The organism is Rhodospirillales bacterium RIFCSPLOWO2_02_FULL_58_16, assembly GCA_001830425.1.
Lineage (GTDB): Bacteria > Pseudomonadota > Alphaproteobacteria > Rhodospirillales > 2-02-FULL-58-16 > 2-02-FULL-58-16.
This window is the reverse complement of record MIAA01000016.1, coordinates 104,055-161,725: the sequence shown is the minus strand read 5'-3', so window position 1 is coordinate 161,725 and position 57,671 is coordinate 104,055. Positions and strand designations below refer to the sequence as shown.

Genomic DNA, 57,671 nt, shown 5'->3' with positions numbered 1-57,671 from the left:
AGAAGGGCAAGCCGCCAAAACACTTGATGTTGAGCTTAAACGAATAGGAGATACTACATATTGTGTTGTTAGTCATTTTAGCAGCATTGATATGAAGGCGCTCACCATCTACGCCCCGGCCGGCGGTGGCGGGCGGGCGGGGATCGCGGTAATTCGAGTTTCCGGGCCGCAGGCGGGGAAAGCCTTGCAGGCGTTGAGTCGGCGTGAATTGCCGCCGGCGCGGCGAGCGACAAGGGCGGGGTTTCATAACCCGGTTGACGGCGTTCTCGTTGACGAGGGGCTGGCGCTTTGGTTCCCCGCGCCGTCAAGTTTTACCGGAGAAGACGTCGCCGAAATGCATGTCCATGGCGGGCGGGCGGTGCTTTCCGGGATGCTGAACGCCTTGGGCGCATGCGAGGGGTTGCGGCTTGCCGAGCCGGGGGAGTTCAGTCGCCGCGCTTTTGAGAACGATAAGTTTGATTTGACGGCGGCGGAAGGACTCGCCGACCTTATAAACGCCGAGACGGAAGCGCAGCGGCGTCAGGCCTTGCGGCAAATGCAGGGGGAACTGGGGCGGCTCTATGAGTCATGGCGTCAAAGCCTTATGGCGATCATTGCCGATATCGAAGCGACCATTGATTTTTCCGATGAAGACCTGCCCGTCGATTTATTCGATAAAGTAATTCATGGCGTTGATTTTTTGCTTTCGCAGATTATCGCTCATCTGGGTGACGGCAAGCGCGGCGAAATTTTACACAATGGCCTTCATTTGGCGATTATCGGGCCGCCGAACGCCGGCAAATCGAGCATGATGAATTTATTGACCAGGCGCAACGCCGCGATTGTCTCTGATCTGCCGGGAACGACGCGGGATGTTATTGAGGTCCGCCTTGACATTGCCGGGTATCCGGTGGTGGTTGCCGACACCGCAGGCTTGTGCGAAAGCGGCGACAAGGTTGAGATGGAGGGGGTGCGCCGGGCCAGGGCCTGGGCCGAAGGCGCCGACCTTAAACTGGTTATCTTTGACGCAAAAAGGGGCCTTGATCCCCTGGCGGCGGAATATGTGAACGAGAATGCGTTGGTCGTTATCAACAAGATTGACCTCAATTTCGAGAGCTTTCCCAAGGAGATCAAGGGATATTCGCCGCGTTATGTCTCGGTGTTGACAGGGGAAGGCATTGAAGAAATGGCGGCGGCGCTGGAACGGATGATTGCCGGGCGCTGTCAAATTTCTTCTTCCCCATCCTTGACCCAGGCCCGGCATCGTCAGGCCCTCGAACAATGCCGGGATTCATTGATTCGTTGCCGGCAAACGGATGCTTCCGAGCTGGTTGCCGAAGATTTGCGGCTGGCGGCGCGGGCGCTGGGGCGAATCACCGGCCGCGTCGATGTTGAAGACATCCTCGATGTTATTTTCAAGGATTTTTGCATAGGCAAATGATGTTTCACGTGAAACGTTGTTTATTTTTTAGAACGAAATAGAATCAAATCGGATAATATTGGGTTAAATTTCAAAAAAGGCGGTTTTGTTCTTATGGGTTGCTGTTTCACGTGAAACAACGCCGTCGATAAAGCCGGAATAAATGTTGATGACTCACTGATGGCGGAAAACGAAAAAACATCGTTAATAAAATATTTACCATTATTTAATTTTGCTGATGTTTGACTCGGGAAATACTTATTTATAAAGTCGCCATATGAAAACGGATCAAAAATTTGACGTTATCGTCATCGGCGGCGGCCATGCCGGGTGTGAGGCGGCCGCCGCTTCCGCTCGCCTGGGCGCTCGCACCCTGTTGCTCACTCACAAGATAGAGACCATCGGCGAGATGTCGTGCAATCCCGCCATCGGCGGCTTGGCCAAGGGGCAGATCGTGCGGGAGATTGACGCTTTGGACGGGCTGATGGGGAGGGCGATTGATCGAAGCGGAATTCAGTTTCGCATGCTGAATCGATCCAAGGGGCCGGCCGTCCATGGCCCGCGCGCCCAGGCTGATCGGGGACTATACAAGCAGGCGATTCAGTTGCTTCTTCAGGAGCAGGATAATCTTGAGATCATTGCCGGCGAAGTCGACGCTTTGCTTTTCGATGCTTCCGGCAAGCTCGGCGGTGTCCGGTTGACGGGCGGGCGAGAGCATGGCGCAAAGTGCGTGGTGGTAACTACCGGGACATTTCTGCGCGGCGTGATTCATATCGGCGAAACGCAGACGCCGGCCGGGCGGATCGGCGAATCGCCGTCACGCGGTCTGGCGGAAACCTTTATCAAGCTGGGGCTTGTTTTGGGGAGGCTGAAAACGGGAACGCCGCCGCGACTGGATGGCCGCACGATTGATTACCGGAATCTCACCGCGCAGGAAGGCGACTCGCCGCCGACGCCGTTCTCATTTCTCACTAAAGAAATCAGGACGAGGCAGGTTGCTTGCCATATTACCCGGACGACGCCGGATTCACACAAATTGATTCGTGATAATTTGGCGCGCGCCCCCATTTATTCGGGGCAGATCAAAAGCGTGGGACCAAGGTATTGCCCGTCCATAGAAGATAAAGTAGTGAGATTCGCCGGACGGGACAGTCACCAGATTTTTCTGGAGCCGGAAGGCCTGGACGATATTTCCGTGTATCCCAACGGCATTTCCACGTCGCTGCCGGAAGATGCGCAGCTTGAACTGCTGAAGACAATCCCCGGCCTGGAAAACGCCGTTATGTTAAGGCCGGGGTATGCTATCGAATATGATTACGTTGATCCGCGACAACTCAAGCCCACCCTGGAAACCATCCGCGTGAGTAGACTCTATCTTGCCGGGCAGATCAACGGGACGACGGGATATGAGGAAGCGGCCGGCCAAGGGCTTATGGCCGGACTCAACGCGGCGACGGCGGCCATCGGCAAAAGCCCTCTGGTTTTGGATCGCGCCGACGCCTTCATCGGAGTCATGGTCGATGATCTGGTGACCCATGGGGTCACTGAGCCTTATCGGATGTTTACCTCGCGGGCGGAATACAGGCTGCGCTTGCGGGCGGATAACGCCGATCAACGGCTTACGCCGAAAGGGATCGAAATCGGCTGTGTGTCGCCGTTAAGAAAAAAAGAATTTGCTAAAAAACAAAAAGCATTAAAAAACGCTCGTAACGTTCTGGGAAAGCTTACAATAACCTCTAATAAGCTTCGCGAGCGCGGGATTAAGATTAATATGGACGGCTTGAGGCGCAACGGCATGGAATTGCTGGCCCATCCGGAAGTCAGGATGAGTCGGCTATTGACGTTATGGCCGGTCATCGGCGATCTTGACGCCGAAATTGTTGAGCAGATTGAAATAGAAGCCCGCTACGCCGCCTACCTGGAAAGGCAAGACGCGGATATTGCGGCGTTTCGCCGCGATGAGGCGCTGGAAGTGCCGACGAATCTGGACTTTGCCTTCGTCCCCGGACTTTCAACAGAGGCGCGGGCCAAACTTGCCGGCGCCCGTCCGGCGACGCTCGGCGCCGCAGCGCGGATACCTGGCGTAACGCCGGCGGCGTTGACGATCCTGCTGGCTTACGTTCGCCGCAAAGGCAAAAAGGCGCATATTGATCATTCCGCCGCCGTTTCACGTGAAACAATGGAAAAGGCGGAGGGCGGGAAGTGAAATGACAACGGAAGCGTCGCCGCCCACGGACCTGCGAGAAATCGTTTCGATAACGGACGAACAAATGGCGCGCCTTGAGGCATATGTGAGGCTTCTTGAGAAATGGCAAAAGCGGATGAACCTCATCGGCCGGGGGAGCCTCAATGATATTTGGCGAAGGCATATTCTGGACTCGGCGCAATTACTTGCGTTGCTTCCCGCCGATAAAAAAATAATTATCGATATGGGCAGCGGGGCGGGGTTTCCGGGGATGGTTCTTGCCGTCCTCACCACGCATGAAATTCATTTGATCGAGAGCAATGGTAAAAAATGCTCATTTTTGCGTGAATTGAACGGCGTTCTGGAAACCAGAGCCGTTATTCATAATCGGAGAATCGAAGAAAAACAGGGCATTAAGGCCGATTATGTTACGGCTCGCGCCTGCGCGTCGTTGAATAAATTGCTGGAATACGCTTGGCCGCTTTTAAAAACCGATGGAAAATGTCTCTTTCTCAAGGGGCAAAAGGCGCAAGAAGAATTGACGGAATCACTAAAAAGATGGAAGATGTCGGCTCAGATGATCCGCAGCGTTTCCGATCCGACGGGGACGATCCTGCAATTAGGGGAAATATCTCGACGCCATGGCTGAAAATAATGAACAGAGTCAAGCAGGCGGCGTGCGTATCTTTGCCGTCGCCAATCAAAAAGGCGGGGTTGGAAAAACCACGACCACCATCAATCTGGCAACGGCGTTGGCGGCGGTTAAGAAAAAAGTACTTATCATAGATATGGACCCGCAGGGGAACGCCAGCACCGGACTTGGTATTGAGCGGGGCGAACGGGATTGCAATTCGTATCATGTTCTGGTCGGCGAGGCCGAGATCAACGAGGCGATTCTGAATACCGATATTCCCGGCCTTCAGATCGTTCCTTCCGGCCTGGACTTGTCGGGGGCCGAGATCGAGCTGATTGATTATGAGCGCCGGGAGTACGGCCTCCGCGAAGCCCTCATCAAGGGGGCGGGCGATTATGATTATGTTCTGATCGACTGTCCTCCCTCCCTTAATCTGTTGACGATTAACGCTCTCGTCGCCGCGCAGGCGGTGCTGGTGCCGCTGCAATGCGAATTTTTTGCGCTGGAGGGGATCAGCCTTCTGGTTAAAACCGTTGAGAGAGTGAAACGAAACTTCAACTCAAGCCTTGAAATACAAGGGATTGTGTTAACCATGTTTGACAAACGCAATAACTTGTCAGGGATGGTTGAAAACGATGTCCGTGAATTTTTCGGCGAAAAAGTCTATAAAACGGTGATTCCGAGAAACGTTCGCATTTCCGAAGCCCCTTCCCATGGTCGTCCGGTCCTGGTTTATGACATGGCTTGCGCCGGTTCGCAGGCTTATCTTCATTTGGCCAGCGAAGTTTTGCGGCGTGAAAACCGGATGGCAAGATAATGGCGGCTGAAACCAAGCGCAAAAACCTTGGAAGAGGGCTTTCGGCGTTGCTCGGCGAGAAAGGCGAGGATTACTCGGCTCTCGACAGGCTTCGCGTCTCCAAAATGGTTCCCGTTGAGCTTCTTCATCCCGGCAAATACCAGCCCCGGCGCATCATGGATGAGGAGTCGCTCAATGAGCTGGCCAAATCAATAAGCGAAAAGGGCGTTCTTCAGCCGTTATTGGTCCGTCGCCGTCAGGGTGACGCCGATTCATTTGAAATCATCGCCGGGGAGCGCAGGTGGCGGGCGGCGCAAAAAGCCAAGGCGCATGAAGTTCCGGTAATCATCAAGGACCTTAATGACCGGGAGGCTCTGGAAGTCGCCCTGGTGGAAAACCTGCAACGTCAGGACCTTTCCCCTCTTGAAGAAGCGGAGGGCTATAACCGGCTGCTTGAAGAATTCAAACATACGCAGGAGAATCTGGCCAAGTCCGTCGGTAAAAGTCGAAGCCACGTCGCCAACATGATGCGGCTGCTCGGACTTCCCGGTTCCGTAAAAGCGATGATGGAAAGGGGCGAGCTGACGGCCGGCCATGCGCGGGCGCTGTTGAATGTCAAAGACCCGGAAGCGGTTGCCCGTCAGGTGGTCGAGCGCGGCCTTAACGTCAGGCAGACCGAGCTTTTGGCCAAGGATAACGGTCGAACCGAAACGACGGCCAAAAAACCGGCGGCCAAGGATGTCGACGCCATCGCTCTTGAAAATGACCTGACCAACCTTCTCGGCCTGATGGTGAAGATCAAATTTCGCGGCGAGAAAGGCTCCCTGGCCATCCACTATAATTCTTTGGATCAACTGGACGACATTCTTCATCGCCTGAGTCACGGGGCGCACGGGGCGCGGCGGGAAAACGCCGACGAAAGCGAATCATAAAATCAGGCGTGGTGCGCCGCCTGGGCCAGACGCAACAGGGTTCGTCCGCAAACAGCCTTGTCCGGTTGTCCGGACGTTTTGCAATCCAGTTCGGCCTCCGTGACGAGATCCATGGCCGAGGCCAGTTTTTTATTGGTCCAAAGTTGTAACTGGCCGGCGAAACGATCTTCCTGTTTGTAAAAAACGGGAGGCCTCAAGGATTTCATGGCTTGCTTGGGGGCCTGCCCCTTGGCGACAAGCGCTTTGGCGAGGTGAAGCCGCTGGAGATGATTCGCGGCGGCCCGCAATATGGTTACGGGCGAAATCCCCTCGGCGAAAGAGCGCGTCAAGCTATGTTCCAGGGCAAGGCGATCGCCATCAAATACCGCGCTTAAAACATCATCCAATGAGATTGCGGAGCTGTCGCCGATACAGGCGCGGACGTCTTCTACCGTAACCGCGCCGGCGCCTCCTATGTACAGGGCTAATTTATCCAGTTCGCTGCGGCTCATCAAGCGATCGGCGCCGAGACAATCGATTAAAACGGCGAGAGCGTCGGGGGAGACGGAGATATTGTGCTTGCCGAGCGATTCTTTAACGATGTTGCGAAGATCGGCTTTTTCATCTTCATAACAGGCGATAACCGCAGCATTTTTCGCGCCTTCGAACGTTTTGCGCAAAGATGATTGCGCCTTCAGCGGACCCGCTTCGACGATAACCAGGGCTTCGATGCGGCTTGAAGCGAAAAACTCCTTGAATAAAGCAGACAAGGAATCCGTAGCGTCCTGCAATCTTATGACCCGTCCCCCTCCGCCGAAAGACAGGGCATTTGCCTCATCCGCCAGCCGCGCCGGGTCTTCTTTCAGGGTTTTTCCGGTTAATTCGACGACGCGAAACGGGTCGCGCAGATCATCGACTACGGTTCGGGCCAATATATCGGCCCGTTCATGGACCAGACCCTGATCAGGTCCGTATAAAAGAAGGCAGCGCATGGCCGGATCAGGACGGCGCAGGAAATCATTCAGGCGTCCCGGCGGAATCTTTACGATTTGGGGACTCCTTTAGCGGCGGGGAGGGAAAAGAAACCCGACAGGCGGGTGCGAATATCATCGCCGATCATCTCGACGGCGCGGGTTCGCGCGTCTTTCTCCGCCATCAGGTTGCCGAAATCCGAGGTCAGAATGTTATAGCTGCTTACGATTTTGCTTGATCCCTTAAACAAGGACGCGCCGGTTGCGGCCTCGGAAAGAGAGAAGCTCGCGGACATGATCAGATTGGCGCGGGATGAAAAGGCGTCTTTTTCCACGGCTAACTGCTGAATACTCTCATTAAGCTTAATGTTGAGAAGATACTGGGGCTTGTCGGGGCGGCCGCCGGGGGTAAGAGTATCCTGTAGCTTGTTGCGTAAAAGCTGTCCGCTGCGGTCAGTGATCGGCTTGACCTCGATGCTTGCCAGGTCGGCGACGACTTCGCCGCCGGCGCGGCTCCCGTGCATGGGGCGAAACCCGCAGGAGGCAAGCAGGGCCAGCATCAGAAAAACGGAGAGATATCTAAATAACAACATTTACAATCCTGTTGGGCACGATAATAACTTTTCGCACTTTTTTACCGTCGATGGCCTTAACGACATTGGGCAGCGCCAGCGCCGACTTTTCTACTTCGCTTTCATCGGCGTCTTTCGGCAAGTCAATGGTTCCCCGAAGCTTGCCGTTTACCTGGACCCCGATGGTAACACAATCTTCGCGCAATAATGAATCATCGGCTTTGGGCCATGCGGCGTCCACAAGCAGGGCGTCATGGCCGAGCGTCAGCCATAACTCTTCGGCTATATGCGGCGTCATCGGCGCGATCAACCGGATTATCGTTTCCAGACCCTCGCGGATAACCCAGGGCGCTCCTTCCTCGTTTTCGGCGAGGGCGTCAACGTTATTGGTCAATTCCCTGATTCGGGCCACCGCCTTGTTGAAATGAAACCGGTCAAGATCGCCGGAAACGGCGGCGATTGTCCGGTGAACGGCTTGGCGCAACGCCTTGCAGTCGTCGCTCAGGTTGTCCGGCATGTCGGCGGCGGCGGGTAAAAGATATGTCCCGGCGGAAGCGACCATGCGCCACAGCTTGTTGATATAGCGCCAGGCGCCGTCGACTCCCGCATCGGTCCAGTCCAGGTCCCGCTCCGGGGGACTGTCGGAAAGCATGAACAGTCGCGCCGTATCGGCGCCGTAGGCGCTGATGATCGCTTCGGGATCAACGACATTTTTGCGCGATTTACTCATTTTTTCCGATCTGCCGACGGTGACCGCCTTTCCCTTATATTCAAAGCCTCCGCCCTCGGCGGGGGTAATATCATCCGGGAAAAGCCAGCTTCCGTCGCCGTCGCGGTAGGTCTCGTGGCAAACCATGCCCTGGGTCAGCAGGCCGGCGAACGGCTCTTCGACATCCAGGTAACCGCAGCGCTTCATGGCGAGAGTAAAGAAGCGCGAGTACAATAAATGCAGCACGGCGTGTTCAATGCCGCCGATATATTGGTCCACCGGCAGCCAGTAATTGACGGCTTCCCTCGTGAACGCGGTTTTTGCTTTCGGTGAGCAAAACCGCGCAAAGTACCAGGATGATTCAAAAAAAGTATCAAAGGTATCGGTTTCACGACGCGCCGGCTTATGACATTTCGGGCAATCGACATTTTTCCAGGTCGGGTGGTTTTCCAGGGGATTGCCGAAGGCGTTCAGGCTGATCTCTTCGGGCAGGACGACCGGCAAGTCATTTTCCGGCACGGGGACGACGCCGCACTCCGCGCAGTGGATCACCGGGATCGGGCATCCCCAATAGCGTTGCCGTGAAACGCCCCAGTCGCGCAGACGATAATTTACGGTTTTGCCGCCGGAGCCTGAAGATTCAAGGCGGGCGGTCACCGCTTCCTTGGCCTTTTCTACATCCGAACCGTCGAGAAAATGCGAATTGATAAGGACGCCGTCGCCGGCGTAGGCGATGTTGTCAATCTTGAAGGAAGCAGGATCGACATCGGGGGGAGCAATGACGGGAGTTACTTTCAGGCCGTATTTTCGGGCAAAATCCAGATCCCGTTGATCGTGCGCCGGACACCCGAAAACGGCGCCGGTTCCATACTCCATCAGCACAAAATTGGCGACATAAACGGGCAGGGTAATTGCGGGAAGAAAGGGATGACGGACAAGCAATGCAGTGTCATAGCCGGTCTTTTCCGCTTTTTCGATGGCGGCTTCGCTGGTGCCGAGGCGGTTGCATTCGGAAATGAACGCCGCCAGGCCGGGGTCTTTCTCGGCCAGTTTCAGGGACAGGGGATGATTGGCGGCGACGGCGCAAAAAGCGGCGCCGAAAATGGTGTCGGGGCGGGTGGTGTAGACCTTAAGGCGGCTTAAATCGGGGGCGTCGGCAAAAACTTCGGCAAGCTCGAAATCAATGTACGCCCCTTGGGAACGACCGATCCAGTTTTCCTGCATAAGCCGGACCTGATCGGGCCATCGCGTCAGCGTGGGAAGCGACGCCAGCAGCTCTTCGGCGAAGGCGGTAATGCGAAGGAACCACTGGGTAAGCCGGCGCTTTTCAATGCTCGCCCCGGAGCGCCACCCTTTTCCGTCAATTACCTGTTCATTGGCGAGAACGGTATTTTCAACCGGGTCCCAGTTGACCCAGGATTCCTTGCGATAGACCAGATCGTGCTTGAGAAAATCCAGGAAAATTTTTTGTTCGTGTTTGTAATATTCCGGATCGCAAGTGGCGATTTCACGGGACCAATCGTAGGAAAGCCCCATCGATTTAAGCTGTTTCTTCATGGCGGCGATATTGTCTTTGGTCCACTTCGCCGGGTGAATCTTGTTCTCGATGGCGGCGTTTTCCGCCGGCAGGCCGAAGGCGTCCCAGCCCATCGGGTGCAATACATTGAAGCCGCAGGCGCGTTTATAGCGGGCGATCACATCGCCGAGGGTATAGTTGCGCACATGCCCCATGTGGATGCGTCCCGAGGGATAGGGAAACATCTCAAGCACATAGTACTTCGGTCGATCAGAATCCTCGCCGACGGCAAAACAGCCCCGTTTATGCCAGACAGACTGCCATTTAGCTTCGGTTTTCCTGAAATTATAACGCGGCATGATGATCAGCCGATCCTATTGTTGCAGCGTTTCGTTCCGTAGCTGCCGGGCGCGGACGAGGATGGCGTCTTCGATGCTGGCGCCCGTTTTCTCGGGGACGGGGGCGTCCTTCCAGGAGCCGCCGCCTTGAACCTGACGGAATACCGCCACCCTTATTCCGTCGGCGCGCAGCGCCCGGCCTAGAATGTAAATATTCAACTTGAAGCGCTCGTTCGGGGCTTCGGCGGCCGAATGCCAATCGGTGATGATGACGCCGCCGAAGGGATCGACGGAACTGACCGGCATGAAGGAAATGGTGTCAAGCGACGCCCGCCACAGAAAGCTGTTTACGCCGATGCTGCTGCCCTCGCCGCCCCGGCCGCCGCCGAACATTCCTCCGTCGCTGAAAATGCCGGGATTCGCGGCGGTTTGCGCCGCTTTTGCCCGCTTTTGCGCTTCCAGTTCTTCGGGCGTATAAGGCTCGACACAGGATGAAAGCATAACGGCCATTAAAACAATGGCGCAAATACATAGCTGACTGAAGGCGCTGTTCTGTTTTTTCATCTCAGTCCATTCCACCGGATCGTCGGCGACTTTAATATACTAAAGAACAAGGAGATGCCAGCCCGTCGATTGCGGCGAGTCCGCAACAGCCGCTGATCGACAGGCGAGGGGCGGTGGCGGCGGAAACTCCCCCCAGGGCATAGACGGGAAGAGGGCTTGAGCGACGCCAGGCCGCAAACAGCAAAGGCCCCAAGGGAGAAAGTTCCGAATGACCGGCGGATTCAAATACCGGAGACAACAGCGCCGCGTCGGCGCCGATCCGGGCGGCTTGCCGCAAGGCGGCGGGAGAATGGGCGGCGGCGGTGACAATCCAGTCGGGACGCCGCCAGGCTTGCCATGTCCCCGGCCCCTGTCGCGCCTGTTTTTCGGGCAGATGCAATCCGGCAGCCCCCACGGCCAAGGCCAGTCGGGCGTCGCCGGCCACCAAAAGGCGGAGGTGTTTACGCCTGCAAAGCGCCGCCAGCTCATGGGCCAGCCCGGAGCGGTCGGGGGCGTCGTAATGGCGAAGAATAACGGCGCTGCCGCAGGGCAGGGCGGCGGCGACCGGCAGGGGGTCGGGTAATTTGATATTGTCGGTCATTAAAATCAACGGCGGCAGCCTTACGTTCTCGGCCGGGCGTCGATTCCGTAAATTGAGCTTGTACGATATGTCTGATAGGGTCGTCATGGGTTTTGACTCTCTTGACGGATAGTATGGGAATGCGGATGGAATCGGATATTGCGGAAAATATAGTCCGCGTAAAGGCGCAAATAGCCAAGGCCGCCGGGGAAGCCGGCCGTTCGGCGGAAGAAATCACCTTGATTGCCGTCGGCAAGTCTCATTCCGGGGACCGGGTGCGCTCGGCGCTGGAGGCCGGCTGTCGGGTTTTCGGCGAGAGCCGGGTTCAGGAAGCCGAAGAAAAGTGGCCGGCGCTTAAAGGCGATTTCCCCGACGCCATACTGCATCTGATCGGCCCCCTTCAACGCAACAAGGTGCGCCGCGCCGTGGAATTGTTTGATGTCATCGAGACCGTTGACCGCGCTAAACTGGCCCGCGCCTTGGCTGACGAGATGAATCGCGTCGGTCGTTGCTCCGACTGCTTTATTCAGGTCAATACCGGCGAGGAGTCGCAAAAGGCGGGAGTCGCTCCCGGAGACGCCGATGCTTTTATCAAAACATGCCGGGGTGATTTGGGATTGCCCGTGCGCGGCCTTATGTGCATTCCGCCCCTTGACGAAGAGCCTTCCCTTCATTTTGCCCTGCTTAAAGGAATCGCCGAGCGCAACGGCGTCAAGGAACTAAGCATGGGCATGAGTCATGACTTTGACGTTGCTATTCGCTTCGGCGCCACCTTGATCAGGGTGGGTACGGCCATTTTCGGAGAACGGGAATGAATGTTTATTCTCGTCGATCCGTCGCAGTCGCCAAGCAGTAAAAGCAGGTCTTTCAGTTCCAGAGCGACGCAGCCTGCGGTCGGCAAGTAATCAGGCGCGGCGACATGCATGAAGATGGCGCTGCCCGGTCCTTTGCTTACCGGATCGTCGTTATAGCCCAGTTCGACGATGAGGTCGTAAACGGCGTCCTCGCGCCACAAAGCCTCGCAACGGGCGGCAAAGGGCAATTGCACCAAACAATTATAGGACGGATCGTCGGGATCGTCGCACCAGGCGTCGGTTGGTTTCATCTCCTGCGCGGGCAGTCCGGTCAACGGGCGGCTCACGCGATCAGGACGATAAAAGACCCGACGCAGGGGAAAGCTTCCTTCGGGCGTCGCGCCGTCGCCCTCGCGCTTGTCGGCGGCGACGCCGCTGCGGCCCAAGGCGCAGCGGAGGCGCCTGCCGCGCCATTCCAATATGTCCGGCGGCCATACATCAATGTCCATGGAACGATCATATCAGTTATTACAGGGCGGCGAGGCCGCCGGCGATCAGGGGGTCGGACTCTCTGGCTTTTGTTTCGTTCTGCGCCCAGCGTTTAACGTCAATATTGTCGAAAAGCAGGGAAGACATGTCCAAGGCGGAAAGTTCCCGGCTCTCCTCTATCGGCGGCGATGACGGGTTTGCCGGAAGCTCTGCGGTTTGTCCGTCGGCCTTCAGAGCATCGGCCTCGGCCCGCAACAGTTCCAGTTCGGCTCCGGTGATAACCGGCGCTTGCGCGACCAGGGTCGGGGTGATCGCCGGCGCAGGCAGTCCGGCCTTGGCGGTGTCTTGCGCCCATTGAAGAACCTCGGCGTATTCGGCGATTTGGGGAGAAGCGGTTGCGGAGGGTTCGTTCCCGGCGATTTTGACCTCGCCGTCTTCGTCGCGATGATCCGCCAAAAACGACAACACATGCTCGCCCATGTCCTTGCCGGTTGACTCGCTGACGATGACGTTGACCAGGGAAGCGGCGCCGCCGATGATGCCGCCGAAAAGAGCGCCGCCGGCGATATGAGGCACAGGCCCCAGGGCGTCGCCGGTCAGGTTCCTATAGATCGACGATACAATGGGGATATGCTGAAGGGGGTTGATCACGTCAAGGAAGTCGGAAAAGGTAAGTCCGTCGGCGCCGAACGGCTGAAACCCGCCACCACCACCGGCTTCCGCTTCGTTGTTTTGCTGCGGCGCAATCGGCGCCGGCACAGCGGGCCGGAGAGCCGGGGCGTTTATCTGGTCGTTCATGAATAGCCCCTTTTCTCGAAATTTCATATTCCAAGATGCAAATCCAATGCCATTATTGGAATGCTGATGAATCAAGGGGTTATGCAAATTTATTCGGCAGTTCAGAGGAAAGTGTCGGCACAATTTTCCCTGATTCAGAAAAGATGTCCGCCCCGTCGCGCCTTGGCGCGCAGATAGCCCTCATTGTGGGCGTTGGAAGGGAAGGCATGAGGCACCCGCTCGGCGATATTGATGCCGCATCGTGAAAGCGCCGCGACTTTGTCGGGATTATTGGTCATAAGGCGGATATTGGTGAAGCCAAGGCTGCGCAGCATTTGCGCGGCGGGAAGGTAGATGCGTTCGTCATCATAAAAGCCCAGTTGTTCATTGGCTTCCATGGTGTCGTGGCCCCGGTCCTGCAATTCGTAGGCCCTGAGCTTGTTGACCAGGCCGATTCCTCGCCCTTCCTGGGCCAGATAGAGCAGAACGCCGCCGCCGGTCTTGGCAATCTCCTTGATGGCGCCGCGCAGTTGATCGCCGCAGTCGCAACGCAGACTGCCCAGAAGGTCGCCGGTGAAACATTCGGAATGGATGCGCGTCAGTATCGGCTTGTTGAGGGCGCTGTCTTTGTCCTTCGCGGGGTTGCCGATGATGATGGCCAGATGCTCCAGGCCGCCGTCGATGGGCCGAAAGGCGATAATCCGCGTATCCTCGGCGTCCGACAGAGGAACGCGCGCCTCGCTGATGGCGCGCAGAGTCCTGGCGGCGGTGTGCTCGTATTGAAAAATGTCTCCGGCGTCAACCATAAGAAGATCGTGGCGGGCGGTCCACCGCGCAAGGTCATCGGCGTCCGGGTCGTTGATTTTCGCCGTTATCGCCGCCGGCAACAGACGGGCGAGTTTGGCAAGGCTTACGGCGGCGCTTCGGCAGTCGTGGGGAGGCGCATCCTCAATCGTTAATTTGAGGGCTTCCAGTCGATTGTCCGGTTCTGCGCGGGGGAAGCCGGAAAGAGGATCGGCGAGGTCGTAAATTATTTCTGCGGTCAGACCGTTATCGGCGCCCAGGCACACTACCTTTGCCTGATGGTCGGCCGGCTTCAATACGGCGGCGCGTCTGGCGGTGATGGCGAGAACGGGCTTAACGCGGGCGATGGCGGATAACTCATTCAGGCCTTCGGGGGTCACTGCCTCCGCCGCCTGGGCGAGGATGGCCGCTCCGCCTCCTCCATAAATGACTACGATGCGGCCTCGACGCAATTCCGATACGGCGCGGTCCACCGCCAGGAGCGAAAGCGGCTCCCGCGAGGCGGGCATGGCGATTGCTTCAATACGACGGGGCATGGAACTCTCTTGCGGCCTTTCACCGGAAACCTGATCGCATTATAGTATCAGGCGTCAAATTCACAGGGGATAATTTAACCCATGATATCCGGCAAGCGGGTTCTGCTCGTTGACGATGGTCCGACCTTGCTGCAAATGTTGGGCGAACAATTGCAACTGCGTGAGGAATTTACCACGGTCGGAACGGGAACCGGCGCCGAAGCTCTGGCGCTTGCGCAAGCGGAGCATTTCGACGCGATCATTCTTGATGCAGGATTGCCGGATATGAACGGCGGGGAAGTATGTCGTTTGATGCGGCGCAACGGCGTTCTGTCGCCGATCATCATGCTCACAAGCCCTGACGCCGGCGCCGGGATAATTTGCGGCCCGGACGGCGGAGCTGACGATTATATCGTCAAACCGTTTCGTCTCGGCGTTTTGCTGGCGAAGTTGCGCGCTCATATCAGTCGTCGCAAATGCGGCGATGACGCCGTTTTTATGATCGGACCTTACATTTTTCAGCCCGGCGCCAAGCTGCTGACCGACCGTAATGATGAAAAAAAGGTGCGTTTGACCGACAAGGAAACGGCGATCCTGAAGTATCTTTATCATGCGGGCGACAGGATCATAAGCCGCGAGGTGCTTTTGGACGAGGTCTGGGGATACAACGCCGGCGTTACGACGCATACCCTGGAAACCCATATCTACAGACTGCGTCAGAAGATAGAGCCTGATCCGTCCGACGCCCGGCTGCTGATCACGGAACAGGGCGGATATCGTTTGGCGCCCTAGTTTTGATCACTTGAAGGATAGGGATCGACGAAACTGAACATGTCCGGGTCAAGCGGCATCCCGGAACGGCTTCCGATAAGAGAAACGGAGGTCACGACGCCCTGGACATCGGTAACCAGCCATTTTTTCAAGGCCAGGGGACGTTCGCTGAACACCAGAGTCAGCGTCCCGTCCGGATCGTTGTTTCTGACCACCGTGACCTGGATGACGCCGGGGTCGCGCTCGAACCCGGTGATGGTGAGGTCGCCGGATGAAAGAAGGATGTTTTCACCCACCAGAATGCCGGCGGGCGTGGAGTTCAGCGGGTAGTGGTCCGCTTGTTTCATTTCCTTGTCGTGATAAATCAGCCATGAGCCGTTGGCGATGATCTCAATGGGCGTCGGCGGGTCATATTCGATGCGCAGCCTGCCCGGCCGCGAGATGGACAATTTGCCTTGGGCATGGGCGCCGTTTGATGAAATCTGTAGAAAGTCGGCCTGCAACGTTTTGATGTTGTTGAGGTATCTCTCTATCAGGTCAACATCGGCTTTTTCGGCGGCGCTGAGATTCACGGCCTTGGGCGCCGCCGTTGCCGGCGTCGTCAAAAACGTCAGCGCCAGCACCACAGCCAAGCGAGGCATTTTCTTTATTTTGCGGATCATCGCCGTTAGTGCATAGACTCGTTCAAAATATATAATCGGTTCCTCATCCGTCATGCGCGGACTTGGTCCGCGCATCCACGTCTTAAAATCTGAACCGCGTCAAAGACATGGATGACCGGGGCAAGCCCGGCCATGACGATGAGTGTAAGTCCTGTATTTATGTCTGTGTATTAGTACGGCTAGAGATGCATGAAATCAATGGTCATGGGGATTATTCTGGCCGATGAGGACTTCCCGGCGGCCGACGCGATTGGCTTTGCTGACCAGATTTTCGGCTTCCATGCGCTCGATGATGCGCGCGGCGCGATTGTATCCGATTTGCAGGTGCCTTTGGATAAAGCTGGTGGAGGCCTTTCCTTCGCGGGCAACCAAAGCCCTTGCCTCTTCGTATAACGTATCATTCAGCGGGGAGTCGTCGTCAAAGGCGGGGACGATGTCGTCTTCTTCCTCGGTTATCGCCTCGATGTAGGAAGGGGCGCCCTGCAATTTCAGGTAACTGACCACGGCTTCGACTTCCTGATCGGAAACAAAAGGCCCGTGAACGCGCATGATGCGTCCGCCGCCCGCCATATAAAGCATGTCGCCCTGGCCGAGCAGTTGTTCGGCGCCTTGCTCGCCGAGGATGGTGCGGCTGTCGATTTTAGAGGTGACCTGGAAGCTGACGCGGGTGGGGAAATTGGCCTTGATGGTGCCGGTGATCACGTCAACGGAGGGACGTTGGGTCGCCATGATGACGTGAATGCCGGCGGCCCGCGCCATTTGCGCAAGCCGCTGCACCGCCGCTTCGATATCCTTGCCGGCGACCAGCATCAGGTCGGCCATCTCGTCAACGATAATGACGATAAACGGCAGCGCTTCCATGGAAAGGGGATGTTCCTCGTAAAGCGGCTTTCCCTGATCGTCAAATCCCGTCTGCACCCGGCGCGTTAATATTTCGCCTTTCTTCCGCGCTTCGGCAAGGCGGGCGTTGTAGCCGGCGATGTTGCGGACGCCGAGTTGGGACATTACGCGATAGCGCTCTTCCATTTCGCGCACCGCCCATTTCAAGGCCACGACCGCCTTGGAAGGCTCGGTGACGACCGGCGAAAGCAGGTGAGGAATGCCTTCATAGACGGACAATTCCAGCATCTTGGGATCAATCATGATCAGTCGGCATTCTTCGGGCGTCTGTTTGTAGAGGATCGACAGGATCATGGTGTTGATGGCTACCGACTTGCCCGCTCCCGTGGTGCCGGCGATCAAAAGATGGGGCATGCGCGTCAGGTCAACAAGCACCGGAGCGCCGCTGATATCCTTGCCCAGCGCCAGGGGCAGCTTTCCGGAGCTTTGCTCAAAATCTTCCGAGGCGACCAGTTCCCGCAGGTGGACCATTTCGCGGCGGACGTTGGGAAGCTCGATGCCGATAGCGTTGCGTCCGGGGACGACGGCGACGCGCACCGCGACCGCGCTCATCGAGCGGGCGATATCATCAGACAGGCCGATAACCCGGCTGGTCTTGGTTCCCGGCGCCGGTTCGAGTTCGTAAAGGGTGACCACCGGGCCGGGGCGGACCTTGGTAATTTCGCCGCTGACGCCGAAATCTTCGAGCACGGTTTCCAGCAGCCGGGCGTTTTGTTGCAGGGCGTCGCAGGTTATGGCGGCGGCGCCTGCGCCGGCGAGGGGAGCTTCAAGCAAATCGAGGGGCGGCATCGAATATTTATTGTCGGGAGACAGGTCGAGCGTTCCTTGAGATGCGGCGCGCGCCCGTTTTCCGGCTTTGGGCATACGCAGCCTCGGCGTCACCAGATCGGAGCGGGCGGCGGAAGGCGGATTGATATTTCCGCGTTCAATAAGGACGGCGGCGGCTCCTCCCTGCCGTAACGGCAGCGCGGCGATAGCGTCGCGGCTTTGCATCAGGAAACGAAACAGCGAGGAAAGTCCGCGCCCCAGCCCCAGGGCGGCGGCACGCCAGTCATTTACGGAAAAGCCGAGGGCGGAAACCAACGCCGATATCCCCAGGATTGCCGTAATGTCAAAAACCATCCACGAAAGGGTAACGCCGCCGGTATGCGTTATGGCGATGACCCGCTCCATTAACACGCCGCCGGTGACGCCGCCTAATCCCGCCATCATCGGCCACGCCGGAGGCTTGGTCAGGAGACTCAGGCTCATGGCCAGCAGGATCACGGCGGAAGTCAACATGGTCAGGCGCAGCCATAACAGGGAAACGGGGCGCTTGCGGAGTAATTTGTAACCCCATGCCGTCAAGGCGAGCGCCGGCAAACATCCGGCGAGACCAAAGCTTTGAAGCATTAAATCAGCGATATAAGCGCCCTGAACGCCCAGGAAGTTGTGCGGCGCGGCGGCGGTGGCGTTGTTGAGCGAGGGATCGCCGGGGTTGTAGCTGTACAGGGCGGTCAAAACGGCGGCGGCGGCGGCGATAAGCGCAAGGCCGCTTGCTTCGGCGAGGCGGCGGCGCAGGATATCGCCGGCGCCTTCCGGCAATAGCGGCTCTCTTTCGGCGGTGATAATGGTTCTACCCATACCGCCGTTTTAAATAAAGTTGCTTTACAAGACCTTAACATCGGCCTTCATTTTATAAGTACTCGTAGCCCTTTTCGCCGTGGGTGGTGAGGTCAAGTCCTTCGATCTCATCTTCACGGTCGACTCTCAGTCCGACCAAGGCCCTGACCACGACCAGAATTATATATGTGACTGTCGCCGTCCATATAATGGTGGCGGCAATTCCCGTTGCCTGGATCAGAAGCTGATCGAAAACAGATGTCTTCGACAGGCCGAGGCCGCCCAGAACGGCGGACCCGAAAAAGGCGGTCAGCAGGGCGCCCGTAGCGCCGCCGACCCCGTGGATGGCGAGCACATCCAATGAGTCATCGATTTTCAGACGATTTTTTATGAAGATAACGGCGTAAAAGCAGATAAACCCGGCGACCAGACCAAGGACAAATCCGCCTATCGGGCCGACAAAACCCGACGCCGGAGTAATGGTGGCCAGACCGGCGATGCCGCCGGTGGCGATGCCGACCAGCGTCGGCCTGCCGAACTTGATCCATTCGATGGTCATCCAGGTAAAGGCTCCGGTGGCGGCCGAGATGTGGGTAACCAGCATGGCCATGCCGGCGGAGCCGTTGGCGGCCAGGGCGCTGCCGGCGTTAAAGCCGTACCAGCCGACCCACAACATTCCGGTTCCGATAAAGACCATAACCGGACTGTGCGGGGGCTTGATTTCCTTGGGGAAGCCCTTGCGGCCGCCGAGCATAAGAGCCGAGACGATGGCGGCCGTGCCGCAGGTTACATGGACGACCAGTCCGCCGGCGAAATCCTGGACGCCCATTTTTGCAAGCCAGCCGCCGCCCCATACCCAGTGCGCCACCGGGGCATAGACCAGAACCAGCCACAAGGCCGAGAACAAAACCACGGCGCTGAACTTTATGCGCTCGACATAGGCGCCGACGATCAACGCCGGGGTGATAATGGCGAAGGTCATCTGGAACATGAAGAACACGGTTTCCGGGATATCGCCGGTTAATGAGTCAACGCCGACGCCGGCGAGGAACGCCTTGTCCAATCCGCCGATCCAGGCATTGGCCCCGCCGCCGTCGCTGAACGCCAGACTGTAGACGAAGGCCGGCCACAGCACCGAGGATATGCAGGCGATGGCGAAACAATGCATCAGAACCGAAACGATGTTTCGGGCATGGACCAGCCCTCCATAGAACAGCGCCAGACCGGGCATGGTCATAAACAGCACCAGCGCCGTGGACGTCAGAATCCAGGCGGTGTTCCCATCATTCAGCATTGGCGATCCTCTTATAATAAAAAGCCGGTGACTGCTGATCATCAAGAACCGTGCCAAAAGCGGCGGCGGCGGCTAATGCCTTGAATCAAAAGAAAAATGTTTTGGAATAAGGGGGTTGCCCGGATTTACAAACCCACGTCGCCGCCTAATAATTAGGCAGATAGCAGAGGCCTGAACAAAATATAAGCAATGCGTACAAATGAGTTAAGGATCGCGGCTCAGGCCCTGCGCCGCCAGTTCTTTCAGGTAGTTGTCCCAGATTTTGTTCTGGCGGATGCCGAAGTCGTAAAGGATATCCCATGAGTAAATGCCGGATTCGTGCCGGTCATCGAACTTGATGCGGATGGCGTAGTTGCCCACCGCTTCAACGCCGAGGATGCCGACGCGGCGGCGGCCGGCGACGACTTTCTTTTGGTTCGGGCCATGGCCCTGGACTTCGGCGGAGGGGCTTTCAACGCGCAAAAGCTCCGCCGGCAGATTAAAGCGACTGCCGTCGTCAAAATCGATTTCCAGAGTCTTTTCTTCTTTTTTCAGCCGGATTTCCGTGGGCCGATGAGAAATGGCGAAGGGGCTGTTCAACGGGTTGCTCCATCGCCCAGCTTCCGCGCCTCGTCCACCAGCATGATGGGGATGCCGTCACGGATGGGATAGGCGAGTTCCGCCTGGTCGCTGATCAACTCCTGAGCCTTTTCGTCATAGCGCAACGGTCCCTTGGTCAGGGGACAGACCAGGATTTCAAGAAGCTGAGGATCAACTTTGCGTTCGCTCACTGTGGTCTCCTATGATGAATGTCCGGCGGCGATATATACCCGTGTGTAATGATACTTGCAAACCGACGCGCTTGCCTTATCATCCGCGACGCTTTAAATCAGACCCTTACATGCGGGCGTAGCTCAGGGGTAGAGCGCAACCTTGCCAAGGTTGAAGTCGTGGGTTCGAATCCCATCGCCCGCTCCAGCTTTCAAAACGTTGCCGGAAAACCCGCATAAACAGGGAGATGCCGGACGCGCCGTGGTTGACGGCGGGTAGAGTGAAAAATTCCTCCTCTTGCCAAGGGGAGGTCAGGTAGAATTTTGACCTCCCGATTCATCAGCGGCAGGAAAATGCCGTTTTTGAATTGATATCCGCGTTAATCGGCGTTCATCCGTGGTTTTTTCACCTTAGTTATCAGCCACGGATGTATGCTGATGAACACAGATCGCAACCCGGCAATGGGCCATTATGGATCAATGAGTAAGGCTGCTGGTATAAGCATACGGGCCGCTTATGCCGTATGCGTAAATCGCTCGATGCGTAAGTCTGTCTCAAAATCAGTTACCTTCTTATCTTTTATGATTATAAAGTAAGGGGGTGGCCTTTTTAGAAATATATAAAGGGCCGTTATAACGGGGGAAACGGGGGGGATTTCATGCTGCGGGAAGCTGAAAAGCAAAAAGCGGAACTGGTTAACAAGGTCATCCGGGCGGCCCGCAAGGGTCTTGACGGCGACAAGGCGGCGGATGCCGAACGATTTATCAAACAATGTTTCAAGCATGTGCCTCCCGGCGACATTCTTGAAAACAGTCCGGCTGATCTCTTAAGTTTCGCGCAATCTTTATGGAGACTTGCGGCAAATCGCTCTCCTCGCCACGCCAATATCCGTGTTTTCAACCCGACGCCGGAAAAAGACGGCTGGAAGTCCGACCATACGATCATTGAAATAATCAATGATGACATGCCGTTTCTGGTGGATACCACGGTTGCCGAACTGAACCGCCAGGGGTTGACCACCCATCTGATAATTCATCCGGTTTATAATGTCAGCCGCAGCAAGGGCGGCAAGCTGCTGACCGCCGGGGAGTCGGCAAAAGCGGGAGAAAAAGGCGGCGCGGAATCGTTTATGCACATCGAGGTTAACAGGCAATCCGGCAAGCGCCCGGATGAAATCCGCGAAGGCCTTGAAAAAGTGACCGAGGATGTGCGCGCCGCCGTCGATGATTGGGCGCCCGTGCGCAATAAACTGGCCGACATTATCGGCGAACTTGCCAAGACGCCGGCGAACGTCACGCCCGGCGATCTGAACGAGGTTCGTGATTTTCTGAGTTGGATACATAACGATCATTTCACCCTGCTGGGATTCCGCGAGTACATGTTCAAGGACGGCGGCGCCAAGACGACCGTGTCGATTGTTAAAAATTCCGGCCTCGGCATTCTTCGGGACCAAAATGTCATGGTGCTGGAGGAGTTGCAGGACTTGGCCTCCATGTCGGCGAAGGCGCGTGATTTTGTCAACAAGCCTGATTTATTGATGGTTCTCAAGTCCAATAAGATTTCCACCGTTCACCGTTCGGCGCCCCTGGACGTCATCGGTGTCAAGCGTCTTGACGCAAAGGGCAAGGTGATCGGCCAACGCCTGTTCGTCGGCTTGTTTACTTCAGTAGCCTACAGCCTAAGCCCGTGGGAAATTCCGTTATTGAAACGAAAGCTGGACCTGACCTTTAAACGAACCGGTTTTATGGAGTCCGGCCATGACGGCAAGGCTCTGCTGAATATCCTGTCCACGTTCCCCCGCGACGAACTGTTTCAGGCCTCGGTAGAGCATCTGTATCTGACCGGTTTAGGCATTTTGCATCTTCAGGATCGGCAGCGGGTCGCCATTTTTGTCCGTCGCGATGAATTCGAGCGTTTTGTCACCTGCCTTGTCTATGTGCCGCGTGATGCTCACACTACCGCTCTTCGGCTTCGCTTCCAGGAAATACTGGAAAAGGCCTTTGCCGGCAAAATATTGACTCATTCCACGCAGTTGGGGGAGACGCCGCTGGCGAGGCTGTACTTTGTCGTTCAAACGACGCCGGGAAACATTCCCGTCTATGATGTCTTAAAGATCGAGGCGCAACTGATCGATGCCGCGTGTTCGTGGTTCGACCGTTTGCGGGAAGCGCTGATCAAGGTCAACGGCGAGGAGCGGGGACAGTCTCTTTTCCTGCGGTATTGCCGGGCGTTTCGCCTGGGGTACACCGAGCGGTTCAGCGCCGCCGTCGCCATCGACGATATATCCATGGCCGAAGCGTCCCTGAAAAGCGGGGAAATCGGCATGAGGATTTATCGTCCCGAAAATGTATCGAAAAATCAAATGTGGCTTAAGGTCTACCATCCCGGAAGCGCGATACCCCTGTCCGATATCCTGCCCATGCTGGAGCATATGGGGCTGAAGGTGATGGATGAAAAGCCTCACTCCATCCGTCCCGATAATGATCTGGTGATGCTGCATGATTTCGGGCTTGAGACCCGCGATGGAAGCGCCGTTGACCTTGACGTCATCGGCGACAAATTCAGGGAGACATTCAAGCGCGTATGGCGGGGAGAGATAGAAAGCGACGGCTTTAACGTTCTGGTCCTGGGCGCCGGACTGGCTTGGCGCGAAGTAGTTATCCTCAGGGCTTACAGCAAGTATTTGCGTCAGGCCGGGATCACGTTCTCGCAGGCTTACATGGAAAAAACCCTGACCAATAATTCGGGACTGACCCGTTTGATCGTCGATTTGTTTTTGGCGAGATTTGACCCCAACCGTTCCAAGGATACGGATAAACGGGCAGTCTCAATCCTTAAAAAGCTGAACGAGGGGCTGGATGCGGTGGCCGGCGCCGACGAGGATCGAATTTTGCGCCGTTTCATCAATCTCGTGGAATCCACCCTGCGCACCAACTTCTTTCAGAAAACGGAAAGCGGAGCGCCCAAGTCCTATCTTTCCTTCAAACTGGACAGCCTTAAGGTAGACGAGTTGCCGCTGCCGCGTCCGATGGTGGAGGTCTTTGTCTATTCATCCAGGGCCGAGGCGATTCATTTACGCGGCGGCAAGGTTGCTCGCGGCGGCATCCGCTGGTCGGATCGGCGCGAGGATTTCCGAACCGAAGTTCTCGGCCTGATGAAAGCGCAGATGGTGAAAAACGCCGTCATCGTGCCTGTAGGGTCCAAGGGAGGGTTCGTGGTCAAGAAGCCGCCGCAGGGAGGCGGCCGCGAAGCCCTGCTGAATGAAGGAATTGAGTGCTACAAAACCCTGATGCGCGGGTTGCTGGACATCACCGACAATCTTTCCGGCGACAAGGTCATGCCGCCGACAGACGTGGTTCGTTATGACGGCGACGATCCTTATCTGGTGGTGGCGGCCGACAAGGGGACCGCTACTTTCTCTGATATCGCCAACGGCGTTTCCGGCGACTACGGGTTTTGGCTCGGCGATGCTTTCGCTTCCGGCGGCAGCGTCGGCTATGACCATAAAAAGATGGGAATTACCGCTCGCGGCGCCTGGGAATCCGTGAAGCGTCACTTCCGCGAAATTGGCGTCAATGCCGAGGAAAAGAAACTCTCGGTGGTCGGCGTCGGCGACATGTCGGGCGACGTTTTCGGCAACGGCATGTTGTTGTCCGAGCGCATCAGGCTGGTGGCGGCGTTTAACCATTCGCACATCTTCATCGACCCTGAACCGGATGCGATCAAGAGCCATGCCGAGCGTAAGCGGTTGTTTGCCCTGCCGCGCTCGAATTGGAGCGACTATAACCCGAAGCTGATTTCAGCGGGCGGCGGCGTGTTCGAGCGGCGCGCAAAGGCGATCATTCTCAGCCCTGAAATCAAGAAATGCCTCGCCATCGCCAAGGACAAGGCGACTCCCGGCGAATTGATCAGCGCCATTCTGCGCACGCATGTCGATTTGTTGAGCTTCGGCGGCATCGGCACTTACATCAAGGCTGCTCATGAAACGCACGCCGATGCCGGCGACAGGGCCAACGACGCTATCCGCATCAACGCTTCCGAACTGAAATGCAATGTCATAGCCGAGGGCGCCAACATGGGGATGACGCAACGCGCCCGCGTTGAATTTGCGCTCGGCGGCGGGCGGTTGAATACGGATTTCATCGATAATTCCGCCGGGGTCGATTGTTCCGACAACGAGGTCAACATCAAGATTCTGCTGGATCAGGTGGTCGCCAACGGCGATTTAACGATGAAGCAGCGCAACAGCCTGTTGGCGAGCATGACCGATGAGGTGTCGGCGCTGGTGCTTAAGGACAACTACGCGCAGACCCAGGCGATTACCCTGATACAGACTCAAGGAATGGAGATTTTTGACAGTCAGGCGCGGCTGATGCGGATGCTTGAAAAGGTCGGCAAGCTGAATAGGACGGTCGAATTCCTGCCTGATGACGAGACCTTGATCGAGCGTGAGACTACAAAGCAGGGATTTGCCAGGCCGGAAATTGCGGTGCTGATGTCTTATGCCAAGATTTGGCTTTACGACGAACTGTTGAATTCCGATCTTCCGGACGATCCCGATCTTTACAAGGATTTGATTAATTATTTCCCGACGCCGCTGAAAAATAAATACAAGAAAGAAATCGGCGGCCATCGTTTGCGCCGCGAAATCATCGCCACCCGCATTACCAATTCCATGATTAACCGGGTTGGCGGCGCTTTCGTCCACCATGTCATGGAAAAAACCGGAACGACGCCGCCCGAAATTGCGCGGGCCTACACGATTGCCCGGGAAGTGCTGGGTTTGCGCAGCTTGTGGGAAGATATTTCGGCGCTGGATAACAAGGTTCCCGCCAAGGCCCAGACCGCGATGCTTATCGACATCAACAATCTCATCAAGTGGATCACGTTGTGGTTCTTGCGCAACGGCGACAGGCTGCCGGCGATCGGCGTTCAGTGCGCCGAGTTCGCCGCCGGCTTCGCCGATCTTATCGGCGGCCTGAACAAGACGCTTCCCAGGCATTACCGCGAAGACGTAAAAAGCCGGGCCATGATCTACGTTGATCAGGGCGTGCCGGAAAAGCTGGCGATCAAGGTGGCGGGGCTGGTGAATTTGTTTTCGGGCTGCGACATTGTCCGTCTCGCCGGCAGGCGTCGCCTTGCCGTTACCGATGTCGCCCGACTGTATTTTGCCGTCGGCGCCCGTTTCAGGATGGGGCGCCTACGCGCCGCAGCGGAAAAACTGGTTGTCGAAACCTATTGGCAGAATATGGCGGTAGCGGCGCTGGTGGAGGAAATTTACGGACACCAGCGGGCGCTTACTTCACAAATCCTGGATTTCTCCGGTAATATGACCGATCCGGAAAAGGCCATCGGCATCTGGACCGCCGGCAATTGCGCCGCCATTGATCAGGCTGAACAACTGCTTACGGAATTGTGGGCGACCGAGATCAATGATATTTCCATGATTGCCGTCGCCGGCAGGCAATTAAGAACCTTGGCCGAGGCTTCGGCGTCTTCGTAATCTAAGGCGACTTTTACAGCAGGAAACTTCATGACATTTCCCGATGAGAAATATAAAGACATTGCGGCCTACGGCGACGCCTATTTCGAGCGTCTGGGCAAGGCGGCGGCTTCCGTTGACCGGGGCAAGCTGGGCGAGGCGGCAAGGATTTTGACGGATGTCTACCGGCGTCGCGCCACCCTTTATGTCTGCGGCAACGGCGGCTCGGCGGTGATTTCCGCCACCTTTGTCTGCGATCACGTCAAGCTGATCCAGACCGATACCGATCTGGTTCCCCGCGTCGTTTCGCTCAACGACAATATTTCGATGATTACCGCCATTTCCAACGATATTTCCTATGACGACATTTTTGTCTATCAGCTTAAATCAAGCGCCGACCCCGGCGACGCGCTGCTGACCATCAGCTCGTCCGGCGATTCAGAGAACGTCGTTCGCGCCGCCCAATGGGCGCGAAACAACAAGCTGGAGGTGATTTCGTTTACCGGGTTTTCCGGCGGCCGCACGGCGAAAACGGCGACGGTGAACCTGCATGTAGAAGCCGATAACTACGGCATCATTGAGGATACGCACCAGTCATTAATGCATATCCTCGCCCAGTACATCCGCCTGTCCATAATGCCGCCGGACCTCATCGCCAAGCGCAAGTTTTAGAGTTTATTCATCGCCGATCAAGGCCGATGTCCACGGCCGGGGCGGAGTGGGTAATGCGCCCGACGGAGATGTAGTTAACGCCGGTCTCGGCGACGGCGCGGATGTTTTCCAGGGTTATTCCGCCCGAGGCTTCGGTTCGGCAGCGGCCTTTGGTCAGCGTCGCCGCCCGGCGCAGGGTTTCCATATCCATGTTATCAAGCAGAACGGCGTCGGCGCCTGCCGTTATTGCTTCCTCGACTTGATTGAGAGTGTCGCATTCGACTTCAATATCGACGATGCCGATATTTTTTGCCCTGGCGACGGCGATGGCGATGCCGCCGGCGGCGGCGATGTGGTTGTCCTTGATCAGGATGCCGCTGTCCAGCCGCAGGCGATGGTTTTCGGCGCCGCCCATGCGGGCGGCATACTTGGCCATATCCCTTAGGCCGGGAATGGTTTTGCGGGTGTCCAGCAGCACGGCGCCGGTTCCTTCGATGGCGTCCGCATAGGTTCGGGTCAGGGTGGCGATGCCCGACAGGTGTTGCAGCAGGTTGAGCGCCGTGCGCTCGGCGGCCAGCAGCGCCCAGGCATTGCCCTCGATACGGGCCAGTTCCGTTCCCGCCGTCACCCGGTCGCCGTCGTTTATCAGGATATCCACGGTGATTTCCTTGGCCATGCGATCCGCCGTCATGTGGAACGCTTCAAGGGAAAAGCCGATGCCGGCGACGACCAAATCCTGGCGCGCCGTTATCGCGCCGGCGAAGCCGGCATCCACGGGGATCACCGTTTCCGATGTGATGTCGCCTTTGCCGATATCTTCATCAAGGGCCGCGTTGATGATTCGTCGGATGGTTTTGCGGTCTATGGTCATTTTGCGAAACCTTTTGGGATCAGGATGGTGTTTTTCGGCGGGCGGCTGTTATCGGTTGTCGGATAGTCCAGGGTGTAGTGCAGCCCTCGACTTTCCTTGCGCTTCGCCGCCGAGCGGATAATCAGGTCGGCGACCAGCGCCAGATTGCGAAGCTCCAGCAAGTCGCCGGTAACCCGGAAATTGCCGTAGTATTCGGCAATCTCGCCGAGCAGCAGGTCAACGCGCCGTTGCGCTCTTTCAAGGCGTTTGTCGGTCCTGACAATGCCCACATAGTCCCACATGGAACGGCGCAGTTCCTCCCAGTTGTGGGAAACCACAACTTCCTCGTCGGCATTGGCGACCAGACTTTCGTCCCATTCGGGCAGGGGCGGGGGAGCGGGCGTTTGCCGGATGTTTTCAATGATGTCCTTGGCGGCGGCCTCCGAGAACACCAGGCATTCCAGCAGCGAGTTGCTGGCCATGCGGTTGGCTCCGTGCAGGCCGGTGCAGGCCGTTTCGCCGATGGCGTAGAGTCCGTCAATGTCGGTTCGTCCGCGCATGTCAACCACTACGCCGCCGCAGGTGTAATGGGCCGCCGGCACTACCGGAAGAGGCTCACTGGTCATGTCGAAGCCGAACTTCAGGCAGTTGTGATAAACGGTGGGGAAGTGGCTTTCAATAAACTCCCGGGGTTTGTGACTGATGTCCAGGTAGACGCAGTCAATGCCGAGGCGCTTTATCTCGTGGTCGATGGCCCTGGCGACGATGTCGCGGGGCGCCAGCTCGGCGTCTTTATGGAAGCGATCCATGAAGCGCGAGCCGTCATTAAGCAGCAGACGACCGCCCTCGCCGCGCACCGATTCGGTAATCAGGAAAGATTTAGCCTGAGGATGAAACAGGCAGGTAGGGTGAAATTGGCTGAATTCCATGTTCGCCACCCGGCAACCGGCGCGCCAGGCCATGGCGATCCCGTCGCCGGTAGAGCAGTCCGGGTTCGTGGTATACAGATAGACCTTGCTGGCGCCGCCGGTGGCCAGCACCACCGTCTTGGCGGACAACAGTTTGACCCGACGGGCGGCGGTATCCAGGGCGTAAGCGCCCAGGCAGCGTTTGGCGGGGCCTTCGCCGGCGATCAGATCGATGACTGAATGATTTTCCAGCACGGAGATACCGGGTTCGGCGCGGACCCGTTCTTCCAGTGTTTTTTCAATGGCCTCGCCGGTGGCGTCGGCGGCGTGGATGACGCGGCGGCGGCTGTGGCCGCCTTCGCGGGTCAGGTGGTATTTATCGCAGTCGTCGCGGCGGCTGAAATTGACGCCGAGGCTGATCAGCCGTTCGACCGCCCGGCGTCCGTTTTCAACCACAAAGCGGACGACATCAGGGTCACATAGGCCGGCCCCGGCTTTCAGCGTGTCTTCGATGTGGGAATCGATGCTGTCGTTTTCATCCATAACGGCGGCGACGCCGCCCTGGGCGTGGACGGTGTTGCCGTCCCTTAACGCGCCTTTGCTGAGCAAGGCGACGCGCATCTTGGGCGCCAGGGTGAGGGCGGCGCTCAGTCCCGACGCGCCGCTGCCGATGACGATGACGTCGTAAGACGTTTCGGATTCCATTATTTTTGAACGGGCGATGGCGACATATCCATCATTCTTTGCAGGGGTTTCAGCGCCGCCAGACGGAGCGGCTCGGCCATTTGAAAATAGGGGGCTTCGTTGACCATGCACAAGTACACTTTTTCCAGCGTGTTTTTCTCCATATAGGGGCAGTCGGCGCAGGAGCATCCGCCGTCGGCGCCGGGGGCGGGGATGAAAGTCTTGCCGGGGGAGGCCTTTTGCATCTGATGGATGATGTGAGGCTCGGTGGCGATGATGTACTCATCGGCGGCGGCGGCAGTCACAAAGTTCAGGAGCGACTTGGTGGAGCCGACATGGTCGGCCAGATTGAGAATCGCCTCCGGGCATTCGGGATGGGCCGCCACCAGGGCGTGGGGATATTTTATCTTGAGCTTGACCAGTTCCTTTTCGGAAAACTGCTCGTGGACGACGCAGGTTCCCGGCCATAAAAGCATATCGCGTCCCGTCTTGCCGTTGAGATAGCCGCCCAGATAACGATCCGGGGCGAACAGGATCGGTTGCTTCTTTGGAATTTGGCGAATGATCGCTTCGGCATTGGACGAGGTGACGATGATGTCGGACAACGCCTTCACGGCGGCGGAGCAGTTGATGTAGGTAATCGACAGATGGTCCGGGCGCTTTTCCCGGAAGGCGCGGAAATCGTCGGGCCGGCACGAGTCCTCAAGGGAGCAGCCGGCTTCGGCGTCGGGGAGAACCACGGCGCGGGAAGGGTTGAGTATCTTGGCCGCCTCGCCCATGAAGCGCACTCCGCAAAAGACGATCATATCGGCGGCGGTTTCCTGCGCCTTGCGCGACAGGTCGAGGGAGTCGCCGACGAAATCGGCTAAATCCTGAATCTCCGAGTCCTGGTAGTAGTGGGCGAGGATGACGGCGTTTTTTTCGCGCCGAAGCCGGTTGATCTCGGCGTAAAGATCAATATCGGGGTCCATTCCCTCCTCGGTGAGGGCGTCTGTTCCCGGCAGGACGACGGTTTCTGACATGTTCGGCGCCTTGATGGTTGATTACATATTTTAATATCAAACGCCGGAAAAAGCGATTCAATGCCTAAAGTGGCGGATGCCGGTCAGGACCATGGCCAGCCCCGCCCGGTCGGCGGCGGCGATGACTTCGTCGTCGCGCACCGAGCCGCCGGGCTGGATAATCGCCGTCGCTCCGGCTTCGGCGGCGGCCAGCAATCCGTCGGCGAAGGGGAAAAAGGCGTCGGACGCCGCTGCCGAGCCGATGGCGCGGCTTTGCTTTTCGCCGGCGGCCGTTGCGGCCTCCTTTGCCTTGAGGGCGGCGATGCGCGACGAATCAACGCGGCTCATCTGGCCGGCGCCGATGCCGACGGCGGCGCCGTCCTTGACGTAAACGATGGCGTTGGATTTGACGTGCTTGCTGATCGTGAAGGCGAATTTCAGGTCGGCCATTTCGGCTTCGGTGGGGGCGCGTCTGGTGACTACCTTGAGGTCGCCGCAATCAACGATGTTGTCCCGGCTTTGCAACAGGTAGCCGCCGGACAGGGTGCGCACCGTCATTCCGGGGGCCGTCGGGTCCGGCATGGCGCCGGTGGTCAGCACCCGCAGATTCTTTTTAGACTGTAGAATCTTGCGGGCGTCGTCGTTTATTTCGGGGGCGATGATTACCTCGGCGAACAGCTTGGCCATTTCCTCCGCCGTCTCGCCGTCCAGCATCCGGTTGACGGCGATGATGCCGCCGAAGGCGCTGACCGGGTCGCAGGCCAGGGCGCGTTTATAAGCGTCGATAAGGCTGTCGCCCAGCGCTACGCCGCAGGGATTGGCGTGTTTGATGACGGCGCACGCCGTCTTGTTGAACTCGGCGACCAGCTCGAAGGCGGCGTCGGTGTCGTTAAGGTTATTGAAGCTGAGTTCCTTGCCCTGGAGCTGCAAAGCGGTGGCGACGCCGGGCCGGGAATCGCCGCCGATGTAGAACGCCGCCTGCTGATGAGGGTTCTCGCCGTAGCGAAGCACCTGTCGCAGTTCTCCGGCGAAGGTCACTCGTTTGGGGAAAGGCTCGTTCAATTGACCCGAGAACCAGGCGCTGATAGCGGCGTCATAGGCGGCGGTGCGGGCGTAAGCCTTGGCCGCCAGCCGGCGACGCAGATCATGGGTGACGGCGCCGTCGTTGGCGTTCATTTCCTCCGTAACGCGGGAATAATCCTCGACATCGACGATGACGGTGACGAAGGGGTGATTTTTGGCGGCGGCGCGGATCAGGGCGGGGCCGCCGATATCGATGTTTTCGATGCAGTCGTCAAAGCAGGCGCCGCCGGCGACCGTCGCCTCGAAGGGATACAGGTTGACCACCAGCAGATCGATAGGCTCGATTGAATGGTCCGCCATCGCCTTCAGGTGGGCGGGGTCGGAGCGCACCGCCAGCAGGCCTCCGTGGATCCTGGGATGAAGGGTTTTTACCCGACCGTCCATGATCTCGGGGAATCCGGTATGGTCGGAGACCTCGGTAACCGGCGCGCCGGCGGCCCTCAGCGCCTTTGCCGAGCCGCCCGTCGATAATATTTCTACTCCGCAACCGGCGAGAAAGCGGCCGAATTCCTCAAGGCCGGACTTGTCGGAAACGGAAATCAGGGCGCGGCGAATTTTTGACGGCATAGACGGACTCCTTGGCGGGTGATTATTAATTTTTGAGCGGGGCGTCGCCGGGGACATGATATTCGGGGACAAGGCGGCGGATAATCTCCATCAGGCCGGCAGAATCGCCCGGAGAGCAGGCTTCGGCCAGGCGGTTGATCTCTTGCTTTAATTCAAGGGCATCGCCGCTTCGCGGCGCCGCCAGCAGGATGCCCGGATATTCGGTAGGCGCCGGGGATTCCCCGGCGTGAAGCATTTCTTCAAACAGTTTTTCTCCGGGGCGCAGGCCGATAAGGTCGATCTTGATATCGACATCCGGCTCCAGGCCGGCGAGGCGGATCATCTGATTGGCCAGATCGAGGATGCGCACAGGCTCCCCCATGTCGAGAACAAAGATTTTACCTTCATGCGCGGGATTGCGAACGCCGATGGCCGAGGCTTGCAGGACCAGCTCCACCGCTTCGCGCACCGTCATGAAGTAGCGCTTCATTTCGGGGTGGGTCACCGTCAGCGGGCCGCCCTTCGCCAACTGGCTCTGGAACAGGGGGACCACCGAGCCGGTAGAGCCGAGAACGTTGCCGAAGCGCACGGTGACGAAACAGGTATGGCCCGGCGCCTTGCGGCCGATGTCCAGAGTTTGGCAGTACTGCTCGGCGATCCGCTTGGCGGCGCCCATTATGCTGGTCGGATTCACCGCCTTGTCGGTGGAGATCAGCACCATCGCCGCCGTTTTGTTCTTGATGCAGGCGTCGGCGATGTTGACGCTGCCGATGACATTGGTTGTTATGCCTTCGAATATATTGGCTTCGACCATCGGCACATGTTTGAGAGCGGCGGCGTGAAAAACCAGATCAGGTTTGTTCTCGGCGAAAACCTGTTCAATGCGGCTTTGATTGCGGACGTCGGCGAGCACCGCTTTGCGCGGCAGATCGCCGTGATGCTCCGATGTTTCCAGATCAACGGCGTAGAGGTTGAATTCACAATTGTCGAGGAGGACAAGAGCCGAGGGAGAAAAGCCGCAAATCTGGCGGACCAGTTCGCTGCCGATGCTGCCTCCCGCTCCCGTCACCAGAACGCGACGGCCTTTGATGAGGGCGTTCATCGCGTCGCGGTCGAGCGCCGTCTGCGGCCGGCCCAGGAGGTCCTCAAGGGCAACGGGGCGGACCTCCACATTGTCGCTGACTCCGCTCTTGAAGTCGGTAAGCTTCGGCAGCCGCGCCAGGGTCATCCCCAGCTCTGCGGCGCTGTCAAGAAGTCTGCGCACCTGGGTTTTGTCCATATTGTCCCTGGTCAGGATCAGTCGCTGCGGACGGTTGCCGAATCTTGCCAACTGGCGGACGACGGCATGCATTTCATCGGTGGTCCCAAGAACCTTGACGCCATGAATATGACGTCCCACCCGGTCGGAGTTGTCGGCGACAATCCCGACTACCTGATAATTATTTTCTCCGGATCGGGAGAGGGAGCGAATGAAAAGCTCCGCTCCGTCATCGGCGCCCGCCAGCAGCACCGGAATGGAACGGCGGCCTTCCCTTTCCAGCCTGAATTCGTAGCGCCGGTCCTTGAACAGCCGGTACAGGAAACGCGGTCCCCCAAGAAGGGCCATCAGGACGAACCAGGTGATGAACGGCAATGATCGCGGCAATTCTTCAAGCCGCGTCCACAGGAACATCACCAGCATGAAAACGAGAACGGCCAGCGTCGCCGCCCTGGCGATCGCCAGCAGATCATTCAGCGAAGCGTAACGCCATACGCCTCGATACAGGCCCATGAATAAAAATATAACACCGGCGATGACCGTGAAAGAGAGCGTTCCCCGCACCAGAAGCTCCGGCGAGTAATAATACAGAGCGCCTCCGAGTCTCAGGTAAAGGGAGAGATAGAAGGCCAGCGCCGCCATGATAATGTCATGGACGAAGACGATATAACCGCGAAGGGGAAGCTTGGTTATCATGGGTTAGGGTGTTTTCATATCCGTCGGCCGGCAAATCCACGCCGCTGTTTCGCTCAGCCCCTCGGCCATGGAAAACGGCGGAATCCAGCCGAGTCGGCGGCGTATTTTTCCATCATCCACGGTTAACGAGTCAAGCAGACGCGAGACCATAGCCGATTTTCCGGTCATTTTGCCGGCAAATCGCAAAAGCCGTTCAGGAACCGAAAACAGCCTTGCCGGCCTTTCAAGGGCATCGGCCATGCGGCGGATGAGTTCCGGGGTTGAGACATCTTCTCCATCGCGCACCACGAAGGCCTGATTCGCGGCGGCGGGATGATCAAGGCAGCGGATAATGATGTCTACCAGATTGCCCGCGTAAATAAAACTGCGTCGGTTGGCAATGCCGCCGAGGGGCAGGGGAAGAGACACGCGGCAAAGATTCATCAGAGACAGAAAATTGCCTTTTACGCCCTCGCCGTAAACCAGGGGAGGCCTCAGGATGACTACCTCCAGTCCGCTGTGCGCCGCTATGTCGAAAAGCGCCGATTCGGCTTCCTGTTTGGAGACGGCATAGGAGTCGTCCGGCGCCGGCGGATCGTCTTCGTTAAAGGCGTGGGGGCCGGCGGATTCGCCGTGTATCTTGATGGTGCTTAAAAACACAAGCCGTTGAACGCCGGCGGTTGCGGCGGCTTGGGCAAGGCGGCGCGTTCCTTCGACGTTGACCCGGCGGAACTCGGCGAGGGGCGCATCCGACCGCTCTTTCATTACATGCACGCGGGCGGCTGAATGCACCACTATCCGGACGCCGTCAAGGGCCGGCGCCCAATCCATGTCGGAACCGATGTCGGGAACCTGTATCAGCTTAACGGATGCGAAGGCCTCGTCTTCGGGAAAGCGGCGAACCGCAGCGCAAACGTCATGACCCTCGGCGACCAAAGAACGGCATAGCTTTCGGCCAATAAATCCGTCGGCGCCGGTAATTAAAATTCCGGTCATGACGGCGCCGGGGAACCGACTTTATCTCCCTCTCCACGCACGACTTTTTCCAATACCTCTATCATCAGGCGGGCCTGGCGCTCACGACTGTGCAGGGGAGCGGCTTTCAGGCTGTTTCGGGAATAATCCTTAAGCGCCTTTTCGTTTTTCATCAGTTCCAGGGCGGCTTCGGCCAAGGCTTTCGGGTTCTCTGCCGGAACACATATCCCGGCCCTGTCCGCCGTAATAATTTTGCCGGCTTCGCCTTGGGGGGCGGCTAAAAGCAGGGGCAGGCCCATTCCCATGGCTTCAAATATCTTGGAGGGAATGACGCCGGCGAATACCGGGGAATTTTTGAGGTGGATCAAGGCGACGTCGCACAGGCTCCATACGGCGGGCATATTTTCTTTGGGCTGCGGCGGCAGGAACACGATATTATTGAGGCGGCGACTTTTTGCCTCTTCAAATAATTGCTCCCGTTCCGCTCCGGCCCCGGCCAAAAGGAAGCGTAGATTGGGAACGTTACGGAGCAACTCTGCGGCATTGAGCACATTTCTGAGGCCATGAGCCATGCCGTGGGTTCCCACATAACCGATTATGAAACAACCTGTTAAGTCCCATTCAGTCGCCAATTCGATGTCATGCGGCCTCGGCTTATAGCGCGGGAGGTCGATGCCGTTTATCACCACGGCGATTTTATCGCCTTTGATTCCCCGTCCGATCAGGTCATCCTTGAAGGCGTTGGTCAGGGCGACGATGGCCGCCGATTTCCGGTACAGGTAGAGTTCCAGCTTCTCCATCATGCGCAGGAGGAATTTTTCACGCATGGCGCCGACGGCGGCGATCGAAGCCGGCCAAAGGTCTCCCAACTCAAAAACGAACGGCACGCGGCGGATGAGGCCGAGCATCCAGCCGGCAACGGCGGCAAAGAATTGCGGCGACGTGGCGACGATTAAATCAGGTTTATTCTGAAACAGGCCGGCGCCGATTCCGGTCACCAGGAAACTGAAAAAATCCAGAGTGCGCAATATCGTGCCCTTATTCGGGGCGATAAAGGTTTTTACCCTCACCACCCGGATGCCCGAAATAACCTCGGTCTGATGCCAGGAATTCTTATAATTGGGGTAAAGCTTGCCTTGGGGAAAATTGGGAGCGCAGGTGATTATCGTGACGTCGTGTCCCCATCTCGCCCAATAACATGCCCGCTCAAAGACCCGCGTCGCGGCGGCATTGGTTTCCGGAGGGAAGTTTTCAGTCAGAAAGAGAATTTTCATAAGGCGTTACTTTTGATAAATCATGAAGCGGGCGGATCCGAAAAAATAAAACAGCATCGCCACGACAATACACGCGCCTGACAGCGACGGCCATATCCACCCCATGGCCGCCGTGACCGCCGACACAATCAAGGCGAGGTCGGCGACAAGAACAATGAGGGCTACGTCGGAATGCTTCAATCCCTTCTGAACGGCGCGCTGATAGAAATGTTCGCGATGAGCCTGCCAGACTTTTTCGCCGCGAAGGGCGCGGCGCATAAGGGTTACGGTGGCGTCGGCCAGATAATAAAGGGGAAGGATCAAGGCCGCCGCCCATTGACCTTGGGCGGACAGCGCCAATAATAACCAGCCCAGCAAAAACCCCAGGGTGACGCTGCCGACGTCTCCAAGGAAGACCTTGGCCGGACGCCAGTTCCACCAAAGAAACCCAAGGGCGGCGGCAGCCATGGTAAGGCCGTAGGAGGGGAGCGGTTCATGGAGATCGGCGAAGAAACCGACAAGGGCGACGCCGGCGCCGATGCAGGCGGCTTCAATTCCGGAGATGCCGTCAATTCCGTCCATGAAGTTAAAAAGATTGATAAACCAGACCCACAGCAGTCCGGCGGCGAAGGAATCAAGCGCCCGGGGCAGAAGTCCGGCGAAATAAAGACCGTGATCCGGGGCGACGCTTAGAACCAACGCAACGGCGGCGGCCTGGCCTAACAGCCGCCAAACGGGAGACATGCCGTTCAGGTCGTCATGCCAGGACATTAAGGCAAGCGCCAGGGCGCACCCGCTTAAAGCCGATATTTCGGTTGTATTGTCGGTTCCGGTTAAACCGATATAACTCCAGACGGGAACCAGGACGATGACCAAAGCCCAGCCTCCGCCGCGAGGGGTGGGCGCCGTATGACTGCTGCGCTCATTGGGGCGGTCGAAGACGGATCGCCTGCGAAGGATACGCAGGATGATATGAGTGGCGAGCAAGGCGGCGGCGAAGACGCCGATAAAAAGAAGGATGGGAAAAAGCCGGTCCATCAGCCCGGATTCTCCATATTTTTTTCGGTGACTAACGCCGTGGCAAAGGCGGCCGTCAGCCAAAGAGACCCCTGCCACCAACTGCTCCAGATGCCGTAACTTACATATGTGATAGAAAGGGTGGAAAAGAAGGCGCCGTAACCGAAGGCGCGAAGAACAAGGTCGTCGCATTTACTCAGGCGGCGGATAAGCGCCCGCAGCAATACTACCAGCATAATTGCGCCGACTGCGCCGAATTCCAGCCATATCTGAAGAACGACGCTGTGCGGATGAAGCGGAATCGGTTCGAGAGTTCGGGACCCATGGTTTAATACAGGGTATGTTTTTTTGTCCTTTTCGGAAGAAAGGGCGCGTGACGAATTAAGGCCTTTGCCTAATATCGGCGTTTCCTGAATATAATCGGCGGCAAATTTCCAGATGAAAATTCGAGGATATAAGGATTCGGGTAAATTATATTCCTTTACTTCGAAGTCTTTCGCGCTCGGCAGAAGGAGAGAAAACAACGGCATGGCGAACACGCTGACGATAACCAGGGTCAAGAAAATTCCGGCGGCCCGCTTTTGAAAGGCGATGGATATCAGGAATGCGGAAAAAGCGACAATGCCGGCAAGCGTTGATGATCCGCTGCCGCTTTGAAAGTTAATGAACAAGGCCGAGGCGAAAAGAAGGGCCGCGCCGGTTCCGGCGCCTTTTTTCCACAGCGCCCCCATGGCCGGCCACAGCATCAGCGCCGCCACGGTCATGCCGCTTTTATAGTAATTGGCTTGAGTGTAATCGATAAGAACCTCGCGTCCCTTTGTGATCTTCCAGAAGGCGTGCGTCAATGCCAGGGGGGTGAAAATTTCTATGGCTAACACGGCGTAGCCGACACAGGCGCCGATGATCAACGCGCCTTCAAAAAAGCGCCGCTCATCATCACGCAGCCGGGTTGCCAGGGAAATCAAAACCAGTCCGCCCAGAAATGTTCCGGCAAGCGGTAGAGACAAATGCAGGCTATTTTCCGGAGCGATGGACCAGATCGAGCTTATGATCCCCCAAATAACAACTACGGCAAAAAACACCAGGGAAGATTTCGGCAAATCAGGCCATGAGCGTTCCTTGATGAAAAATAACGTCAACCCGGAAATTGCGGTTGCGACAAACAGCGCCGCCACGGCTTTCGACATGAAGAGAGCAAAGGGGATCATCAGCAATGACGATGCGCCGAGAACGTGACCTGTATGAATCCGGGGTATCTTCATATCAATTCCAAATCCTGAAATGCCATTTCCCCTCCTTACCAAGGAGGGGCCAGGGGAGGTTGCTGCAACGACCCCCTCTAACTCCCCCTTGAAGCAAGGGGGAGGATTTTTCAGAGTCATTTTTTACGGCCATCGGTATTATTGTGCGCTTCGCCATACATCAAGCACAAGCAAAGCCCAAACTTTCAAGGAATGGTCGCGGTTTCCCCGCCGATGCTCGGAAAGAAGAGTCTCCACCGGCCCCCATTCAAGACCCAGCGCCGCCATGTTGGCCGGGGTGATCCGCTCTTTTACCATTTCCTTCAGGTCGGTCTTGAGCCAAACTCCCATGGGAGGATTGAACCCTCTTTTCGGAGCGTCAACGATTTCATTGGGCAAAAGGCGGCGGGCGACGGCCTTCAGCAGGCCTTTCATTCCGCCGTTTACGCGAAGGGATGGGGACAACATTCCGATATGCTCCACCAAATGATGATCGATCAACGGCAGTCGCAGTTCCAGCGCGTGTCTCATGCTCATGGCGTCGCCGTAAGCAAGAAGATTGCCGGGAAGAAATGACAGCAGGTCGGTTTGCTGCATGGCGTCCAGGGGATGGGAAGACGGCGCCTGCAGGAACAGATCGTTGATCGGGCTTGGCGGCGCTTCGTCCGCTCCGAGGAGCAGGCGGCGTTCTTCACGGCTGAAATACTCAACCCATGAGGCGTACATTTCGCCGTCGGGATGGTTGGCGCCGGTTAAAAACTCCCGCGCCCGGCGCAGGAAATGACGACCGTCGGCGCTTTCGGGGATAAGGCATGACGCCGGTTCGATAATGCCGCGTCTAAGCCATTTCGGAAGGCGTCGGTACTTTTGGGCAAGCAGCCCTCCTTCGTAGCGGGGATAGCCGGCGAATGTTTCGTCGCCGCCATCCCCGACCAGGGCGACGGTGACATGTTCCCGCGCTTTGCGCGACAAGTCATGAATCAGCAGCGCCGTCGGGTTGCCGAAAGGCTCGCCGAAGCCGGCGACGCAATCACTCAGCAGATTCACTAATCGGGAGCTTGCCGGAAGCTCGGCGTGACGGCTTCCTATATGCGAGGCAACACGGCGCGCCGCCGTTCGCTCGTCGTAGGCCGCTTCATCGAAGGTCATGGTAAAGGTGTGAATGGGCGCCGCCCCTTGCCGGCGCGCCTCTTCGGCCATGAGGGCGGCGATTACCGAACTGTCGATGCCTCCGGAAAGGAAACACCCGACAGGCACATCGGACACCATGTGCGACACAACGGCTTTTTTCACTAACGGCAGCAGTTCATCAATCGCATCGTCCACGGCAAGCAGGCGGCTTCCGTTAATCGAAGGGCGCCAGTACGGCTCCAGCGTAATTTTGCCGTTTTGCCATCGCAACAAATGACCGGGAGGCAGTTTTTTGATCCCGCAGTATATGGTGCGGGGCGCCGGAACATAAAGACAGGCCAGAAATTCAGATAACGCCGAGTTGTCTACGGCAAGATCAATGCCGGGATGACTCTTAAGGGCGTTGATCTCGGAGGCAAAAGCCAATTGACCGTCATTCAGATGAGCATAAACCAACGGCTTGACGCCTAAACGGTCACGGCACAGCAAAAGCTCTTTGGTTTTGCAATCCCAGAAGGCGAAAGAAAACATGCCGGTCAGGCGGCTGATTCCGTCCGGGCCGTAACGACGCAACAGATTAAGCAATACCTCGGTATCGCTCGTCGAGCGGAAGCGGTCTCCTTCGGCCTCCAGTTCGACGCGCAGTTCGCGGTAATTGTAGATCTCACCGTTATAGGTCAGGACGAATCGACCGCAATCGGAAACCATCGGTTGGGCGCCGCCGGGACCGGTGTCGATAACGGCCAGCCGGGTATGGGCGAAGCCGACGCCGTCGTCCCGCCACACGCCGTTGCCGTCAGGACCGCGATGGCTAAGTCTTTCACGCATGACGCCAAGGGTCTCGGCTTCAATATGCGTGCCGCCGGCTATTCCACACATGATTGTTGCGCCCTGGTCAAGACATCGACAACGGTGACGCCGAGCCGCAAGCCGGATATATCGCGCGACCCGGTTACGATGGCGGTTCTGAATTTATTGATGACCCTGTTCAACAGCGCTTCATTCTTTACCGTCAGCGGTTCTTTCGGCCCCAGGGTTCCTTTGGCCCCTTCCGGCAGGGAATGGCGCGTCAACTTGTCGGCGGACGTATCATCATAGACCAAGGCGCAATCATCAAAATATACGCAAAAATAGCGCCGGTTCGTAACAAGCAGGTTGCTGATGACAATCCCGGCGGAAAGTCCCTGTCCGAAATCAGCGTCAAGTTTCAGTGTTTCGCCGACGCCTTCTTTGAGTTGACGGGTTTCCGTTCTGGTTGCCGTGATCGCTTCCGGGGGCCGGCCGAGGAGGTCGCAGCACATGGCGATGTCATGAGGCCCCCAATCCCACAAGACGGACGTTTTCTCGCGGAACGGGCCTTGCTTGCCGGCCAGAGAAACAATGGCGCGTATCGGTCCGAGGCCTAATGCTTCTTGTTTCAAGGCTTCCCACGCGGCGCTGAAAAGATGGATGTGATCGACCATGACCAGGCCGCCGACGGCCTCGCATAAAGCCAGAAGTTCTTCGGCCTCTCTAAGGTCGACGGTCAACGGCTTTTCAATCAGAACCGGCCTTCCCGCCGATATCGCCGCTTTTGCTATTTCCGCATGGGTGTTCGGCGGCGTAGCGATGATGACGCCGTCCAGGTCATCGGCGTCGATCACTTCGCGCCAGTCCTCGGAAATTATGCAGTCCCTATCGACCAGGGTTCTGCTTTCAGGGTTTCTGCTGGCCAATCCGGCTAGACGAATCCCCTTCATCTTTCTGATGGTGCGAATATAATTGCGGCCCCAGGGGCCGGCGCCGATTAACCCGAGCCGAACGATTTTCACGCCTCTCCGCTATAGGTTGCGTCAGTCCAGGCGAAGAAACGGCGCAATCCCTCATCCAGGGCTATTTTGGGTTCATACCTGACTTGTAGCGTTGCCTTGCGAATATCGGGGCAACGGCGTTGGGGTTCATCGGCAGGATAACTGTCCGGATATTCGATGATATTGTATTTAATCTTGCGACCGATGACTTTTTCCACGCGCCCGGCCAAATCGATCATGGACACTTCGGGCTTGGGATTGCCGATATTGTAAGCCTCTCCCGGCACGCCGTGAACTATCACCCGCAAAAAACCGTTCATGGCGTCCGTGATGTAGCAGAAGGTGCGGGTTTGATCGCCGGAGCCGTAGATGCTCAGTGGTTTGTCCGCCTTGATGCGGCTGGCGAAGTTGGGCATGGCGCGATAATCCGTTTCCTGCATGCCCGGCCCGAATACGTTGAACGGACGGATGGTGTTGGTGCAGACGCCGTGCATTTCATGGAAAATATGGCACAAGGTTTCGCCCAGACGTTTGCTTTCATCGTAGCAGGCTCGCGGCCCCTGGCACGATACATTGCCCCGGTAGCTTTCGGATGTAGGGACATGCTTCGGGTCCGGATCGCCATAAATTTCGCTGGAGCTGAAGAATGTAAAGCGGGCCTGATTATGAACGGCCAACTCCAGCATGTTCTTGGCGCCGGCCACCGCTGTTTCGAGGGTTTCCAGCGGGAAGGCGCGATAGTAGAACGGACTCGCTATGCCGGCGGCATGAATGACGTAGTCTATTTTATCCTTTATTTCCAACGGCTTCGCCACATCATGATTGATGAACTTGACGTTTTGCATATCCGGGATGATGGAACCTTCCTTGCCGGCGGTAATCAAATTGTCGAGAACGATCAAACGGCAGGGTTTTTTCAGGACGTTGTCGTTCAGGTGGGCAAAGACTTCCATGAAGTAGCGGCCGAGGAAACCGCGACCTCCGGTCAGCAGGACGGTTTTGCCGGTAAAGGCCTCGGCGGAATCTCCCAGACTCCCGGCGATTTCGGCGACATCGGATGGAATGATAAAATCGGTCATTTTTAAATGATCCTGATTGCGGGAAGAGGAATGATAAAACGCCCCCCTTCGCGGGAGAATGATTGGTGTTTGCTTATTATCGGTTCGGCGAAGTTCCAGGCAAGTATCAACAGATAATCGGGCTTACGTTCATAAATAGCCGCCGAAGGAAGAACCGGAATGTGAAATCCCGGCGAAAAAAGGCCTTGTTTCAAAGGACTGTCATCGACGATGAAGTCTATAATATCCGGACCCAGGCCGAAGTGATACATCAACGTGGTGGCTTTGGCGGGCGCTCCGAATCCGGCGATGGTTTTTCCGTCGCTTTTCAAGCGGCGCAGCAGGGAACCCAATTCTCTCTTTTTTTCTTCTATTTTGTCGCCGAAATCAACAAGCGTTTCGACGCGATCCAGTTTCTTTTCTTCTTCCAGGGCGATCATTTCGCCGACCGACGCTCCCGCCGGATGTCCGCCGTTTTTAAGTCGGGCGATGCCGCGAAGCGATCCGCCGTGGCTGTCGGTGCGCAGGGCTTCAATCATCTCCATGCCGTTGGCCGTGAAAAAACGCCTGAGCGGTTTTACCGAATGATAGGCTAGATGTTCGTGATAGGTCATATCAAACAGGGTGTTGTCGACGACATCCGCCAGATAGGAAACCTCAAATGAAAAAACGCCGTTATCGTCGAGGAGTTCCCGGACGCCGGCGGCGACGCCCGTCAGGTCGTCGATATGGGCGAACACATTGTTGGCGGTAATTATCGCCGCCCGCCCATGTTTTTCACGGATGCGCAAAGCCTGATCCGGGGTGAAAAATCCGGCTATCGTCTCGATCCCGTCTTCGGCGGCGCGTCGTGCGATGTCCGTGGCCGGGTCGATGCCCAGCACCCGCATTCCCGCTTCCTTGAAGAATTTCAGAAGGGTTCCGTCATTGGAGCCGATATCCACCGCCAGGCTTTTCGGCGAGGGCGCAAACCGCTTCAGAAGATCGGCGGCATAATCACAAAAATGAGCGACAAAGACCGGCGAGGTTCCCGAAACGTAGACATAGTTCTCAAACAATGCCTTGGGATCGACCACGTCAAGCAATTGCACATGGGCGCAATCGTTACAGAAAAACACATCCAGCGGGAAACATTCCTGTTTCTCGTTCAGCTTGTCCGCCGTGACGAAGGCGTTGGCGGGGGGCGTCGGCGTCAGCTTGAAGGCGGGGACAAGGTTGCCGGAACCGCACAGACGGCAAGTTTCACGCCGATGACAAAGATCGCTCAAGTGATTATGTCGCTGCCGGGCTTACCAATTCGATGCGTTCGATGTCGGCCTCGTAAACTTCCTGTCGGCGGGAATTGCGGCCCAGCGTCAGGAACACCGTGTCCTCCAAAAAGACCATGGTGTGATCAACCTGGGGCGGGGTGAAAAACTGTTGTCCTTGCCTGATGATAACCTTATCCGGTTTCCCGCCGCCGCCGTGCGGACGATGGTGATATTCAATCATCCCTGTAATAACGTAGCAAAAATGCCAATCGGTCTTGTGGTAGTGGTTGGCCCGCACCGTGCCTTTCTTCGAGCTGATGAGCACCGCGCTCTCCATGGGCAGATCGACCAGAGGCTGAATTTCGCCCCGTGCGTCGGCAAACGGCTTTTCCATAGGCACGATGACGGTTTTAGGCCAAGCGGCCTTTTCTTCTTCGGTGGGCGGCTTAATGGTCATTTTCCGACGGTCCTTTCCTGGCCTTCTGGTAGGCGGCTTTTCGGGGCGGGTTATTTATAAAATCATACTGCGGCCAGCGGTCCTTGGCGTAATATTGAGACATCAGCGTCGAGCGCGACGCCGGCATCATGAAAAACTTCATGGCGTAGTAAACGTCCCAGAAGAATTCTCCGGTTCTGAAGCCCCGGATCAGACGCCTGAGGGCGAAGGCGGGGTTATAGAAAATGGCCCGCTTGTAGGCGATATCCATGTATTTGCGGATCGTGTCGTAAGTCAGGTATTGATGGGCGAACAGCGATTCGTCGGTGTAGAAGAAATAACTGTCCCAATTGAAGGTCTTGACCAATCCCTTATCGGCGTAATTCTGGAACATGGCGGTTCCCGGAAAGGCGATGGTTACTCCGAACTTCATCATATCCAGAGGAAGGCTGCGGGCATATTCGATGGTGTCCATCATCGTTTCCTCGGTGTCATGGGAAAGCCCTAAAAGCATTGATCCGCAGGTGTCCATGCCCGCCTTGCGCGCCTTGTTGACGGCGATCTGGCCTTGTTCGATCGAGGCCCGCCCCCCCTTGCCGAATGATTTTAGAATGCCGTCGTTGCCGCTTTCAAAACCGAAGTTGACCCGGTAACATCCCGCCTTGTTCATTACCTTGAACATATGATCGTCAGCGCTTTCGACGCGAATGCCGTTGTGACAGGTCCAGATCATGTCGGTATCGGCCTTGATGATGGCTTCGCTTACCGCCGTCGCCCAGTCCTGGTCCGAGGTGAAAATATCGTCGGCCAGCCAGAATTCCCTGAAGCCCAGGTCCCTCATGCGTTTGACTTCTTCGGCGCAACGTTCGGGAGACTTTTTCCGATATCCCAGTCCCGTCGTGTTTTTGCTGGCGCAGAAGTCGCATGTGAAAACGCAGCCGCGTGAAAATTCGGCGATTGTTACCGGCCGGCGCTTGACCAGGATGCGGGAAATGCGGTGATAGTCGTTGGTATCATAAAGGTCCCACGCCGGCATGGGCAGATCGTCCAGATCCTGGATCAACGGCCGCAGTCCGGTGCTTATGATTTCATCCCCGGATCGATAGTAAATTCCCTTAACGTCGGCGGGGTTCGAGGCGTCGCAGTAGTCGGCGAAAGAGTAATCGGCCTCGCCGACGAAAACGGCGTCCAGCATCGATTCTTTCATTGTTTCCATGGGAAGAGCGGAAATATGGGGACCGCCGCCGACGACTTTAATGTCTTTGGAAATATCCTTTGCCAGCACGCTGATGTCGCGAAGCTGGTTCATCAAGGGAGTGGTGGCGGTAATGCCGACGATATCCGCTTTTGATTCCAGGATTTTGGCGCGGATCAGCCGGTAATCGTAGGGTCGCCAGGAAAGATCCAGAATCCCGACATGGTGTCCTTGCAGCTTGGCGACGGCGGCGATGGTGGCCAGGCCGAGGGTAGGGTGGATGGGATTAATGATGCCGACCTTGGTCCCGCCATAGGACGGCTCATAGGACGGATTGATCAACAGGACGTTCGCCATACTCGGGATCTGTCAGCGGAAGATATTATAGCGAAGTATGCAGAAAATCGCCCGAAAACCGTCTTTCCAGCCGATTTTTTTACCTTCCTGATAGGTGCGGCCCGTATAGCCGATGCCTACCTCGAAAATCCGGGGCGCCGGTTTGAGCCGGCTTATTTTCGCCGTGATTTCCGGATCAAAACCGAACCGGTTCTCCTCGATTGATATTTTTTCCAGGACTTCGCGGCGAAAGACCTTGTGACAGGTTTCCACGTCGGTAAAGCTGAGATCGGTGAACATGTTTGATAAAAAGGTCAGAAATTTATTGCCGGCGGTGTGCCAGAAATAGAGGACGCGAACACATTCTCCGCCGCGAAAGCGCGACCCGTATACCACATCCGCTTTTCCATCGAGTATCGGCCGCAGCAGCTTCGGATATTCGCCCGGATCATATTCCAGATCGGCGTCCTGGACGAGGACCACATCGCCGCGAGCCGCAGCGAACCCGGTGCGCATCGCCGCGCCCTTTCCCTGATTTTTCTCGTGGCAAATCACTTGAATGCGGGAATCTTCGGCGGCCAGGGCTTCGGCTTTTTCGCGGGAGCCGTCTTTGGAGGCGTCATCAACGATGATCAGGTTCGGCTCCATCCCGCAGCAATCAGCGCGAAGAACCCGCTTGACCAGGGATTCCAGGGTCGGCGCTTCATTGTAACAAGGGATCACGATGCTCAGGGATTTGACGGACATGGGATGCTCTCTTCGACGGCAATGAACTGATTACTAGACTTTTTAGTCACGGGAGGCAATCCGCGTTAAGTTTAAGAAGGTCAAAGGCGGCCTTGGAAGACATGGTTTCGGAAAATGTTCTGGAACCGATGCCTTGGGTCTCAAACCTGTTCAACAGTTCAAGACAATTTGTGTGACTCAACAGATCAAGGGATCGGGGGGAAAGTTTTTTTTCTCCATCATTGCTTCGGCCGACGAGCACATGGGTGATCCCGGCGGCCTTCAATTGCCGGAACAGGATGGCGGGGTCTTGTTGTTCTTCCCGCGTGTTGACGGCGGATTGGGTGTGGGGAGAACTGAACAGATAAGGCATTTCAAGAAAATAAAACAGTTGCCGTTCGCCGATAAACAACTTGTCTGATCTGGAAAGATGGGCGTTTATCCAAGGGACGGGCGCATAGTTTTTGACATTTCGGAACAGAAAGGATTCACGACTCTCGTTGCTCATAACGTAGCGCAGGTACTTGATCGAGAAAACGACTTCTGTGGACATTTGAAATAAAACGGTCGCTGAAACGGCGGCGGCAAGCGGCCATCGAAAACGACCTTGCGAGGAAAACCGCTCGGCGGCGACGGTTAGACAGATCAACAACAAGGGCAGGACCGGCAGCAGGTGGCGAACCCGTTGCGAAGGGCCGCTGAAGAACCACAGGGCATAAAAAAGAAAGGCGATGATTCCGTAAATCAGTAAGCGGCTGCCGAGGACGCGGCTACGGAATTTCCAAATTCCCAACGCGGCGAAGGGTAAAACAAGAAGCGCGAATGGTCCGAGGCCGACGAATTTGGCTTCAATTATGGAAGGGGAATCAAGAGTTGCCTGAAAGGGAAAAAGAAAAAACCAAAAAAGCGTTCGCGGCAACGGACGGTCATAATTCATAAAGACCTGCCGGTAGAAAAGATTCTGCTCCTTTGACCAAAGAAGCAGATCGTCCCGTCCCAGCCATTGGAAAAACATCGGAAAGAAGGGGTCGCCGGTATTTAATCCGTTCCAGGCGTACCATTGGAAGCCGGCGGTCAAGGCGACGGCGCTGAAAACAAGGCCATGAATCAACCAACGTCGTTGCGCGAGAAGGGTCAGGCCGCAAGCGACGGCGAACAGCAGACCGAGATATTTCGATCCTCCATAGAAGCCGACGGCGAGACCGGCGAGCATGGCGTAATTCAGGCGTCCGCTTTCCAGGGCGCGGGCCGCCGCCCAGGCGGCAACCATGACGAACATGGCTAATCGGGCTTCAATCTGGCCGGTTCCGGCGCCGTAAATCATCGCCGGCGTTGTTAAAAAAATCAGTGTTACAGCCAGCGACCAGTTGCGGTTGAGGTGATGGCGGCAAAGAACAAACAGCAACGCCGTCGCCGCCCAGCCGGAAACCATGGTCCATAAAGTCAGGGCTTGTTCGCCGCCGAGGGCCAGGGCGGGCAGATAAGTCATTTGGGTCAGGTAGGGAATGGCCCCGTCGCCGGGACGAAGAATAAAGACAATCCGTCCCGCTTCGAGGAAATGTTTGACCGCCGTAAAATGATAGGCCAGGGAGTCGGCATCTCCCGGCGGGGAAAGGCCTTCAGCCAGGTCAAAAAGCAATGCCGTCAGAATCAGCGCCGACAATCCCCGGCCGACGCCGTCGAGACGGCCGGTCGGTCGGGGCAATCCTTTTTGCTTTAATAAAATAATGCCCGATGAGCCGGCGATCAGCAGACCGAACAACCAACCTTTGTCCAGTAACCCCAAAAGACCCAGCGGAAAGATCAGCCAGCCCAACATGCCGAAGCCGGCGACGAAGGCGAAGGCGGCATGTTCGCCGGGCGTAAACTCATCACCGATTCTAAGCAGCTTCAAGACAACGGCGCCCAGCCCCAGGCAACACAATATCTCAAGCGTAATGACGCCGAAGGCCATCAGATCAGCCCTAAAAGTTTGAGAAGCGGACCGGCCATGTCCCTGTACTGAAAAAGATAGGCGCCGAAGGCGATCCCCAGCCAAAGCCAAAGCAAGACGGCGGTCAGTTTTTCCCGATTCATCATTTTTCCAGAAAGCGAGGACGTTGCGGCGGCGGAACAAAAACAAAGGCCACCGTCATAGAGAACAGTAAAAAAGGTAATTTCAGTAATAAAACCAACAGCGCCGTGAATTTTCGTTGTTTCACATAAACCTGAACGGCTTCGTAATGCACGGCGAAAATGCGAAACCACAGGCTGTAAATCGCCGAGCCGGGATGTTTTTTCAGGTCCGGGGCATAGCGCCCGGCGATTTTCAGGCAACAGGCGAGGCGGCGTTCGGTATTGCTCATGATGCCGCCGGGGGTGACGTGGTAGCGCGACAGGGGTTCGTCAAACACCAGAAAGCGGGTGCCCGGCTGTTTCAGCAGGGCCAGCCACATTTCAAAATCTTGCCCGTTTTTTAAGGTGGGATCGAAGCCTCCGGCGGCGATAACGGCGTCGCGCCGGGTGACGACCGTACAGGTATCGAGATAGCCCTTGCGGTAAAGGGAGACAAAAGGCGCTCCTCCCTCCCGGAAGCGGCGGGCGCCGTCGATCAGCGATTCCTTGCCGTTTTCGACGATCAAACCGTTGTGAGCGACCAGCAGGTAATGGCCGTCCTCTATGTGGGCCAGACTGCGGGCGAGTTTTTCAGGCAGCCATTCGTCATCGGCGTCAAGGAAGGCGAGTATGGGCCGGGAGGCTTCGGCCACGGCCCGGTTGCGGGCCGCTCCCGCCCCCCGATTGGATTGACGAAACACTTTCAGCCGGACGCCGTTCATCCGGGGTTCCAGGGCCAGCGCCGCCTCACAGGTTCCGTCATCCGAGCCGTCATCGACGACGATTGCTTCATAGGGCTTGAGAGTCTGGGCGGCGACGCTCACCAGCGCCCTGGCGATGGTCTTTGCGGCCCGATAGGCGGGGATGATCACGCTGACTTCAGGCGGCATCGGCCAGGGCCTCCAGACCATCTTCGGGAGGCTCGGCGAGGAAAGGCCCCTCTATATGAATTCGTATCGACAATTCCAGCATCAGCAGGGAATAGACCCTGAAACCGTGAAGGTCCGGCTTCGCCAGCAGCCGTTCTATGCCTTGCGCCGTCCACCATCCCCGATCAAGGGTCTCGCGCCGGGTCAATATCCTTCGCGCCGATGAGGCCAGACCGGCTTTCAGCCAGGCGGGAACCGGCGAGGCGAAACCCTGCTTGGGGGCGTTAAGGACTTCTTCCGGCAGGAAGGGCGCGGCGATGGCGCGCTCCAGGCCTTTTTGTCGCCCTCCGGGGGTGCGTAATTCGGGCGGAACCGCCAGCGCCGCCTCCACCAGCCGGTGATCCAGGAACGGCACCCGGCCCTCGACGCTTACCGCCATTGATGTCTTGTCCAGCAGGGTCAGCAAATCTTCCGGCAGATAGGTGTTAAGCTCCGCATAAAGCGCCGCTGATTGGGGGGGGCCTTGGAATTCGGCGAAAAATTCATTCTGCGCCGGGGTCGGCGCCGTCATTTTATTGCCGATAAGGCGGCGCATGGGGCGGGGAAAGTGGGCGCCGTGCTGGTGGAGATAGTCGCCGCGATTGTCGTTGAACAAAGCCGCCCGTTGAAGTTTCCAGGCGGTCATCGGCGAGACGAGGCTGGCGACAGGCTCGATAACGCCCTGTCTTAACCATTCGGGCAGCCGCAGATAGCGGGCTTCGACGGGCAGGCGGAAATAGCGGCCATAGCCGGCGAACAACTCATCGCCGCCGGTGCCGTTGAGGGCCACCGTTACATGCCGGCTGAGAAACTTCTCGATCAGATAGTTGGGCAGAAGAGCCGCGTCATTCAACGGTTCTTCGCAATGCCAGACAAGCTTGGGCAGATAGTCGGCCGCCGCGCCCGCCGGTAATCGGAACCGGGTGTGATTGGTGGCGTAGCGCCGGGCGATGCTTTCGGCCAGCGGCGCTTCGTCAACGCATGATCCTTCAAAGCTGACCGTGTAGGTGTTGAGGGGGGCGGCGGATTGTTCGGCGGCCAGGGCCACCATAAGCCCGGAGTCGATGCCGCCCGACAGCAGCGCTCCCAGGGGAACGTCGCTTCTTAACTGGAGACGAATGCTGTCGCGGAGCAGGCCGAGCAGATGCTCGCCGGCTTCGGGTTGCGATGTCGGCATATTATTCGCCGCCGTCGCCCGCCAATAGCGTTCTGTTTTGATAGAGCCGTCCGCCGCCGCCGTCATCATATGTCCGGGACTGAGCTTGTTGACGCCCAGGAACAAGGTTTGGGGGGCGGGAACGTAGCCGTGAGCCAGATAGGAAGAAACGGCGGCCTCGTTCACCTCTGGCTTTATCAGGCCGGAGGCGAACAGGGCCTTTATTTCCGACGCGAAAAGAATGCCGCCTCCGGCAAGGCGCGTCCAGTAGAGCGGCTTGACGCCCAGGCGGTCGCGGACCAGCAGCAAGCGGTGGTCCTTGCGATCATAAAGGGCCAAGGCGTAAATGCCGTTGAGGCGGTGAACGAAATCGACGCCGTAACGAGTGGCCAGAGGCAGCACGGTTTCCATGTCGCCGTTGGTTTGGTAAGGATAATTCGCTTCTTCCCGGCGCAATTCGATGTAGTTGTAGATTTCGCCGTTGCCGAGAAGGACGCGCTCCCCGCCGTTTTCGACAATAGGTTGGTCGCCGGTCGCCAGATCGATGATGGCGAGGCGCGTGAAGCCGGACTGAAATCGCCAGTCAGCGCCGGTGAAACGCCCCGTTCCGTTCGGCCCCCGGTGTCTCATGACGGCAAGCATGGCGTCGATGGCGGCCTCGGCTATGGGCGCTCGGCGGGGCAGAAAAAGTCCGGCGATGCCGCACATTCTACAAAGCCTCCACGGTGAGGGTGGAAGACCAGGGCAGTCCGGCTTCGTCGTTGATTTCGATAACGGCGATCAATCGCCCCTTGCCGTAGGCCGACCATTGAGTCGCCGGTCGCAGAACCGGGTCGGCTTCCCCGGCGGACAATCTGAACCGGCGGTTGTCGCCGGTGAGGATAACGCTGCTTTTGTCCTTTGCGGCGGCGAGGGGGGTATGGAAAAGACGGGTGATTTTACGCGCCGTTACGCCGTCAACCCGGTCGTCAATGATCATGGCGGAGTCGGAGAATCGCCAGTTTCGGGTGAGGGCGCCGACGCCTCCAAGCCGGGTGAATCCGTGATGATTTAGGGTTACGCTGTTTGCGTCGCGGTGCAGTTCGGGGGGCGGTCCGCCGACGAGTCGCCTGAAACGGCTGTCGTAGAAGGGCTTGTTGGGAGGATAGGGGTCTTTATCATCCACCAGCAAGGTATTGTGGGCGCGGGCGGAACGGTAGAGGGCGGCTTCGCCGCTGTCGCCGTAAGCTCCCCGGCCCGGATCGACGAAAAGCGGCTCGTTCAGGTAATGCAGTTCGAATCCGCCGCAATCCTGATGGCCGTGTCCGGGCATTTGCGACCAGCCGCCGGGGGCGGCGTGCCACAGTCCGCTCCATGGGCCGAAGCCGGCCTTCAGCCAGCCGGCGGCCCGGAGGTCTTCGCTGAAGGCGCCGAGGCAGGACTCCCGCAGGTTTATCAGGGCGTCTCTTGAATCTTCGTCCAGCAGGGAAACCCAGCCGCCTTCTCCGGCGATCAGCCCCGACAGGAAATCAGGCGGACAATCAGGCGAGATGTCGCCGATCAGGGGAAATCCCCCCGGCAGAACGAGGTGAGGAACTGCCGACAGCGCCTTGCCGGTAATTTTTCGGAAAGGCCCTTCCTCCGCTCTCTTGTGGAAACGGGCCGCCAGCCATGCGTCGGCGTAGTTTCTCGTCGCCAGCAGATGATAATGACTGGAACCCTCGCAGAGGATGCCTGACGCATGAAAGATGCGCGGCGCCTCCTCCAGCATGATCAACGCTCCTCTCTCGGCGCAAGCCTCCAGCCCGAGGGCGAGGCCGAGAAGATAAAGTCCGCGCCCGTTGTTGGACAGGTGATTGGAGGTATGGTGATCGCCGAAGTATTCCAGGCGGGCGGCGATGGCCGGGCCGTGGGCCGCTAACACCGCCAGCGTATCTTCCAAGGGCTTCGGCAGTCCGCGCCGACGGCCGAAATCGAGGATATTGACGGCCCGCTCGGCCGCCGTGTACGGATGCCAGGGCCAACCGGCGGCGGGCGTTCCGTATTGCTTGCGCCAAGCACTCCAGATTGCCTGAACCCAGGCGGGGTCGACATCGTCTCCAAGCAGCGGCAGCCAGGCGAACCGATGCACGGCCAAAAGGGCTTCCGTGTCATTCAGGGGCCTGTTGAACAGGGTTTCCTCGCCGCCCGGCGTCAGCTCTATGGATTGTCCCGGCAGTCGGATACTGATCGAGGAAGACGGGGGCGGGCAGGCAAGTTCCCGGAAAGCGACGGGCGGCGCGGCGGCCTCCTTTGCAAGGGGGGGCATATTCTTAAGGTAAGGCGGATGATGCGCCGTGAAGTCCGGCGCTTTGGGCGACGCGCCGAGCGCCCTGGCGATAAGCCAGCGCCGCAATACGGGATCGGTTATTAACTGACGGGCTTTGCGGATTAAACTGTCAAACATGGCGATTTGCTATAAGTAGACCATATTCCTTGTTCTTCGCGGCGCATATTTTATGACCAAGCAACATATTCAGGCCTTTTGGCATTCCCTTTATGAGTCTCTTTATGAGGACATGGACAGGGATTTGACGCACGACGCCCTGCTTAAGGCCATTGACGACACGGAAGACATGTTCCGCTTGCGAAATCACATGGCCGTAGTGGAAATGCCGCTGGAGCGGCTGGCCGGCAAGCGAGTCCTTGAGGTCGGGCCGGGCGCCGGCGGCCATTCGGCGCTGTTCGCTCGTCACGGCGCAGAGGTCATCGCCGCCGATATCACCTGGAAGCGCGCCTGCTCGACCGCCGCCAAGTTCCGCTTGCTGGGGGACGGGGCCAAGGGCTGTTACGCCGTGCAATCCGATGCCGAAAACCTGCCTTTCGCCGACAACCATTTTGATATCGTCTATTCCAACGGCGTTCTTCATCACACCGATGATACGTCGCTTGCCGTCAACGAAGTGTTTCGCGTGCTCAAGCCCGGAGGAAAAGCGGTAATTCTGCTTTATTGCAAGAGTTCCTGGCATTACTGGATCAACATGCTGTTTTGCCAAGGCCTGCTTTGCGGCAAGGCGTTCAGGGACGCCGACTGGCTCGGCAAAGCAACGGAGTGGGGCGGAAAGAACCGGCAAACCGTAAAGAACCCCATTACTCGATGCTACACGGCGGGCGGCGTCAGGAAATTGTTCGGTCGTTTTCAGGGGCTTACCTTGCGTAAGGGAGAGTTCTACTTTTATCTGATTCCCAAGCTGGGCCGGATTTATCGCCGCTACCAGATCAGCCGCTATGGAAAGCATCCGGGGGGCGTCCTTGTTTACGGCGAGCCATGGCCCATCCAGTCGCCTCTTGAATTATGGCTGGGCCGCTTTATCGGGTTCGCCTGGTTCATCAGCGCCGAGAAACCGGATTAATTTCGGGTACGCAATTATCGTCCAGTCCGTTAATGGCGGCGCGGCCCATGCTGAGAATCGCTTCTTCGGAGCTGCCGCCGATATGGGGCGTGGCCAGAAAATTGGCAAGGGCGAGCAGTTCCGCGTCTTCCGGCGGCTCGACGGCGAATACATCAAAGGCGGCGCCGGCCAAACGGTTCTCCTTGAGCATGGTTTTCAGCGCCGCTTCGTCAACCAGGCCGCCCCGCGCCGTGTTGATCAGAATCGCCTCCGGCTTCAACATCGATAACCGCTCGGCGCTCAGGATATTTTCGGTAGAGTTGTCCAGCGGCAGGTGCAGGGTGACTACATCGGCCGTTTTCAGGAGCTTTTCCAATGAGGTCGCCTCGATGCCGTGTTCGGCGTAAAATTCGGCAAAATCGAGGATGTCGTGAGCCAGCACCCGGCAGCCGAAAGCCCGCAACAGGCAGGCTAAATCCTTGCCGATATGGCCGCAGCCGATAATACCGACCGTTCGGTCGGTTAGTTGTTTTCCGGTCAGGGCGCGCCAGCCTCCGCCCGCAACCTCATTATGCAGCAAGGGGATGTTGCGAAGCAGGGCGATGGCGAAGGCGATAACAAGTTCGGATACGGAACGTTTGTTGACGCCGCCGGTCCAGCCAAGCCTTATCCCGCGCCGCGCCATGGCCGGCAAGTCAATCATATCGAGGCCGACGCCATACTTGGAGATCGTTGTTAATTCGGGCAGTGAAGAAAAGACGGCATCATCGAGTGTTTCCAGGCCCGTAATGGCTTTGTCATGTCCCTTAAGAAAGGCAATCAATCGTTCGCCGTCGAGCTTCAGGCCGGCGTCGTTGAATGTTACGTTAACGTAACGCTTGCGCAGTTCGGCGCAAAGCGTTGAATTGCTTGAAAATGAGCGGGAGGTGACGGCAACGCGGCTCATGCGGTTTTAACCTTTTTGGTGATTCGTTGCAGGGTCGGGATCAGGTCGGAAAAGGTGTCAATGACGGCATCGGCGCACAATTCGGCCACAGGCGCATGGCAATAGCCGTAGCTGACGGCAATGGAGATGATTTCAGCATCATGGGCGGCGGCGATATCGGTCTCGCTGTCGCCGACCATGGCGGCGGATCGTAGGGACGCCCCCATTCTTTCCAGGGTTAATGTCACATGCCGGCCGTCGGGCTTGCGGTAAGGCACGCTGTCGCCGCAAGTCACCGCGCAAAAAAAGCGTTCCAGATCAAGCGCTTTCAGCACGGGCAGGGTGGCGGCTTGCGGCTTGTTGGTGCATAAGCCCATCAACACGCCGCAGGCGTCCAGAGTTTCAAGGGTTTCTATCACTCCCGGATAGATAACGGTGTGAGACGCGGGGTTCGTTGCGTAGTCGGAAAGATATTTTTGAAGAAATTCCGCCACCTGCTCCGAAGTTCCGGCCCTTCCGGTAAGTTTTAACGCCTTTTCGATTGTTGCGGTGGCGCCTTCCCCGATAAGGTTTTTCGTTTCGTTTAGCGAAAGAGCGCGGCGGCCGATTTGTTTCAGGCCTTGATTCATGGTCATATGGACCTGGGGAACGCTGTCGATAAGGGTTCCGTCAAGATCAAGGACAAGGGCGTTGATGCCGGTCTTCATGGGGATTCCTTGGCCATAAGCGCCAGACGATGCCATATGATCCGGTTTTTACCCCGCCGGTAGCTCCAGAACGGCGGTCTTTTGGAATAAAGCCACTGGCTCCACGGACAGATGGAATCATGCAAGATGCGGTCGGAAGGCCGCCACGGGTATTCATAAAAGCGGGATTCGGCGCCGTCATGAAACCGTTTATAGAGTTTGTTACAGCAATAAAATGTCGTTTCTTCGGCGTTATTGACGCGCAGGATGCAGAAGTATTCCGCAATCGCCGGCGCGGCCATTTCCTGCATGGAAACGACATTTGCCGCAACGCCGACAGGGGCATGGGCGATGACGGAGGCATTATCGGCCTGAACGGCGATAAGGTTGATTTCAGGAAGGCTCAGGGCCTCTTTCATTTCATTCGGCGCGGCGACAAGGGCCAGTCGTAAGCCGGGAACGGCCTTTTTCGCATAAAGCAGGTCCAGCAAAAGAGGCTTGGAGATATTAACGAGAATGGTTCGGCGATGAGGGGTCGCCAGAAGGAAAAGGGAAGACAAGACGCCCAGTCCATCGCCGATAACAAGATTGCAGTCTGTCGGATTGTCAAGATTGACATGGTGGCGGATGAGAGCCAGGGAAAGAACCTGACGGATCAGGTCATGGGTAAATTGACGGCCTTGGCGGCGGGCGATCATTCTTCCTAATTGTTCGCACTCTCTGTAGGTTTCGTAATGACGCCCCATGCGCCGGAAAGGCCATTGCAAAATCCGGTGCGCCGCGTTGTGAAGGGGACTCATCTTGGTCGAAATGTTGCCCAGCACGGTCGGGCCTTTTACGCTTCCGTCCGCTGCTATGGAGAAGGTCTTGGCCTCCTCCTCCCAATAGGCGGACCGGCTGCTTTCCGGGGCCTCGACTTGCGACGCCAAAAAAGCAAGGGCGTCATCATCCGTTAAAAGACCGCTCATCAGTACCGTCCCCACAAGGGGTCGTCCTTGATCACGGCTTCAACCAGGGCAATGTCTTGCGGGCTGTCCACCGATACATAAGCGCGGTAGGGAACGGGGGCGATGCGTTGCCGGAAGCCGTTGTCGCAAATGCGGTTGCTGTCACAGGATTCACTGATTTCCAGGGGCGATTCAGGAGTGGAGGTGAACCATTTGAGGAACTTCCGGCGAAATCCGAAAATGCCTCCCACCCGCAGGGCGCCCGGTTCGGCGGAAAATTCTTTGCAATAGGGGATGGGGCTGCGCGAGGTGTAAAGCACGTCGCCCTTGATGTCGTGGACGATCTTGACGATATCCGGGTTGAGGAACGTCTTTTCGTCGATAATCGGAACCGCCAGCATGGTTCCATTGATGTCGTCGTCTTCCTTGAGCGGCCTTATCACCGCCTCGATGACGTCAGGCCCCAGCAGCGGCTCGTCGCCTTGAACGCAGACCACTATGTCATCTGCGGAAATATTGATGCCGCAGGTTTCCGCCGCCTCGGCCACCCGGTCCAGCGCCCTGGTATGGGTGTCAGCGGTCATGATCACCGGGAAACTGCGGGCGGCGCCGAATTGGCGGATTTCCTCATCGCAGGTGGCGATGAAAAGGCCGTCCCACCCTTCGTAGAGCCGGGCGCGCAGGAAACAATGCTCCAGCATCGGTCGTCCGCAGATGTTGTGCAGCGGCTTGCCGGGAAAGCGGCTTGCCGCCATGCGGGCGGGAACGATGCCGATGGTTTTCATCAGTTTTCCCTTAATCCCCACTGCGCCTTCCATTTTGGATCGGCGCAGTAAATCTTGTAAACCAGTTCCATGGTCTTTCGCGCATCCTCGGACGAACCGTGGATAATCGCCGCATCGCTGAGAATGGCGTCGGCGAATTCGGCGATCTCATCGGCCCAGGACGGATCATCGACATAGCGGGTGATCTGCTCTTTGGGTTCGCCGGATTCGTCTTCGGCGGCCCGGGCCACGGTCATTGTTTCGTCACCGTAACTTTTTGATCCCGACAAAATGCCGCTAAGGGTTATCGATCCCCGCTGAAAGGCAATCTCCAGATTGAATTGATGGCGCCATTGGGTGGCCGATGAATGCAGCATGGCCACTTTGCCGTCCCTGGTGCGCATCAGGGCGTAGGCGTTGTCCTCTACGTCATGACGCCAGAAATCATTGGCGATGAAGCTGTGGACCTGTTCAAATTCTCCGGCGAACAAACGCAGCAGGTCAACCATGTGAATGCCCTGGTCGAGCAGCACGCCGCCGCCCGCCAGGGCGCGTTCCGTGCGCCAGGATGACTGGCCGAAGGTGATCAGCTTGGACTTGCCGTAAACGCCGCGCAGGTTGATGGCTTCGCCCAGCTCTCCCGAGTGGGCGATCCGCAGGGCGTCGCGCACCGAATCGTGATAGCGGTGATTAAAGCCGTACTTCAGTTTAAGGCCGGGATGGCGGCTTTCACAGGCGATGACCTCGGCGACATCGGAAACATTCCGCCCCGGAGGCTTTTCG

General features: G+C 57.4%; 49 protein-coding genes and 1 tRNA gene (1 of these 50 only partly in view). 12 read left to right on the top strand and 38 right to left on the bottom strand.

Annotated elements, in window-relative coordinates; translation table 11 throughout:
• The 6 genes from A3H92_02595 to A3H92_02570 form a co-directional block, all read left to right on the top strand.
• Window positions 1-47, top strand: partial view of a hypothetical protein gene (locus tag A3H92_02595; GenBank protein ID OHC75581.1) — the 3' portion only. It extends 295 nt beyond the left edge of the window; only the last 47 of its 342 coding nucleotides appear in the window; the start codon falls outside the window, past its left edge; it ends in the stop codon at window positions 45-47.
• 44 nt (window positions 48-91) lie between these two features.
• Window positions 92-1,420, top strand: a complete 1,329-nt coding sequence (locus A3H92_02590; GenBank protein OHC75580.1) for a tRNA uridine-5-carboxymethylaminomethyl(34) synthesis GTPase MnmE — start codon at window positions 92-94, stop codon at window positions 1,418-1,420.
• A gap of 256 nt (window positions 1,421-1,676) precedes the next feature.
• Window positions 1,677-3,605, top strand: coding sequence for a tRNA uridine-5-carboxymethylaminomethyl(34) synthesis enzyme MnmG (locus A3H92_02585; protein OHC75579.1), 1,929 nt, complete (start codon window positions 1,677-1,679; stop codon window positions 3,603-3,605).
• A gap of 1 nt (window position 3,606) precedes the next feature.
• Window positions 3,607-4,233 carry a 16S rRNA (guanine(527)-N(7))-methyltransferase RsmG gene (locus A3H92_02580; protein ID OHC75578.1) on the top strand — a complete coding sequence of 209 codons (627 nt, stop codon included), beginning with the start codon at window positions 3,607-3,609 and terminating at the stop codon, window positions 4,231-4,233.
• A complete protein-coding gene (locus A3H92_02575) occupies window positions 4,226-5,035 on the top strand; it encodes a chromosome partitioning protein ParA (GenBank protein ID OHC75577.1) in 810 nt (269 codons plus the stop codon). The genes A3H92_02580 and A3H92_02575 overlap by 8 nt, the downstream gene beginning before the upstream one ends.
• Window positions 5,035-5,946, top strand: coding sequence for a chromosome partitioning protein ParB (locus A3H92_02570; protein ID OHC75576.1), 912 nt, complete (start codon window positions 5,035-5,037; stop codon window positions 5,944-5,946). The genes A3H92_02575 and A3H92_02570 overlap by 1 nt, the downstream gene beginning before the upstream one ends.
• A 2-nt stretch (window positions 5,947-5,948) precedes the next feature.
• Here the strand turns inward: A3H92_02570 and A3H92_02565 are convergent, their stop codons facing one another.
• From A3H92_02565 to A3H92_02545, 5 genes are read right to left on the bottom strand one after another with little or no spacing between them, the layout of a single operon-like run.
• Window positions 5,949-6,917 carry a DNA polymerase III subunit delta gene (locus A3H92_02565; GenBank protein ID OHC75575.1) on the bottom strand — a complete coding sequence of 323 codons (969 nt, stop codon included), beginning with the start codon at window positions 6,915-6,917 and terminating at the stop codon, window positions 5,949-5,951.
• A gap of 50 nt (window positions 6,918-6,967) precedes the next feature.
• Window positions 6,968-7,489: a hypothetical protein gene (locus tag A3H92_02560; GenBank protein OHC75574.1), complete on the bottom strand. Its 522-nt coding sequence runs from the start codon at window positions 7,487-7,489 to the stop codon at window positions 6,968-6,970.
• Window positions 7,476-10,052, bottom strand: a complete 2,577-nt coding sequence (locus A3H92_02555) for a leucine--tRNA ligase (GenBank protein OHC75573.1) — start codon at window positions 10,050-10,052, stop codon at window positions 7,476-7,478. Before A3H92_02555 ends, A3H92_02560 begins: the two co-directional genes overlap by 14 nt.
• 15 nt (window positions 10,053-10,067) lie before the next feature.
• Window positions 10,068-10,595: a hypothetical protein gene (locus A3H92_02550; GenBank protein ID OHC75572.1), complete on the bottom strand. Its 528-nt coding sequence runs from the start codon at window positions 10,593-10,595 to the stop codon at window positions 10,068-10,070.
• Window positions 10,596-10,626: 31 nt separating this feature from the next.
• Window positions 10,627-11,175 carry a hypothetical protein gene (locus tag A3H92_02545; protein ID OHC75571.1) on the bottom strand — a complete coding sequence of 183 codons (549 nt, stop codon included), beginning with the start codon at window positions 11,173-11,175 and terminating at the stop codon, window positions 10,627-10,629.
• Between the two features lie 113 nt (window positions 11,176-11,288).
• Between A3H92_02545 and A3H92_02540 the strand changes: the two genes are divergently transcribed.
• Window positions 11,289-11,969: a YggS family pyridoxal phosphate enzyme gene (locus A3H92_02540; GenBank protein ID OHC75570.1), complete on the top strand. Its 681-nt coding sequence runs from the start codon at window positions 11,289-11,291 to the stop codon at window positions 11,967-11,969.
• Here A3H92_02540 and A3H92_02535 read toward each other — a convergent pair.
• The 3 genes from A3H92_02535 to A3H92_02525 form a co-directional block, all read right to left on the bottom strand.
• A complete protein-coding gene (locus A3H92_02535; protein ID OHC75569.1) occupies window positions 11,891-12,457 on the bottom strand; it encodes a hypothetical protein in 567 nt (188 codons plus the stop codon). The two genes, A3H92_02540 and A3H92_02535, sit on opposite strands and share 79 nt — an antisense overlap.
• A 19-nt stretch (window positions 12,458-12,476) precedes the next feature.
• A complete protein-coding gene (locus tag A3H92_02530; protein ID OHC75568.1) occupies window positions 12,477-13,088 on the bottom strand; it encodes a hypothetical protein in 612 nt (203 codons plus the stop codon).
• Window positions 13,089-13,369: 281 nt separating this feature from the next.
• Window positions 13,370-14,554: a GTP cyclohydrolase II gene (locus A3H92_02525; protein ID OHC75567.1), complete on the bottom strand. Its 1,185-nt coding sequence runs from the start codon at window positions 14,552-14,554 to the stop codon at window positions 13,370-13,372.
• 81 nt (window positions 14,555-14,635) lie between these two features.
• Between A3H92_02525 and A3H92_02520 the strand changes: the two genes are divergently transcribed.
• Window positions 14,636-15,325: a DNA-binding response regulator gene (locus A3H92_02520; GenBank protein ID OHC75566.1), complete on the top strand. Its 690-nt coding sequence runs from the start codon at window positions 14,636-14,638 to the stop codon at window positions 15,323-15,325.
• Here the strand turns inward: A3H92_02520 and A3H92_02515 are convergent.
• The 5 genes from A3H92_02515 to A3H92_02495 form a co-directional block, all read right to left on the bottom strand.
• Window positions 15,322-15,966 carry a hypothetical protein gene (locus tag A3H92_02515; protein ID OHC75565.1) on the bottom strand — a complete coding sequence of 215 codons (645 nt, stop codon included), beginning with the start codon at window positions 15,964-15,966 and terminating at the stop codon, window positions 15,322-15,324. The genes A3H92_02520 and A3H92_02515 overlap by 4 nt on opposite strands.
• A 195-nt stretch (window positions 15,967-16,161) precedes the next feature.
• Window positions 16,162-18,477, bottom strand: a complete 2,316-nt coding sequence (locus A3H92_02510; protein ID OHC75746.1) for a cell division protein FtsK — start codon at window positions 18,475-18,477, stop codon at window positions 16,162-16,164.
• A 64-nt stretch (window positions 18,478-18,541) separates the two neighbouring features.
• Window positions 18,542-19,804 (bottom strand): ammonia channel protein, encoded by a 1,263-nt coding sequence (locus A3H92_02505; protein OHC75564.1) that lies wholly within the window; start codon window positions 19,802-19,804, stop codon window positions 18,542-18,544.
• Between the two features lie 162 nt (window positions 19,805-19,966).
• Complete coding sequence (locus A3H92_02500) at window positions 19,967-20,341, bottom strand: hypothetical protein (protein ID OHC75563.1); 375 nt, start codon at window positions 20,339-20,341, stop codon at window positions 19,967-19,969.
• Window positions 20,338-20,532: a hypothetical protein gene (locus A3H92_02495; GenBank protein ID OHC75562.1), complete on the bottom strand. Its 195-nt coding sequence runs from the start codon at window positions 20,530-20,532 to the stop codon at window positions 20,338-20,340. Before A3H92_02495 ends, A3H92_02500 begins: the two co-directional genes overlap by 4 nt.
• A gap of 112 nt (window positions 20,533-20,644) precedes the next feature.
• Between A3H92_02495 and A3H92_02490 the strand changes: the two genes are divergently transcribed.
• From A3H92_02490 to A3H92_02480, 3 genes are all read left to right on the top strand, one after another.
• Window positions 20,645-20,719 (top strand) — tRNA-Gly (locus tag A3H92_02490).
• Between the two features lie 451 nt (window positions 20,720-21,170).
• Window positions 21,171-26,015: an NAD-glutamate dehydrogenase gene (locus tag A3H92_02485; protein ID OHC75561.1), complete on the top strand. Its 4,845-nt coding sequence runs from the start codon at window positions 21,171-21,173 to the stop codon at window positions 26,013-26,015.
• A gap of 30 nt (window positions 26,016-26,045) precedes the next feature.
• Window positions 26,046-26,666, top strand: a complete 621-nt coding sequence (locus tag A3H92_02480) for a phosphoheptose isomerase (protein ID OHC75560.1) — start codon at window positions 26,046-26,048, stop codon at window positions 26,664-26,666.
• 7 nt (window positions 26,667-26,673) lie between these two features.
• Here A3H92_02480 and A3H92_02475 read toward each other — a convergent pair whose 3' ends face one another.
• From A3H92_02475 to A3H92_02380, 20 genes are all read right to left on the bottom strand, one after another.
• Window positions 26,674-27,516: a nicotinate-nucleotide diphosphorylase (carboxylating) gene (locus A3H92_02475; protein ID OHC75559.1), complete on the bottom strand. Its 843-nt coding sequence runs from the start codon at window positions 27,514-27,516 to the stop codon at window positions 26,674-26,676.
• Entirely contained in the window at window positions 27,513-29,108 is a 1,596-nt protein-coding gene (locus tag A3H92_02470; protein OHC75558.1) for an L-aspartate oxidase, read from the bottom strand. The genes A3H92_02475 and A3H92_02470 overlap by 4 nt, the downstream gene beginning before the upstream one ends.
• A complete protein-coding gene (locus tag A3H92_02465; GenBank protein OHC75745.1) occupies window positions 29,108-30,058 on the bottom strand; it encodes a quinolinate synthase in 951 nt (316 codons plus the stop codon). The genes A3H92_02470 and A3H92_02465 overlap by 1 nt, the downstream gene beginning before the upstream one ends.
• A gap of 108 nt (window positions 30,059-30,166) precedes the next feature.
• On the bottom strand, window positions 30,167-31,795 hold the full coding sequence (locus A3H92_02460) for a bifunctional phosphoribosylaminoimidazolecarboxamide formyltransferase/IMP cyclohydrolase (protein ID OHC75557.1): 1,629 nt from the start codon (window positions 31,793-31,795) through the stop codon (window positions 30,167-30,169).
• Entirely contained in the window at window positions 31,764-33,671 is a 1,908-nt protein-coding gene (locus tag A3H92_02455) for a nucleotide sugar dehydratase (protein OHC75556.1), read from the bottom strand. The genes A3H92_02460 and A3H92_02455 overlap by 32 nt, the downstream gene beginning before the upstream one ends.
• 3 nt (window positions 33,672-33,674) lie before the next feature.
• Window positions 33,675-34,646: a hypothetical protein gene (locus A3H92_02450; protein OHC75555.1), complete on the bottom strand. Its 972-nt coding sequence runs from the start codon at window positions 34,644-34,646 to the stop codon at window positions 33,675-33,677.
• A complete protein-coding gene (locus A3H92_02445; protein ID OHC75554.1) occupies window positions 34,643-35,899 on the bottom strand; it encodes a glycosyltransferase WbuB in 1,257 nt (418 codons plus the stop codon). Before A3H92_02445 ends, A3H92_02450 begins: the two co-directional genes overlap by 4 nt.
• Window positions 35,900-35,905: 6 nt before the next feature.
• Window positions 35,906-36,916: a hypothetical protein gene (locus A3H92_02440; protein ID OHC75553.1), complete on the bottom strand. Its 1,011-nt coding sequence runs from the start codon at window positions 36,914-36,916 to the stop codon at window positions 35,906-35,908.
• Complete coding sequence (locus A3H92_02435; protein OHC75552.1) at window positions 36,916-38,103, bottom strand: hypothetical protein; 1,188 nt, start codon at window positions 38,101-38,103, stop codon at window positions 36,916-36,918. The genes A3H92_02440 and A3H92_02435 overlap by 1 nt, the downstream gene beginning before the upstream one ends.
• A gap of 192 nt (window positions 38,104-38,295) precedes the next feature.
• Entirely contained in the window at window positions 38,296-40,146 is a 1,851-nt protein-coding gene (locus A3H92_02430; protein ID OHC75551.1) for an asparagine synthase (glutamine-hydrolyzing), read from the bottom strand.
• A complete protein-coding gene (locus A3H92_02425) occupies window positions 40,134-41,078 on the bottom strand; it encodes a hypothetical protein (GenBank protein ID OHC75550.1) in 945 nt (314 codons plus the stop codon). Before A3H92_02425 ends, A3H92_02430 begins: the two co-directional genes overlap by 13 nt.
• Window positions 41,075-42,136: a nucleoside-diphosphate sugar epimerase gene (locus A3H92_02420; protein OHC75549.1), complete on the bottom strand. Its 1,062-nt coding sequence runs from the start codon at window positions 42,134-42,136 to the stop codon at window positions 41,075-41,077. The genes A3H92_02425 and A3H92_02420 overlap by 4 nt, the downstream gene beginning before the upstream one ends.
• A gap of 2 nt (window positions 42,137-42,138) precedes the next feature.
• Window positions 42,139-43,383 (bottom strand): SAM-dependent methyltransferase, encoded by a 1,245-nt coding sequence (locus tag A3H92_02415; GenBank protein OHC75548.1) that lies wholly within the window; start codon window positions 43,381-43,383, stop codon window positions 42,139-42,141.
• 4 nt (window positions 43,384-43,387) lie between these two features.
• A complete protein-coding gene (locus A3H92_02410; protein ID OHC75547.1) occupies window positions 43,388-43,822 on the bottom strand; it encodes a hypothetical protein in 435 nt (144 codons plus the stop codon).
• On the bottom strand, window positions 43,812-45,353 hold the full coding sequence (locus tag A3H92_02405) for a radical SAM protein (GenBank protein ID OHC75546.1): 1,542 nt from the start codon (window positions 45,351-45,353) through the stop codon (window positions 43,812-43,814). The genes A3H92_02410 and A3H92_02405 overlap by 11 nt, the downstream gene beginning before the upstream one ends.
• A gap of 12 nt (window positions 45,354-45,365) precedes the next feature.
• On the bottom strand, window positions 45,366-46,079 hold the full coding sequence (locus tag A3H92_02400; GenBank protein ID OHC75545.1) for a glycosyl transferase: 714 nt from the start codon (window positions 46,077-46,079) through the stop codon (window positions 45,366-45,368).
• A gap of 46 nt (window positions 46,080-46,125) precedes the next feature.
• Window positions 46,126-48,012 carry a hypothetical protein gene (locus A3H92_02395; protein ID OHC75544.1) on the bottom strand — a complete coding sequence of 629 codons (1,887 nt, stop codon included), beginning with the start codon at window positions 48,010-48,012 and terminating at the stop codon, window positions 46,126-46,128.
• A gap of 121 nt (window positions 48,013-48,133) precedes the next feature.
• A complete protein-coding gene (locus A3H92_02390) occupies window positions 48,134-49,042 on the bottom strand; it encodes a hypothetical protein (protein OHC75543.1) in 909 nt (302 codons plus the stop codon).
• Window positions 49,032-50,924 (bottom strand): asparagine synthase (glutamine-hydrolyzing), encoded by a 1,893-nt coding sequence (locus A3H92_02385; GenBank protein ID OHC75542.1) that lies wholly within the window; start codon window positions 50,922-50,924, stop codon window positions 49,032-49,034. The genes A3H92_02390 and A3H92_02385 overlap by 11 nt, the downstream gene beginning before the upstream one ends.
• A 1-nt stretch (window position 50,925) precedes the next feature.
• The gene (locus tag A3H92_02380; protein OHC75541.1) at window positions 50,926-52,641 is read right to left on the bottom strand and encodes a hypothetical protein; all 1,716 of its coding nucleotides are present in this window, start codon (window positions 52,639-52,641) and stop codon (window positions 50,926-50,928) included.
• A 52-nt stretch (window positions 52,642-52,693) separates the two neighbouring features.
• Here A3H92_02380 and A3H92_02375 point away from each other — a divergent pair, with 52 nt between their 5' ends.
• The gene (locus A3H92_02375; protein ID OHC75540.1) at window positions 52,694-53,587 is read left to right on the top strand and encodes a hypothetical protein; all 894 of its coding nucleotides are present in this window, start codon (window positions 52,694-52,696) and stop codon (window positions 53,585-53,587) included.
• Here A3H92_02375 and A3H92_02370 read toward each other — a convergent pair.
• The 5 genes from A3H92_02370 to A3H92_02350 all read right to left on the bottom strand — a co-directional run.
• On the bottom strand, window positions 53,565-54,512 hold the full coding sequence (locus A3H92_02370; GenBank protein OHC75539.1) for a phosphoglycerate dehydrogenase: 948 nt from the start codon (window positions 54,510-54,512) through the stop codon (window positions 53,565-53,567). The two genes, A3H92_02375 and A3H92_02370, sit on opposite strands and share 23 nt — an antisense overlap.
• Complete coding sequence (locus A3H92_02365) at window positions 54,509-55,198, bottom strand: phosphoglycolate phosphatase (GenBank protein OHC75538.1); 690 nt, start codon at window positions 55,196-55,198, stop codon at window positions 54,509-54,511. The genes A3H92_02370 and A3H92_02365 overlap by 4 nt, the downstream gene beginning before the upstream one ends.
• Window positions 55,195-55,443: a hypothetical protein gene (locus A3H92_02360; GenBank protein OHC75744.1), complete on the bottom strand. Its 249-nt coding sequence runs from the start codon at window positions 55,441-55,443 to the stop codon at window positions 55,195-55,197. The genes A3H92_02365 and A3H92_02360 overlap by 4 nt, the downstream gene beginning before the upstream one ends.
• 701 nt (window positions 55,444-56,144) lie before the next feature.
• Window positions 56,145-56,909, bottom strand: a complete 765-nt coding sequence (locus A3H92_02355) for a 3-deoxy-manno-octulosonate cytidylyltransferase (GenBank protein OHC75537.1) — start codon at window positions 56,907-56,909, stop codon at window positions 56,145-56,147.
• Window positions 56,909-57,671: oxidoreductase (locus tag A3H92_02350; protein OHC75536.1), on the bottom strand; the 763-nt coding region annotated here is incomplete at its 5' end. The genes A3H92_02350 and A3H92_02355, both read right to left, overlap by 1 nt.

Bases quoted from the DNA above. Each gene is read 5' to 3' on its own strand.
- A3H92_02555 (OHC75573.1), bottom strand. From the start codon at position 10,052: ATGCCGCGTTATAATTTCAGGAAAACCGAAGCTAAATGGCAGTCTGTC.
- A3H92_02590 (OHC75580.1), top strand. From the start codon at position 92: ATGAAGGCGCTCACCATCTACGCCCCGGCCGGCGGTGGCGGGCGGGCG.
- A3H92_02470 (OHC75558.1), bottom strand. From the start codon at position 29,108: ATGGAATCCGAAACGTCTTACGACGTCATCGTCATCGGCAGCGGCGCG.
- A3H92_02370 (OHC75539.1), bottom strand. From the start codon at position 54,512: ATGAGCCGCGTTGCCGTCACCTCCCGCTCATTTTCAAGCAATTCAACG.
- A3H92_02585 (OHC75579.1), top strand. From the start codon at position 1,677: ATGAAAACGGATCAAAAATTTGACGTTATCGTCATCGGCGGCGGCCAT.
- A3H92_02480 (OHC75560.1), top strand. From the start codon at position 26,046: ATGACATTTCCCGATGAGAAATATAAAGACATTGCGGCCTACGGCGAC.
- A3H92_02475 (OHC75559.1), bottom strand. From the start codon at position 27,516: ATGACCATAGACCGCAAAACCATCCGACGAATCATCAACGCGGCCCTT.
- A3H92_02540 (OHC75570.1), top strand. From the start codon at position 11,289: ATGGGAATGCGGATGGAATCGGATATTGCGGAAAATATAGTCCGCGTA.
- A3H92_02515 (OHC75565.1), bottom strand. From the start codon at position 15,966: ATGATCCGCAAAATAAAGAAAATGCCTCGCTTGGCTGTGGTGCTGGCG.
- A3H92_02485 (OHC75561.1), top strand. From the start codon at position 21,171: ATGCTGCGGGAAGCTGAAAAGCAAAAAGCGGAACTGGTTAACAAGGTC.
- A3H92_02390 (OHC75543.1), bottom strand. From the start codon at position 49,042: ATGCCGCCTGAAGTCAGCGTGATCATCCCCGCCTATCGGGCCGCAAAG.
- A3H92_02525 (OHC75567.1), bottom strand. From the start codon at position 14,554: ATGCCCCGTCGTATTGAAGCAATCGCCATGCCCGCCTCGCGGGAGCCG.
- A3H92_02505 (OHC75564.1), bottom strand. From the start codon at position 19,804: ATGATCAGCAGTCACCGGCTTTTTATTATAAGAGGATCGCCAATGCTG.
- A3H92_02565 (OHC75575.1), bottom strand. From the start codon at position 6,917: ATGCGCTGCCTTCTTTTATACGGACCTGATCAGGGTCTGGTCCATGAA.
- A3H92_02385 (OHC75542.1), bottom strand. From the start codon at position 50,924: ATGTGCGGCATCGCCGGACTTTTTCTGCCCCGCCGAGCGCCCATAGCC.
- A3H92_02580 (OHC75578.1), top strand. From the start codon at position 3,607: ATGACAACGGAAGCGTCGCCGCCCACGGACCTGCGAGAAATCGTTTCG.
- A3H92_02435 (OHC75552.1), bottom strand. From the start codon at position 38,103: ATGATCCCCTTTGCTCTCTTCATGTCGAAAGCCGTGGCGGCGCTGTTT.
- A3H92_02520 (OHC75566.1), top strand. From the start codon at position 14,636: ATGATATCCGGCAAGCGGGTTCTGCTCGTTGACGATGGTCCGACCTTG.
- A3H92_02455 (OHC75556.1), bottom strand. From the start codon at position 33,671: ATGATAACCAAGCTTCCCCTTCGCGGTTATATCGTCTTCGTCCATGAC.
- A3H92_02400 (OHC75545.1), bottom strand. From the start codon at position 46,079: ATGTCCGTCAAATCCCTGAGCATCGTGATCCCTTGTTACAATGAAGCG.
- A3H92_02375 (OHC75540.1), top strand. From the start codon at position 52,694: ATGACCAAGCAACATATTCAGGCCTTTTGGCATTCCCTTTATGAGTCT.
- A3H92_02430 (OHC75551.1), bottom strand. From the start codon at position 40,146: ATGTGTGGAATAGCCGGCGGCACGCATATTGAAGCCGAGACCCTTGGC.
- A3H92_02440 (OHC75553.1), bottom strand. From the start codon at position 36,916: ATGGACCGGCTTTTTCCCATCCTTCTTTTTATCGGCGTCTTCGCCGCC.
- A3H92_02535 (OHC75569.1), bottom strand. From the start codon at position 12,457: ATGGACATTGATGTATGGCCGCCGGACATATTGGAATGGCGCGGCAGG.
- A3H92_02560 (OHC75574.1), bottom strand. From the start codon at position 7,489: ATGTTGTTATTTAGATATCTCTCCGTTTTTCTGATGCTGGCCCTGCTT.
- A3H92_02410 (OHC75547.1), bottom strand. From the start codon at position 43,822: ATGACCATTAAGCCGCCCACCGAAGAAGAAAAGGCCGCTTGGCCTAAA.
- A3H92_02395 (OHC75544.1), bottom strand. From the start codon at position 48,012: ATGGCCTTCGGCGTCATTACGCTTGAGATATTGTGTTGCCTGGGGCTG.
- A3H92_02445 (OHC75554.1), bottom strand. From the start codon at position 35,899: ATGAAAATTCTCTTTCTGACTGAAAACTTCCCTCCGGAAACCAATGCC.
- A3H92_02545 (OHC75571.1), bottom strand. From the start codon at position 11,175: ATGACCGACAATATCAAATTACCCGACCCCCTGCCGGTCGCCGCCGCC.
- A3H92_02380 (OHC75541.1), bottom strand. From the start codon at position 52,641: ATGTTTGACAGTTTAATCCGCAAAGCCCGTCAGTTAATAACCGATCCC.
- A3H92_02460 (OHC75557.1), bottom strand. From the start codon at position 31,795: ATGTCCCCGGCGACGCCCCGCTCAAAAATTAATAATCACCCGCCAAGG.
- A3H92_02405 (OHC75546.1), bottom strand. From the start codon at position 45,353: ATGGCGAACGTCCTGTTGATCAATCCGTCCTATGAGCCGTCCTATGGC.
- A3H92_02450 (OHC75555.1), bottom strand. From the start codon at position 34,646: ATGACCGGAATTTTAATTACCGGCGCCGACGGATTTATTGGCCGAAAG.
- A3H92_02550 (OHC75572.1), bottom strand. From the start codon at position 10,595: ATGAAAAAACAGAACAGCGCCTTCAGTCAGCTATGTATTTGCGCCATT.
- A3H92_02365 (OHC75538.1), bottom strand. From the start codon at position 55,198: ATGAAGACCGGCATCAACGCCCTTGTCCTTGATCTTGACGGAACCCTT.
- A3H92_02355 (OHC75537.1), bottom strand. From the start codon at position 56,909: ATGAAAACCATCGGCATCGTTCCCGCCCGCATGGCGGCAAGCCGCTTT.
- A3H92_02570 (OHC75576.1), top strand. From the start codon at position 5,035: ATGGCGGCTGAAACCAAGCGCAAAAACCTTGGAAGAGGGCTTTCGGCG.
- A3H92_02465 (OHC75745.1), bottom strand. From the start codon at position 30,058: ATGGACCCCGATATTGATCTTTACGCCGAGATCAACCGGCTTCGGCGC.
- A3H92_02575 (OHC75577.1), top strand. From the start codon at position 4,226: ATGGCTGAAAATAATGAACAGAGTCAAGCAGGCGGCGTGCGTATCTTT.
- A3H92_02420 (OHC75549.1), bottom strand. From the start codon at position 42,136: ATGACCGATTTTATCATTCCATCCGATGTCGCCGAAATCGCCGGGAGT.